Origin of the sequence: Bordetella hinzii LMG 13501, assembly GCF_001548475.1 — a bacterium.
Classification (GTDB): domain Bacteria; phylum Pseudomonadota; class Gammaproteobacteria; order Burkholderiales; family Burkholderiaceae_B; genus Bordetella; species Bordetella hinzii.
Window position 1 is genome coordinate 57,455 of sequence record NZ_LRUJ01000012.1, and the last position, 56,797, is coordinate 114,251.

The 56,797-nt window shown below is 66.2% G+C and carries 51 protein-coding genes (2 of these 51 cut by a window edge); 42 read left to right on the forward strand and 9 right to left on the reverse strand.

Going from position 1 to position 56,797, the window contains the following annotated elements; all coding sequences use genetic code 11:
• Together rho and trxA are read right to left on the reverse strand one after the other, a co-directional pair.
• A protein-coding gene (rho, locus tag AXA74_RS10400; RefSeq protein WP_029578874.1) for a transcription termination factor Rho crosses the window boundary here: on the reverse strand, nt 1–1,225 show its 5' portion. The gene continues 32 nt to the left of window position 1, outside the view; the window shows 1,225 of its 1,257 coding nt (coding positions 1–1,225); it begins with the start codon at nt 1,223–1,225; its stop codon lies beyond the left edge, outside the window.
• Between the two features lie 114 nt (nt 1,226–1,339).
• On the reverse strand, nt 1,340–1,666 hold the full coding sequence (trxA, locus tag AXA74_RS10405) for a thioredoxin TrxA (protein WP_029578873.1): 327 nt from the start codon (nt 1,664–1,666) through the stop codon (nt 1,340–1,342).
• Nucleotides 1,667–1,889: 223 nt separating this feature from the next.
• Between trxA and parE the strand changes: the two genes are divergently transcribed.
• From parE to AXA74_RS10425, 4 genes are read left to right on the forward strand one after another with little or no spacing between them, the layout of a single operon-like run.
• The gene (parE, locus tag AXA74_RS10410; RefSeq protein WP_048940262.1) at nt 1,890–3,902 is read left to right on the forward strand and encodes a DNA topoisomerase IV subunit B; all 2,013 of its coding nucleotides are present in this window, start codon (nt 1,890–1,892) and stop codon (nt 3,900–3,902) included.
• Entirely contained in the window at nt 3,902–4,489 is a 588-nt protein-coding gene (locus AXA74_RS10415; protein ID WP_032964089.1) for a YcxB family protein, read from the forward strand. Before parE ends, AXA74_RS10415 begins: the two co-directional genes overlap by 1 nt.
• A gap of 13 nt (nt 4,490–4,502) precedes the next feature.
• Nucleotides 4,503–6,818 carry a DNA topoisomerase IV subunit A gene (parC, locus tag AXA74_RS10420; RefSeq protein ID WP_032964087.1) on the forward strand — a complete coding sequence of 772 codons (2,316 nt, stop codon included), beginning with the start codon at nt 4,503–4,505 and terminating at the stop codon, nt 6,816–6,818.
• 43 nt (nt 6,819–6,861) lie between these two features.
• Nucleotides 6,862–8,031: a DUF418 domain-containing protein gene (locus tag AXA74_RS10425; protein ID WP_032955279.1), complete on the forward strand. Its 1,170-nt coding sequence runs from the start codon at nt 6,862–6,864 to the stop codon at nt 8,029–8,031.
• Here the strand turns inward: AXA74_RS10425 and AXA74_RS10430 are convergent.
• From AXA74_RS10430 to AXA74_RS10445, 4 genes are all read right to left on the reverse strand, one after another.
• Nucleotides 8,028–10,625, reverse strand: coding sequence for a TRAP transporter permease (locus AXA74_RS10430; RefSeq protein WP_029578868.1), 2,598 nt, complete (start codon nt 10,623–10,625; stop codon nt 8,028–8,030). The two genes, AXA74_RS10425 and AXA74_RS10430, sit on opposite strands and share 4 nt — an antisense overlap.
• A 69-nt stretch (nt 10,626–10,694) precedes the next feature.
• Complete coding sequence (locus tag AXA74_RS10435) at nt 10,695–11,681, reverse strand: TAXI family TRAP transporter solute-binding subunit (protein ID WP_029578867.1); 987 nt, start codon at nt 11,679–11,681, stop codon at nt 10,695–10,697.
• 98 nt (nt 11,682–11,779) lie between these two features.
• Entirely contained in the window at nt 11,780–13,114 is a 1,335-nt protein-coding gene (locus tag AXA74_RS10440) for an aspartate aminotransferase family protein (RefSeq protein WP_029578866.1), read from the reverse strand.
• A 30-nt stretch (nt 13,115–13,144) separates the two neighbouring features.
• Complete coding sequence (locus AXA74_RS10445) at nt 13,145–14,068, reverse strand: MurR/RpiR family transcriptional regulator (protein ID WP_223850547.1); 924 nt, start codon at nt 14,066–14,068, stop codon at nt 13,145–13,147.
• Nucleotides 14,069–14,324: 256 nt separating this feature from the next.
• Between AXA74_RS10445 and AXA74_RS10450 the strand changes: the two genes are divergently transcribed.
• The 6 genes from AXA74_RS10450 (at nt 14,325) to AXA74_RS10475 (ending at nt 19,393) form a co-directional block, all read left to right on the forward strand.
• Nucleotides 14,325–14,870, forward strand: coding sequence for a MarR family winged helix-turn-helix transcriptional regulator (locus tag AXA74_RS10450; protein WP_029578864.1), 546 nt, complete (start codon nt 14,325–14,327; stop codon nt 14,868–14,870).
• Entirely contained in the window at nt 14,867–15,439 is a 573-nt protein-coding gene (gene ectA, locus AXA74_RS10455) for a diaminobutyrate acetyltransferase (RefSeq protein ID WP_029578863.1), read from the forward strand. Before AXA74_RS10450 ends, ectA begins: the two co-directional genes overlap by 4 nt.
• Nucleotides 15,440–15,556: 117 nt before the next feature.
• Entirely contained in the window at nt 15,557–16,864 is a 1,308-nt protein-coding gene (gene ectB / locus AXA74_RS10460; RefSeq protein ID WP_029578862.1) for a diaminobutyrate--2-oxoglutarate transaminase, read from the forward strand.
• Nucleotides 16,861–17,259: an ectoine synthase gene (locus tag AXA74_RS10465; protein ID WP_029578861.1), complete on the forward strand. Its 399-nt coding sequence runs from the start codon at nt 16,861–16,863 to the stop codon at nt 17,257–17,259. The genes ectB and AXA74_RS10465 overlap by 4 nt, the downstream gene beginning before the upstream one ends.
• Before the next feature lie 16 nt (nt 17,260–17,275).
• A complete protein-coding gene (gene thpD, locus AXA74_RS10470) occupies nt 17,276–18,202 on the forward strand; it encodes an ectoine hydroxylase (RefSeq protein WP_029578860.1) in 927 nt (308 codons plus the stop codon).
• A 315-nt stretch (nt 18,203–18,517) separates the two neighbouring features.
• Nucleotides 18,518–19,393 carry an MOSC domain-containing protein gene (locus AXA74_RS10475; protein WP_029578859.1) on the forward strand — a complete coding sequence of 292 codons (876 nt, stop codon included), beginning with the start codon at nt 18,518–18,520 and terminating at the stop codon, nt 19,391–19,393.
• A gap of 4 nt (nt 19,394–19,397) precedes the next feature.
• Here the strand turns inward: AXA74_RS10475 and sugE are convergent, their stop codons facing one another.
• The gene (gene sugE, locus AXA74_RS10480; protein ID WP_029578858.1) at nt 19,398–19,715 is read right to left on the reverse strand and encodes a quaternary ammonium compound efflux SMR transporter SugE; all 318 of its coding nucleotides are present in this window, start codon (nt 19,713–19,715) and stop codon (nt 19,398–19,400) included.
• Between the two features lie 214 nt (nt 19,716–19,929).
• On the opposite strand from sugE, the gene panD reads away from it, so the two are divergent.
• The 14 genes from panD (at nt 19,930) to AXA74_RS10550 (ending at nt 35,371) form a co-directional block, all read left to right on the forward strand.
• On the forward strand, nt 19,930–20,298 hold the full coding sequence (panD, locus tag AXA74_RS10485; RefSeq protein ID WP_029578857.1) for an aspartate 1-decarboxylase: 369 nt from the start codon (nt 19,930–19,932) through the stop codon (nt 20,296–20,298).
• 54 nt (nt 20,299–20,352) lie between these two features.
• Nucleotides 20,353–21,402 (forward strand): CDP-6-deoxy-delta-3,4-glucoseen reductase, encoded by a 1,050-nt coding sequence (locus AXA74_RS10490; protein ID WP_029578856.1) that lies wholly within the window; start codon nt 20,353–20,355, stop codon nt 21,400–21,402.
• A gap of 189 nt (nt 21,403–21,591) precedes the next feature.
• Nucleotides 21,592–22,848, forward strand: a complete 1,257-nt coding sequence (locus AXA74_RS10495) for a D-amino acid dehydrogenase (protein ID WP_029578855.1) — start codon at nt 21,592–21,594, stop codon at nt 22,846–22,848.
• A gap of 4 nt (nt 22,849–22,852) precedes the next feature.
• Nucleotides 22,853–24,187: an extracellular solute-binding protein gene (locus AXA74_RS10500; RefSeq protein WP_032979722.1), complete on the forward strand. Its 1,335-nt coding sequence runs from the start codon at nt 22,853–22,855 to the stop codon at nt 24,185–24,187.
• Nucleotides 24,188–24,364: 177 nt separating this feature from the next.
• Nucleotides 24,365–25,066, forward strand: a complete 702-nt coding sequence (locus AXA74_RS10505; protein ID WP_230588863.1) for a TcpQ domain-containing protein — start codon at nt 24,365–24,367, stop codon at nt 25,064–25,066.
• Nucleotides 25,063–26,637: a hypothetical protein gene (locus tag AXA74_RS10510; RefSeq protein ID WP_029578852.1), complete on the forward strand. Its 1,575-nt coding sequence runs from the start codon at nt 25,063–25,065 to the stop codon at nt 26,635–26,637. The genes AXA74_RS10505 and AXA74_RS10510 overlap by 4 nt, the downstream gene beginning before the upstream one ends.
• Complete coding sequence (locus tag AXA74_RS10515) at nt 26,630–27,745, forward strand: type 4b pilus protein PilO2 (RefSeq protein ID WP_032979720.1); 1,116 nt, start codon at nt 26,630–26,632, stop codon at nt 27,743–27,745. The genes AXA74_RS10510 and AXA74_RS10515 overlap by 8 nt, the downstream gene beginning before the upstream one ends.
• Nucleotides 27,723–28,169 carry a hypothetical protein gene (locus AXA74_RS10520; RefSeq protein WP_029578850.1) on the forward strand — a complete coding sequence of 149 codons (447 nt, stop codon included), beginning with the start codon at nt 27,723–27,725 and terminating at the stop codon, nt 28,167–28,169. Before AXA74_RS10515 ends, AXA74_RS10520 begins: the two co-directional genes overlap by 23 nt.
• On the forward strand, nt 28,162–29,703 hold the full coding sequence (locus AXA74_RS10525; protein ID WP_032955357.1) for a GspE/PulE family protein: 1,542 nt from the start codon (nt 28,162–28,164) through the stop codon (nt 29,701–29,703). The genes AXA74_RS10520 and AXA74_RS10525 overlap by 8 nt, the downstream gene beginning before the upstream one ends.
• On the forward strand, nt 29,696–30,796 hold the full coding sequence (locus AXA74_RS10530) for a type II secretion system F family protein (RefSeq protein WP_029578848.1): 1,101 nt from the start codon (nt 29,696–29,698) through the stop codon (nt 30,794–30,796). Before AXA74_RS10525 ends, AXA74_RS10530 begins: the two co-directional genes overlap by 8 nt.
• A gap of 24 nt (nt 30,797–30,820) precedes the next feature.
• A complete protein-coding gene (locus tag AXA74_RS10535) occupies nt 30,821–31,405 on the forward strand; it encodes a type 4 pilus major pilin (RefSeq protein ID WP_029578847.1) in 585 nt (194 codons plus the stop codon).
• On the forward strand, nt 31,402–32,427 hold the full coding sequence (locus tag AXA74_RS10540; protein WP_032979718.1) for a type II secretion system protein: 1,026 nt from the start codon (nt 31,402–31,404) through the stop codon (nt 32,425–32,427). The genes AXA74_RS10535 and AXA74_RS10540 overlap by 4 nt, the downstream gene beginning before the upstream one ends.
• Before the next feature lie 84 nt (nt 32,428–32,511).
• Nucleotides 32,512–35,133 carry an alanine--tRNA ligase gene (alaS, locus tag AXA74_RS10545; protein WP_032979716.1) on the forward strand — a complete coding sequence of 874 codons (2,622 nt, stop codon included), beginning with the start codon at nt 32,512–32,514 and terminating at the stop codon, nt 35,131–35,133.
• Complete coding sequence (locus AXA74_RS10550) at nt 35,120–35,371, forward strand: sulfurtransferase TusA family protein (protein WP_029578844.1); 252 nt, start codon at nt 35,120–35,122, stop codon at nt 35,369–35,371. Before alaS ends, AXA74_RS10550 begins: the two co-directional genes overlap by 14 nt.
• A gap of 64 nt (nt 35,372–35,435) precedes the next feature.
• Here AXA74_RS10550 and AXA74_RS10555 read toward each other — a convergent pair whose 3' ends face one another.
• Nucleotides 35,436–36,044 carry a hypothetical protein gene (locus tag AXA74_RS10555; protein ID WP_029578843.1) on the reverse strand — a complete coding sequence of 203 codons (609 nt, stop codon included), beginning with the start codon at nt 36,042–36,044 and terminating at the stop codon, nt 35,436–35,438.
• A 305-nt stretch (nt 36,045–36,349) separates the two neighbouring features.
• Here AXA74_RS10555 and rpsP point away from each other — a divergent pair, with 305 nt between their 5' ends.
• The 3 genes from rpsP (at nt 36,350) to trmD (ending at nt 38,326) form a co-directional block, all read left to right on the forward strand.
• A complete protein-coding gene (gene rpsP, locus AXA74_RS10560) occupies nt 36,350–36,610 on the forward strand; it encodes a 30S ribosomal protein S16 (RefSeq protein ID WP_029578842.1) in 261 nt (86 codons plus the stop codon).
• A 310-nt stretch (nt 36,611–36,920) separates the two neighbouring features.
• Complete coding sequence (rimM, locus tag AXA74_RS10565) at nt 36,921–37,514, forward strand: ribosome maturation factor RimM (protein WP_029578841.1); 594 nt, start codon at nt 36,921–36,923, stop codon at nt 37,512–37,514.
• Nucleotides 37,514–38,326 (forward strand): tRNA (guanosine(37)-N1)-methyltransferase TrmD, encoded by an 813-nt coding sequence (gene trmD, locus AXA74_RS10570; protein WP_029578840.1) that lies wholly within the window; start codon nt 37,514–37,516, stop codon nt 38,324–38,326. The genes rimM and trmD overlap by 1 nt, the downstream gene beginning before the upstream one ends.
• 64 nt (nt 38,327–38,390) lie before the next feature.
• Here the strand turns inward: trmD and AXA74_RS10575 are convergent, their stop codons facing one another.
• Nucleotides 38,391–41,270, reverse strand: coding sequence for a valine--tRNA ligase (locus AXA74_RS10575; protein WP_032979709.1), 2,880 nt, complete (start codon nt 41,268–41,270; stop codon nt 38,391–38,393).
• 315 nt (nt 41,271–41,585) lie between these two features.
• Here AXA74_RS10575 and ndk point away from each other — a divergent pair, with 315 nt between their 5' ends.
• From ndk to AXA74_RS10650, 15 genes are all read left to right on the forward strand, one after another.
• A complete protein-coding gene (ndk, locus tag AXA74_RS10580) occupies nt 41,586–42,011 on the forward strand; it encodes a nucleoside-diphosphate kinase (protein WP_029578838.1) in 426 nt (141 codons plus the stop codon).
• Nucleotides 42,012–42,040: 29 nt separating this feature from the next.
• Nucleotides 42,041–43,189: a 23S rRNA (adenine(2503)-C(2))-methyltransferase RlmN gene (rlmN, locus tag AXA74_RS10585; RefSeq protein WP_032979708.1), complete on the forward strand. Its 1,149-nt coding sequence runs from the start codon at nt 42,041–42,043 to the stop codon at nt 43,187–43,189.
• Complete coding sequence (locus AXA74_RS10590; RefSeq protein ID WP_029578836.1) at nt 43,186–43,659, forward strand: helix-turn-helix domain-containing protein; 474 nt, start codon at nt 43,186–43,188, stop codon at nt 43,657–43,659. Before rlmN ends, AXA74_RS10590 begins: the two co-directional genes overlap by 4 nt.
• 20 nt (nt 43,660–43,679) lie before the next feature.
• Nucleotides 43,680–44,966 carry a flavodoxin-dependent (E)-4-hydroxy-3-methylbut-2-enyl-diphosphate synthase gene (gene ispG, locus AXA74_RS10595; RefSeq protein WP_029578835.1) on the forward strand — a complete coding sequence of 429 codons (1,287 nt, stop codon included), beginning with the start codon at nt 43,680–43,682 and terminating at the stop codon, nt 44,964–44,966.
• A gap of 41 nt (nt 44,967–45,007) precedes the next feature.
• Nucleotides 45,008–46,294 (forward strand): histidine--tRNA ligase, encoded by a 1,287-nt coding sequence (hisS, locus tag AXA74_RS10600; RefSeq protein ID WP_080700270.1) that lies wholly within the window; start codon nt 45,008–45,010, stop codon nt 46,292–46,294.
• Nucleotides 46,295–46,297: 3 nt separating this feature from the next.
• Nucleotides 46,298–46,936, forward strand: coding sequence for a YfgM family protein (locus AXA74_RS10605; protein ID WP_029578833.1), 639 nt, complete (start codon nt 46,298–46,300; stop codon nt 46,934–46,936).
• A 5-nt stretch (nt 46,937–46,941) separates the two neighbouring features.
• On the forward strand, nt 46,942–48,099 hold the full coding sequence (gene bamB / locus AXA74_RS10610; protein WP_029578832.1) for an outer membrane protein assembly factor BamB: 1,158 nt from the start codon (nt 46,942–46,944) through the stop codon (nt 48,097–48,099).
• Nucleotides 48,100–48,123: 24 nt separating this feature from the next.
• Nucleotides 48,124–49,479 (forward strand): ribosome biogenesis GTPase Der, encoded by a 1,356-nt coding sequence (der, locus tag AXA74_RS10615; protein ID WP_029578831.1) that lies wholly within the window; start codon nt 48,124–48,126, stop codon nt 49,477–49,479.
• Nucleotides 49,476–50,549: a histidinol-phosphate transaminase gene (gene hisC / locus AXA74_RS10620; protein WP_032955349.1), complete on the forward strand. Its 1,074-nt coding sequence runs from the start codon at nt 49,476–49,478 to the stop codon at nt 50,547–50,549. The genes der and hisC overlap by 4 nt, the downstream gene beginning before the upstream one ends.
• A gap of 183 nt (nt 50,550–50,732) precedes the next feature.
• The gene (gene hfq / locus AXA74_RS10625; protein ID WP_003810707.1) at nt 50,733–50,969 is read left to right on the forward strand and encodes an RNA chaperone Hfq; all 237 of its coding nucleotides are present in this window, start codon (nt 50,733–50,735) and stop codon (nt 50,967–50,969) included.
• Nucleotides 50,970–51,056: 87 nt separating this feature from the next.
• Nucleotides 51,057–52,163, forward strand: coding sequence for a GTPase HflX (gene hflX, locus AXA74_RS10630; RefSeq protein ID WP_029578829.1), 1,107 nt, complete (start codon nt 51,057–51,059; stop codon nt 52,161–52,163).
• Nucleotides 52,129–53,427: an FtsH protease activity modulator HflK gene (gene hflK / locus AXA74_RS10635; RefSeq protein WP_029578828.1), complete on the forward strand. Its 1,299-nt coding sequence runs from the start codon at nt 52,129–52,131 to the stop codon at nt 53,425–53,427. Before hflX ends, hflK begins: the two co-directional genes overlap by 35 nt.
• Before the next feature lie 17 nt (nt 53,428–53,444).
• Nucleotides 53,445–54,332, forward strand: coding sequence for a protease modulator HflC (hflC, locus tag AXA74_RS10640; RefSeq protein ID WP_029578827.1), 888 nt, complete (start codon nt 53,445–53,447; stop codon nt 54,330–54,332).
• A gap of 248 nt (nt 54,333–54,580) precedes the next feature.
• Nucleotides 54,581–55,738, forward strand: coding sequence for an ATP phosphoribosyltransferase regulatory subunit (locus AXA74_RS10645; protein ID WP_029578826.1), 1,158 nt, complete (start codon nt 54,581–54,583; stop codon nt 55,736–55,738).
• Nucleotides 55,739–55,814: 76 nt separating this feature from the next.
• On the forward strand, nt 55,815–56,797 hold the 5' portion of the coding sequence (locus AXA74_RS10650; protein ID WP_029578825.1) for an adenylosuccinate synthase. Its footprint extends 313 nt past the window's final position; the window shows 983 of its 1,296 coding nt (coding positions 1–983); its start codon is at nt 55,815–55,817; the stop codon falls past the right edge of the window.

The window sequence follows — 56,797 nt, forward strand, 5'->3', positions numbered from 1 at the left end:
TGGTCTTGGTGGCGCGCATCTTGTCCACGATGAATTCCATGGATTGGATTTCGTCCATGTCGTGGATGAACTTGCGCAGCACCCAGACCTTTTGCAGCAGCTCGGGCTTGATCAGCAGCTCTTCGCGGCGGGTGCCCGACTTGTTCAGGTTGATGGCCGGGTAGACGCGCTTCTCGGCCAGGCGGCGCTCCAGGTGCACTTCGGAGTTGCCGGTGCCCTTGAATTCTTCATAGATGACTTCATCCATGCGGCTGCCGGTTTCGATCAGCGCGGTGCCCAGGATGGTGAGCGAGCCGCCTTCCTCGAGATTGCGCGCCGCGCCGAAGAAGCGCTTGGGGCGTTGCAGGGCGTTGGCGTCCACGCCGCCGGTCAGCACCTTGCCCGAGGCGGGGACGACGGTGTTGTAGGCGCGGGCCAGGCGGGTGATCGAATCCAGCAGGATGACCACGTCCTTTTTCATCTCGACCAGGCGCTTGGCCTTCTCGATCACCATTTCGGCGACCTGCACGTGGCGCGTGGCCGGTTCGTCGAAGGTGGAGGCGACCACTTCGCCGCGCACGGTGCGCTGCATTTCGGTCACTTCTTCGGGGCGCTCATCGACCAGCAGGACGATCAGGACGGCATCCGGGTAGTTGGTGGTGATGGCATGCGCGATGTGCTGCATCATCACCGTCTTGCCGGACTTCGGCGGGGCGACGATCAGGCCGCGCTGGCCCTTGCCGATAGGGGCGAAGATATCCAGGATACGGCCGGTGAGGTTTTCTTCGCTCTTGATGTCACGTTCGAGGCGCATCACCTGGTTGGGGTGCAGCGGCGTCAAGTTCTCGAACATGATGCGGTGCTTGATGGTCTCGGGCGTGACGCCGTTGACCTTGTCGACCTTGACCAGGGCGAAGTAGCGTTCGCCGTCCTTGGGCGTGCGGACTTCGCCTTCGATGGAGTCGCCCGTATGCAGGTTGAAGCGGCGGATCTGGGACGGCGAGATATAGATGTCGTCGGTACTGGCCAGATACGAGGTCTCGGGCGAGCGCAGGAAACCGAAACCGTCGGGCAGGACTTCCAGGACGCCGTCGCCGAAGATCTGCTCGCCTTGCTTGGCGCGCCGCTTCATGATGGCGAACATCAACTCCTGCTTGCGCAGGCGGTTGGCGTTCTCGATTTCCAGGCCAGCGGCCATTTCCAGCAGCTGCGACACGTGCAGCGCCTTCAGTTCATTGAGGTGCATCGCGGTGAATGTGGGGGAGAGATATGAGATGGGATCTGGCGGCGAGCCTCGGACGGGCTCGCGCGGTACTCTTGGCGCGCCGCCGTGGGCGCCGCGCCGTCCGCTGCGCGTAGTTTACAACGCGCTGTCCAGAAATGCGGTGAGCTGGGACTTGGACAGGGCGCCGACCTTGGTCGCGGCGGCCTGGCCATCCTTAAAGAGCATGAGGGTCGGAATACCGCGGATACCGTACTTGGCGGCCGTGCCCTGGTTTTCGTCGACATTCAGCTTGGCCACGGTCAGGCGGCCAGCGTATTCGCTGGCGACTTCTTCCAGGATGGGGGCGATCATCTTGCAGGGACCGCACCAGGCCGCCCAGTAGTCGACCAGCACGGGTTGGCTGGACTTCAGCACATCGCCTTCAAAGCTGGCGTCGCTGACGTTCTTGATTTGCTCGCTCATGATGGGGATATCCGACGGAGGCCTTGGGCCAGAAACGGGGCCGGGGCCTTTGTTACTTGTTTGATGGAAGGATTAAAGCATACCACTGTCAATAACAACAGGGTTTGCCGGTTTTGTGTAGCATGATGCGGCGCGAGCGGCCCAGGCGGCTCGCTGTCTTGTTCATCCTACCGAATACCGGCCTGCTCAGGGCGTGCGCATCCTACCGAAAGCCGCGCCAAATATGGGCTTGTACGTAAAATGTAGGTTTTTTTCCACAGATGTTGGGGATAACTTGGCCACACCACGTTACACCGAAGCGTCGATCCGCGTTCTGAAGGGGCTGGAGCCTGTGCGCCAGCGCCCGGGCATGTACACCCGTACCGAAAACCCCCTGCATATCGTGCAGGAGGTCATCGACAACGCGGCCGACGAAGCACTGGCCGGCCACGGCAAGCAAATCCAGGTCACGCTGCACGCCGATGGCAGCATTTCCGTCGAGGACGACGGCCGGGGCATCCCGGTCGGCTTGCACCCCGAAGAAAATGCGCCCGTCGTGGAGCTGGTTTTCACGCGCCTGCACGCGGGCGGCAAGTTCGACAAGCAGGGCGGCGGCGCCTATGCCTTTTCCGGCGGCCTGCACGGCGTCGGCGTGTCGGTCACCAATGCGCTGGCCAAGCGCCTGGAAGTCGTCGTCTGGCGCGAAGGCGGGGTGCACCGCCTGGTGTTCTCCGGCGGCGAGGTCATCGAGGCCCTGGCGCCCTATCCCGAGGGCGGCCGCAAGAAGTCCGGCACCCGGGTGCGGGTATGGCCCGATCCCAAGTATTTCGACAGTCCCAATATCCCCATGGGAGAGCTCACCCACCTGCTGCGCAGCAAGGCGGTGCTCCTGTCGGGCGTGAAGGTGGTGCTCGTCAATGAAAAGACGGGCGACAGCAAGACCTGGCAATACCAGGAAGGATTGCGCGGCTACCTGTCCGAGGCCTTGGGCGGCGCCGAGCTCATGGTGCCCTTTTTCGAAGGGGAGCAATACGCGGGCGCGGACCACGAAAGTTTCGCCGAAGGCGAGGGCGCGCAATGGGTCGTGGCATGGACCGAAGACGGCAATGTCGTGCGTGAGTCCTATGTCAACCTGATCCCGACGCCGGCCGGCGGCACCCATGAGTCCGGACTGCGCGAAGGGCTGTTCGGGGCCGTCAAGAGCTTTGCCGAGCTGCACAGCCTGCTGCCCAAGGGTGTGAAGCTGCTGCCCGAGGATGTGTTCGCGCGCGCAAGCTTCGTGCTCTCGGCCAAGGTGCTGGACCCGCAATTCCAGGGCCAGATCAAGGAGCGCCTGAACAGCCGCGACGCGGTGCGCCTGGTGGGCGGCTTCGCCAAGAGCGCGCTGGATCTCTGGCTGCACAGCAACGTCGAATACGGCAAGAAGCTGGCCGAGCTGGCGATCCGCCAGGCCCAGGCGCGGGCGCGCTCGGCCCAGAAGGTCGAAAAGCGCAAGAGTTCGGGCGTGGCGGTGCTGCCCGGCAAGCTGACCGACTGCGAGGCCAGCGACGCCAGCCGCACCGAAGTCTTCCTGGTCGAGGGTGATTCGGCCGGCGGTTCGGCCAAAATGGGGCGCGACAAGGAGTTCCAGGCCATCCTGCCGCTGCGCGGCAAGGTGCTCAATTCCTGGGAGGTCGACCGCGACCGCCTGTTCGCCAACAACGAAATCCACGATATTTCGGTGGCGATCGGCGTGGATCCGCACGGGCCCAATGACACCCCGGATCTCTCCGGCCTGCGCTACGGCCGCATCTGCATCCTCTCGGACGCCGACGTGGACGGCTCGCATATCCAGGTCTTGCTGCTGACGCTGTTCTTCAGGCACTTCCCGCGCCTGGTCGAGGCCGGCCATGTTTATGTCGCCCGCCCGCCGCTGTATCGCCTGGACGTGCCGGCGCAGGGCAAGCGGCCGGCGCGCAAGATCTATTGCCTGGACGACGGCGAACTGGAGGCCGCCCAGGACAAATTGCGCAAGGAAGGCGTGCGCGAGGGCGCCTGGAGCGTCAGCCGCTTCAAGGGCCTGGGCGAAATGAACCCCGAGCAGCTCTGGGAAACCACCATGAATCCCGACACCCGGCGCCTGCTGCCAGTGGGCTATGGCGATCTGTCGCCGTCCGACACCACCCGCATGTTCGACATGCTGATGGGCAAGGGCGAGTCGGCCCAGCGGCGCGCCTGGATCGAAGAGAAGGGCAACCTGGCGGAGCTGGATATCTGATGAGCGAGGTCAAGACGGCCAGCCTCACCCTGGACCTGACGGTCCGGGATTACGAGGCTTTCATCACCCATGCGCATACGCGGCGCGAACTGAAGCGGCGGCGCCTGCGCAGCCATCTGCGTTTCGCGGGCATCATGATCGTCGGCCTGTTGCTGCTGATCGTGTCCCGCACGCGCGATGCGCAGGGCCAGATGGATTGGGGGGCGGCCATGCCGACCTTTTTCCAGGCGGCCGTGGTGGCGGCCGTCGTGCTGGCGCTGCTGAGCCTGGGCTTTGAGCGCCTGATCCCGGCCATGGCGCGCGCCAATGTGCGCCGCGCGCTCAAGCGCGACCCCGAAAATCCCTTCCTGGGCGAGCATCGCCTGGACTTCGGTCCGGAGGGCGTGGCCGACGCCGGCGAGCGCGCCAGCGGCAGCCTGCCCTGGGATCTGGTGCGCGACGCCGAGGAAACCGCCGACTATCTCTTTCTTTTCATTGCTCCCACGCAGGGCGTCATCATTCCCAAGCGCGGCCAGCGCGAGGAAGACCTGCAGGCCGTGCGCGCCGAGCTGCGCGCCCATGTGCCGCGCGCCCTGTTGAGCCATTGATAGAACACACACCATGACTGACAGCAATCAAGCGGGGCTGTTCGATCCCCCGTCCGGCGGCGATGACGCCGCCATCACGCTGGGCCTGTACGCCGAGCAGGCCTATCTCGACTACGCCGTTTCGGTGGTGCGCGGCCGCGCGCTGCCCGATGTGGGCGATGGCCAGAAGCCCGTGCAGCGCCGGATTCTCTACGCCATGCAGGCCATGGGCCTGAACAGCGGCGCCAAACCCGTGAAGTCGGCCCGCGTGGTCGGCGACGTGCTGGGCAAATACCATCCGCACGGCGACCAGGCGGCCTATGACGCCATGGTGCGCATGGCGCAGGACTTCTCCCTGCGCTATCCCCTGATCGACGGCCACGGCAACTTCGGCTCGCGCGACGGCGACAATGCCGCGGCCATGCGTTATACCGAAGCCCGCCTGACGCCCATCGCCCGCCTGCTGCTCGACGAGCTGGACGAGGGCACGGTCGATTTCGTGCCCAACTACGACGGTTCGCAGCAAGAGCCGCAAATGCTGCCGGCGCGCCTGCCGGTCATGCTGCTCAACGGCGCTTCGGGCATTGCCGTGGGCATGGCCACCGAGATTCCCTCGCACAATCTGCGCGAAGTGGCCCAGGCCTGCGTGGCCCTGATCCGCAATCCCAAGCTGGCCGACGAAGAGATCCTGCAGCTCATTCCAGGCCCCGATTTCGCCGGCGGCGGGCAGATCATCACTCCGGCGGCCGACATCGCCCAGATCTATGCCACGGGGCGCGGTTCGCTCAAGGCGCGGGCGCGCTGGCAATTCGAGGAAATGGCGCGCGGCCAATGGCAGCTGGTGGTCAATGAACTGCCGCCGGGCACTTCGTGCCAGAAGGTGCTCGAAGAAATCGAAGAGCTCACCAATCCCAAGGTCAAGGCCGGCAAGAAATCGCTCACACCCGAGCAGCAGCAAAGCAAGGCCATGATGCTCGCGCTGCTGGACGCGGTGCGCGACGAGTCCGGCAAGGATGCGGCCGTGCGGCTGGTCTTCGAGCCCAAGACCTCGCGGGTGGACCGCGATGAGTTCGTCAACACCCTGCTGGCCCAGACCAGCATGGAAAGCAATGTGCCGATCAACCTGGTGTGCATCGGCACCGACAGCCGGCCGCGTCAGAAAGGCCTGCGCGACATCCTGGAAGAGTGGGTGGCCTTCCGCACCGAGACGGTGCTGCGCCGCACGCGCTTCCGCCTGGACAAGGTGCTGGACCGCATTCATGTGCTCGAAGGCCGCATGGTGGTCTACCTCAATGTCGACGAGGTGATCCAGACCATCCGCGAATCCGATGAGCCCAGGCAGGCGCTGATGACGCGCTTCAACCTGACGGAGCGCCAGGCCGAAGACATCCTGGAAATGCGCCTGCGCCAACTGGCTCGACTGGAAGGCTTCAAGATCGAGCAGGAGCTTGCCGACAAGCGCGAGGAGCAGCTGCGCCTGCAGGATCTGCTGGACAATCCCAGTTCGCTCAAGCGCACGCTCATCAAGGAAATCGAGGGCGATGCCAAGCAGTATGGCGATGAGCGCCGCACCCTCATCGAAAGCGCCGAGCGCGCCGTGCTGGAAACCAAGGTGCTCGATGAGCCGGTCACCGTCATCGTCTCGCGTAACGGCTGGCTGCGCGCGCGCCAGGGCCATGGCCACGACGCCAGCCAGTTCAGCTTCAAGCAGGGCGACGATCTGTACGGCGCCTTCGAGTGCCGCACCACCGATACGCTGATCGCCTTGGGCGATAACGGACGTGTATATTCGGTGGCGGTGGCCGGCCTGCCCTCGGCGCGTGGCGATGGCCAGCCCGTGACCACCATGATCGACCTGGAGGCGGGCACGCGCATCGTGCATACCGTTGCCGCCGCGCCCGACAGCCGCTGGCTGTTGGCCACGCAGAGCGGCTATGGCTTCGCCACCCGCTTGTCGGATATGAGCAGCCGCCAGCGCGCGGGCAAGCAGTTCGTCACGCTGGAAAAGGGCGATGCCCTGCTGCGTCCGGTGCCGCTGTTCGAGGGCGCCAACCAGCTGGCCTTGCTGTCTTCCAAGGGCAAGCTGCTGGTCTTCGGCCTGGACGAGCTCAAGAGCCTGTCGGGCGGCGGGCGCGGCACCATTCTCATGGGCCTGGATGCCAATGACCGTCTGGACCAAGCCGTGCCCATCGGCGCCGGCGGTCTGCGCGCCGCGGGTATTTATCGCAACAAGCCCACCGAGGACATCCTGGTCGGCGCCACGCTCGCGCCCTATGCCGGCAAGCGCGCCCGCAAGGGACGCGCGCTGGATGTGCGTCCCAAGCAGCCCTTGCTTTCGCCTGTGCTGTAGACCCGCGGGGGCCCCGGGGCCCCCGCGTTTTGCCGGCCATCGCATGACGCCTTCCCGCCTGCCGCAACTGGATGCTCTGCGCGGACTCGCGCTGCTGGGCATTGTCGTGGTCAATTACCAGGTCTTCGCCCTGCCGTATCTCGGCTCGGGCCTGGCCGATCCCCACTTTGACCGGCCTGTCGACCGGGCGGTGCAAATGCTGATCGCCCTGTTGTTCGAGACCAAGTTCTATCTGCTGTTCTCCTTTCTGTTCGGCTACAGCTTCACGCTGCAGCTCGATGCGGCGCATCGGGCGGGCGCCGAACCGGGGGCGCGCCTGCGCCGCCGTCTCATGGGCTTGATGCTGCTGGGCCTGGCGCATGCGCTGCTGCTCTACCAAGGCGATATTCTGCTGGCCTATGGCCTGATCGGCCTGCTGTTGCTGCGCTGGCGGCATTGGGCGCCCAGGCGCGCGCTGTTCACGGCGCTGGGGCTTATCGCGGCGGGGGCGGGTTTCTGGCTGGCGGTCGGCTTGCTGACCGTCGACGAGCCCTGGTCCGCAGAGGCGCTGCTGACGCAGCAGGCCGAGATCGTGGCCGCGGTGGCGGCCTATCGGGGCAGCGTCGCCCAGGTGATCGCCCAGCACTGGGACGACTTGACCAGTGAAGTCTGGATCATGGTGTTCGGTGTGCAGGGCCCCCATGTGTTGGCCATGTTCCTGGCCGGCATGGCCCTGGGCAAGCGCCAGGCCCTGGCCGCGGCGCCCTCGGCCGTGTTGCGCGGCCTGGCCTGGCTGGCCTTGCCTGTCGGGCTGGCCGGGTCGGCGCTCTATGCCTTGAGCACCGAGCCGCCCTGGTCGCCGGCCTGGAGCCTGGCCGGGCTTGGCCTGGGCCTGTTCACCGCGCCCCTGCAGACGCTCGGCTATGGCGCGCTGTTTCTGCTGGCCTGCCGGCGTTGGCCGGCCGTGCAGGCGTGCTTCGCCCCGGCGGGCCGCATGGCGCTGTCCAATTATCTGCTGCAGTCACTGGCTGGCGCCTGGCTGTTCACCGCCTGGGGCCTGGGCGGGATGGGCGAGGTGTCGCCGGCCGCGACGCTGGGCCTGGCCGCGGCGGTCTTCGCCATCCAACTGCCTTTGTCGGCCTGGTGGCTGCGCGGCCATGCCTATGGCCCGGTGGAATGGGGCCTACGCGCATTGACCTTGTGGCGCAGGCCCCCCTGGCGGGCGGCGGCCTAGGCCATCCGCGCGGCAGGCGAGCGGCGGCCCTGGCGCCACCAGATGGCCGCCAGGATGAGCAGTGCCGGCAGATAGAACCAGAACTCCGACCAGCGGGCCGGATTGGGTGTCTTGATTTCCACGAGGTCCCAGCCCTGTTCCCAGCCGGAGCGCCGCGCGGCGCTGCCGAAGCGCACGTTGGAGACCTGGACCTGCTCGCCCAGGGCCATGAAGCTCAGGCCGGCATCGGCCAACCGCTTGCGCCCGGCGGCCTCGCCGGTGAGTGCCTCGGTCGGCGGCAGGGCGGGCAGGGCCACCGCCACTGTCTTGGTCAGTTCGTCGCCTTCGATATTCACGCCGCGCACCGTGGCGATCAGGCGCGCGCCGTCCGGCAGCTCCGCCGCCGTCCTGAGCAGCGCCTGCGGGCCCTGGCTCTGGTGTGGCTCGGCAAGATGATCCATGAACCAGTCGGGCCGGAACAGCATGAAAGTCGCCAACAGCAGGGCCATGACTTCCAGTGCCGTGCAGCGTTCGCGGAACCAGGCCATGGTGGCGGCCGCGAAGGTCAATGACGCCAGCGTGGCGCCGGCGACCACCATGGCCAGTTCCCAGCCGTAGTTGACGTCGATCAGCAGCAGGGCCGGATTGAAGACAAACATGAAGGGCAGCACGGCGGTGCGCATGGCATAGGTCACGCCCTGGATGCCGGTCTTGATCGGGTCCGCGCCGGAGATGGCCGCGGCCGCGAAGGTGGCCAGGCCGACCGGCGGCGTGATGTCGGCCATGATGCCGTAGTAGAAGACGAACATGTGCACGGCGATCAGGGGGATGACCAGGCCGTTCTGCGCGCCGAGCTCGACCACGACTGGCGCCATCAGCGTGGCCATGAGGATGTAGTTCGCCGTCGTGGGCATGCCCAGGCCCAGGATCAGGCAGACGATGGCCGTGAAGATCAGCATGAGCAGGACATTGCCCATGGAAACCAGCTCGACGAAGGCCGTCATGCGCAGGCCCAGCCCGGTGAGCGTGATCGCGCCCACGATCAGGCCGGCCGTGCCGCAGGCAATGGCGATGCCTATCATGTTGCGCGCGCCGTCCTGCAGACCGGTCAGGGCGTCATGCCATCCCTGGCGCCAGCCCGGACCGGCGGCCTGGCCGCGGAACCAGGCGATGATGGGGCGCTGAGTGACCATCTGCGCCAGCATGGCCATGGCTGCCCAGAAGGCCGACAAGCCGGCCGAAAGCTCCTCCACGCTGAGGCACCACACGAGGATGCCGATGGGAATGAGGAAATGCAGGCCGGCTCTTACCGTGGGCCAGGGCTGGGGCCGCACGGGATGTTCAATATCGATATCCTGCGGCAGGTCGGGGTGGCGGGCGGCCACGCGCAGCAGCCCCACATAGAGCAGGGCCAGCAGGGCAAGCAGTATCCAGATGGCGGCCGCCCCGGCCAGCGCCTGCACCCCGGTGCCTATCCAATAGACCGCGCCCATGACGACCAGCGTGCCGCTGATGCCCATGCCCCAGCCGGCCAGCTTCTGCAGCGGCGTGCGGGCCTGGCCGGCCGACATCATGGGCTGTATGCCCAGCTTGAGCGCCTCCAGGTGGACGATGTAGAACAGCGCGATATACGAGATCGAGGCCGGCAGGATGGCGTGGCGGATGATGTCCGTGTAGGGGATGCCGACGTATTCGATCATCAGGAAGGCCGCTGCGCCCATGACCGGCGGCATGATCTGCCCATTGACCGAGGATGCGGTTTCGATGGCTCCGGCGCGCACCGCGCCGTAGCCGGCCTTGCGCATCAGCGGGATGGTGAAGATGCCGCCAGTGACCACGTTGGCCACCGATGAGGCCGACACCAGGCCGTTGACCGCGGACGACACCACGGCCACCTTGGCCGGGCCGCCGCGCAGATGCCCAAGCAGTGCGAAGGACACCTGCATCATGTAGTTGCCGGCGCCGCACTTGTCCAGCAAGGAGCCCAGCAGCACGAAGATGAAGATATAGGAGACCGAGACGCCCAGCGCCACCCCGAAGACGCCTTCGGTGGTCAGCCACATATGCGACATCAGGCGCTCGATCGACGCGCCCCGGTGCGCCAGCACATCGGGCATCCAGGGGCCGAGCAGGACATAGGCCACGAACACCGCGCCCAGCACCGTCATCGGCAGGCCCAGGGCGCGCCGGGTGACTTCCAGCAGCAGAAGCAGGCCGGCTACCGCCGAGGCCACGTCCAGCGGCGTAGGCTGCCCGGGGCGGTCGGCCAGCTCCTTATAGAAGAGATAGAGGTAGGCGCCGCAAAAACCGGCCACGATGGCCAGCAGCCAGTCGTACCAGGGCATATGGTCGCGCGCGGCGCGCTTGCTGGCCGGATAGGCCAGGTAGCCCAGGAACATCGCGATGCCCAGGTGCAGGGCCCGTGCCTCGGTATCGTTGAAAATGCCCCAGTTCAAGGCGAACGGCAGCGGCGAGGCATACCAGAGCTGGAACAGCGACCAGAGCAGCGCGCCGGCGGCCAGCACCGCGCCGGCCAGGCCGCCCGCGTGGCGGCCGCCCCTGTCGGCCTCGGCCACCATCTGTTCGAGATCGGCCGTGGTGGAGTGTTGATTCATGGACTTCCCCTACTTGTCTTGGCGCGCCGGGCGCGCTGATCGCGCCCGTGGCCGGGCGCGGGCGCTGCATCAGAGCAGGCCTTTTTCCTTGAAGTATTTTTCCGCGCCCGGATGCAAGGGGGCGGACAGGCCGTTCTTGACCATGTCTTCTTTCTTCAGGTTGGCGAAGGCCGGGTGCAGTTTCTTGAAGTCTTCGAAGTTGTCGAACACCGCCTTGACCACGAGATAGACCGTTTCCTGCGGCACGTCGGCCGAGGTCACGAAAGTGGCCGTCACGCCATAGGTCTTGGTTTCCTGGGGGTTGTTGGGATAGAGCCCCGCGGGAATCGTGGCATGCGCGTAATAGGGATACTTGGCCACCAGTTGATCGACTGCCGGACCGGTCAGGGAAACCAGCTTGGCGCCGCAGCTGGTGGTGGGATCCTGGATATTGGCCGAAGGATGGCCCACGCCGTAGAAGAACCCGTCTATCTTGCCGTCGCACAGCGCCGAACCATGCTCATCGGGACGCAGCTCCGAGGCCAGCGAGAAATCCTTCAGGGTCCAGCCCATGGCGGCCAACAGCTCCTCCATCGAGGCGCGCGTGCCCGAACCGGGATTGCCGACGTTGAAGCGCTTGCCCTTGAAGTCCTCGAATTTGCCGATGTTGGCTTCTTTGCGGGCCACGACGGTGAACGGCTCGGGATGGATGGAGAACACCGAGCGCAGCTTGGGAAAGGCGCCTGCTTGCTTGAACTGGCCTTCGCCGTGATAGGCGTTATAGCCGACGTCGGATTGCACCACGCCCAGATCCAGCTCGCCGGCCTTGATGGTGTTGGCGTTGAAGACCGAGCCGCCCGTGGACTCCACCGAGCAGCGGATGCCGTGCGAGGAGCGGTCCTTATTGACCAGGCGGCAGATGGCGCCGCCCGCGGCATAGTAGACGCCGGTGACGCCGCCCGTGCCGATACTGACGAACTTCTGTTGCGCCGCGGCGGGCGCGCTCATGGCAAGGGCGGTGGCCAGGCCTGCGGCCGCCAGCGTCCAGCGATTGCCCAAGGTGTGTTTGGCTTTCATGCAAACTCCTTTTGGGGGTATTTCCCCGTGATAGGCCGGTCTGCGCCGGCGGGTGGCGTATTGCCGCGAGCAATACGCCTTTGGTGAAAGCGTTGTGGCTATTCGCGCGCGGTGGCGGCGTCGATGGCGCCGCGCAAGCGGTCGGTCAGCTGATCGAGTTCGTCGTCGGTAATGATGAAGGGCGGGGCGATCAGGACGTGGTCGCCCTGGCGGCCGTCTATGGTGCCGCCCATCGGGTAGACCATGAGCCCGCGGGCCATGGCCTCGCGCTTGACGCGCGCGTGCACGGCCCGCTGCGGATCGAAGACCGCCTTGCTGGCGCGCTCGGCCACCAGTTCCACGCCCAGGAACAGGCCGCGTCCGCGGATATCGCCGACGTGGGGATGTTCGCCCAGCGCCGTGCGCAGGCGTTGCATCAATCCTTCGCCTTGCTGGCGCACGCGGGCCAGCAATTGGTCGCGCTGGATGACCTCCTGTACGGCCAGGGAGGCGGCGCAGGCCACGGCGTGGCCCAGGTAAGTATGGCCGTGCTGGAAGAAGCCGCTGCCGGCGCGCATGGCCTGGACAATGTGGCCCTGGGCCATGACGGCGCCGATGGGTTGATAGCCCCCGCCCAGACCCTTGGCGATGGTGATGAGATCGGGCGTGACACCCTCCTGTTCGACCGCGTACAGCGTGCCCGTGCGCCCCATCCCGCACATGACCTCGTCGGCGATGAAGAGCACGCCGTGGCGGTCGCACACGGCGCGGATCTTGCGGAAATAACCCGGCACGGCGGTGAGCGCGCCGGCGGTGGCACCCACGACGGGCTCGGCCACGAAAGCCATGACCGTCGCCGGACCCAGGGCCTGGAAGGTCGCCTCCAGCTCGGCGGCCAGCCGGTCCGTGTACTGCTCGTCGCTTTCGCCCGGCAACTGGTCGCGGTAGGCATAGCAGGGTGAGACATGGCTGACGTCGATCAACAGCGGCGCGAATTGCGCGCGGCGCCAGGCATTGCCGCCCACGGCCAGCGCGCCCAGGGTATTGCCGTGATAGCTCTGGCGGCGCGCCACGATATGGCGGCGCTCGGGCTGGCCGATCTCCACGAAATATTGGCGCGCCATTTTCAAGGCCGCTTCGACCGCCTCCGAGCCGCCGGACACGAAGTAGGCATGGCTGGTGCCGGCCGGCGCGCCGGCGACCAGGCAGTCGGCCAGGCGTTCGGCGACCTCGGTGGTGAAAAAGCCGGTGTGGGCATAGGAGATGGCGTCGATCTGGGCGTGCATGGCGGCCTGCACGTCGGGGTGGTTGTGCCCCAGGCAGGAAACGGCCGCGCCGCCCGAGCCGTCGATATACGAGCGGCCTTCGCTGTCATAGACCCAGACGCCCGAGCCGCGGGTCGCCACCGGCGGCGTCTGGCGCAAGGAACGATGCATGACATGGGTGTGGCTCATGGTGGTGTATCCAGGATGTCGAAACAGGGTTCAGGCCGAGGGCGCGCGCCGCGGGGCGGTCCAATAGACCTCGTCCTCGCTCAAGCGCGCCTCGACTTCGGCCAGGCGGCTGAGCACGGCCTGCCCGCCCAAGGCGGCCAGGCGCGCGATCAGGTGTTCGGCCAGGCCCAGCAGGCCGGCGGTGGTATGGAAGAAAGAGCCCGGCCCCTGGTGAGAGGCCGCGATCTCGGCGCGATCCGCCGGGCTGAAGCACAGGGCATGGCGCGCGCCCACGGCCAGGGGCGAAAGCGGATCGTCGGTCAAGGCGACCAGCGCCACGCCGCGCGCGGCGGCCTGGCGGGCCAGGCGGACCGAGGCCGCCGGGTAGGGAGCCTGGGAAATGACCACCAGGGCATCGCCTTCCTGCAGCGTGTCGGCATCCTCGGCCGCGGTGCCGCCCAGGCCGTCGATCAGCACGCTGTTGCGCCGCACGAGCTGGAAGGCATAGCGCATCTGGTAGGCGATGCCGAAGGCCGAGCGCGTACCCAGAAAGCCCACCTGGCGGGCGTCCAGCAATGTGCGGGCCGTGGCATCGAAGCTGTCCGTCGGATTGAGGGTGCAGACCGACTGCATGGCGGCGGTCTGGTACTGGGTCAGCACGGCATGGCCGTCCTGGGATGCGGCCGCCTGCAGGGCCGCCGCGCGATCATGGAAATCTCCGCGCGCGCGGCCGGCCAGCGCCTGCTGAAAGGGCTTGCGGAAGGCCTCATAGCTGTCGTAGCCGGCCGCCCGCGCCAGGCGCAGCATCGTGGCCGGCGCCACGCCCAGGTTCTGGGCTTGGCGCCGCATGGACCACAGGCCCACCTCGGCCGGATGGGCAGCCACCCAGCGCGCGGCGCGCTGCAGTTCCGGCGGCAGGTGTTCGATGCGTGCCTGCAAGGCCTGGATCAGATCGCTGGGCAGGGTAGGGATCAAGAAATACGCTCCAAAAAAACAGATGGTATATGTGGAGACAAAGAAAAAACATATGTTTTATCCATCCTGGGGAAATCGCTAATAAATGCGTCCCCAATTTTATTGAGGATGCCGCCAAATCCCTGAGAAAACGGCATTTTTTGTCATCTTCAGGAAATCAGTATTCATTTAATTACATCGTGCACGGAATTTTGGTTTGACTTGAATAGCATCGGTCCATATCATTCGTATAGAAATCAATTTTCGAAACCTAGACATGAACAGCGTCAACACGACGGAACCCTCACAGCAGTACGACCTGCGCATCCTGCGCGCCCTGCGCCGCATCACGCGCTCGATCGCCCTGCATTCGCGTCAGCTTGCCGCGGTCAGCCACATCACCGCGCCGCAGCTCATGTGCCTGCGCACGGTGATCGCCAACGGCCCCATGACGGCCACCGCGATCAGCCGCGAAATCCATGTCAGCCCGAGCACGGTGGTCGGCATCCTCGACCGCCTGGAAGACAAGGGCCTGATCCGCCGCGAGCGTGGCCGCGAGGACCGTCGCATCGTGTTCGTCACCGCCACCGACGCCGGCCGAGCGCTGGCGTCCCAGGCGCCTTCGCCCTTGCAGAAGCATCTGGCGGACGCGCTCAATGCGCTGCCCGAACTGGAGCAGGCCACCATCACGCTCTCGCTCGAGCGCATCGTGGCCCTGATGGAAGAGGAGGGACATGTGGCTGACGCCCATGGTGATCCTGCCTCGCCCATTCTGGAGGTTCCGACGGGCGGCGCGCCGCCTGAATCGGGGTTGGTTGTATGAGAAATATCGAAACACAGACACTCGCCACGTTTTCCCCTCATACGGCCGCGTCCGCCGCGGCCCCTCAAGCACAGAGCCATCAGATGCGGGCCCCGCGCCTGGCCGATGGCCCTGCCATCCATCGGCTGGTCGCCGACTGCCCGCCGCTGGATCTCAACTCGCTCTACGCCTATCTGCTCCTGTGCGAGCATCACAGCGCCACCTGCGTGGTGGCCGAGAGCGCCGGCGGGCGCATCGATGGGTTTATCTCCGCATATCAGCCGCCCACCCGGCCCGACGTGTTGTTCGTCTGGCAGGTCGCGGTCCATGAAAGCGCGCGCGGCCAGAAACTGGCCCGCGGCATGCTGAAAGCGTTGCTCCAACGTGACGCGCTCAGCCAGGTTCGCCATCTCGAAACCACAGTGGGGCCTGACAACCAGGCTTCGCGCCGCACCTTCGCCGGCCTGGCCGCCGAATTGGGCGCCCACATCTCCGAACAGCCGTATTTCGACCGGCAAGTGTTCGGCGGTGCGGACCATGATGACGAGATGTTGTTGAAGATAGGGCCGTTTGCGCCGGTGTCCCACTAGCCATTAGCGGGACAGGGGCCGCACGGTCCTGCAACACCTCTGGATGCTTGTCCAGCCGGTCCCGAAAGGGGGCGGCCCGGGACTTGTCGTCCCTCAACGATAGATAGGGAGGATCACATGGATTTGAAGATTTTTGACCGGATGGAGTCCGAAGTGCGCGGCTACATCCGGTCCTTTCCGGTGATATTCAGCCAGGCCCGCGGGTCTTTGCTGATAGATGAAGAAGGCCGCGAGTACATCGACTTCTTCAGTGGCGCGGGCACGCTCAACTACGGCCACAACAATCCCGTCTTCAAGGAAAAGTTGCTGGAGTACCTGGCCGCCGACGGCGTGGTGCACGGCCTGGACATGGCCACCAGCGCCAAAAAGCGCTTTCTCGAGACTTTCGAGCGCGTGCTGCTCAAGCCGCGCAACTGGAAGTACACCTTGCAGTTCACCGGCCCCACCGGCACCAACGCGGTGGAAGCGGCGCTGAAGATCGCGCGCCAGGTCAAAGGCCGCCCGAACATCATTTCCTTCACCCACGGTTTTCACGGCGTGAGCGGCGGCTCGCTGTCGGCCACCGCCAACGTGAAATTCCGCGACGCCGCCGGCTATGCCCTGGCCAATACCACCTTCATGCCGTATGACGGGTATTTCGGGCCCGACGTCGACACCATCGCTTACCTGGAACGCATGCTGGAAGACCCCAGCAGCGGCCTGGACAAACCCGCCGGCGTGATTGTCGAGACGGTGCAGGGCGAGGGTGGTGTCAATGTCGCCACGCTGCGCTGGCTCAAGGAGCTGGAAAAACTCTGCCGCCGGCATGACATGCTGCTCATCGTCGATGACATCCAGGTGGGCTGCGGCCGCACCGGCAGCTTCTTCAGCTTTGAGTCGGCCGGTATCCGTCCTGACATCATCACCTTGTCCAAGTCGCTCTCCGGCTTCGGCCTGCCCATGTCGCTGGTGCTGATGAAGCCCGAGCTGGACATCTGGAAGCCGGGCGCGCATAGCGGCACCTTCCGCGGCAACAATCTCGCTTTCGTGACGGCCGCCCAGGCGCTGGACAGCTATTGGGCCAGCGATGCCTTCTCCAATGAGGTGCAGCGCAAGGAGCGCGTCGTGCGCGACTGGCTGGAAAACCTGGCCCACAGCTATCCCAACGCCGGCCTGGCCGTGCGCGGCCGCGGCCTGATCCAGGGGCTGGTGGCCACCACCACGCCGGAGCTGGCCAACGAGATCGCCCGCAAGGCCTTCGAGCGTGGCGTGGTGATCGAGACCTCGGGCGCGCATGACGAAGTGCTCAAGCTGCTGCCTGCCCTGACCATCGAGGACGAGCTCCTCGCCCGCGGCCTGGATGTGATCGAGGCCAGCGTCGCCGAAGCCCTTGGCCAGAAACAGCCGTCGGCCCGTGTTCTCAAATTTGGAGGAAAACGCCAATGATCGTCCGCAACGTCAAAGATGTGATCGGAACCCCCGACGAAGTGCGCACCGATACCTGGATGAGCCGCCGCGTGCTGCTCAAGAAGGACAACATGGGTTTCTCGTTTCATGAGACCACCATTTTTCCGGGCACCCGCACCCATATCCACTACAAGAACCACCTGGAAGCGGTGTGGTGCATCGAGGGCGATGGCTCGATCGAGACGATCGCCGACGGCAAGCGCTATGAACTGGGCCCGGGCGTGGTCTACGCCCTGAACGAACACGACGAGCATTGGCTGTGCGGCGGCAAGGAGCCGCTGCGCGTGATCTGCGTGTTCAACCCGCCGCTGACCGGCCAGGAAGTGCATGACGCCGACGGCGTCTACGCCCTGCCCGAGGCCGAGGCGGCCTGAATATAGGAGGCTGACGATGATTTCCACTGCGCAGGACCCGTATGCGTCGCGGACAGACCGCGCCGCAGCCATCATTGCGCGCCAGGACCCGGTGGTCTATGGAGAGGGCAACTATGCCGACGCGCTGACATCCGAGCAATTGCAGTCATACGAGAACGACGGCTTTCTCCTGCTGGAGAACCTCTTTTCCGCCGAAGAAGTGGCCGTGCTGCTGGCCGAGGTCGAACGCATGACGCGCGATCCCGCCATCGTGCGGCGCGAAGAGGCCATCACCGAGCCGGGCAGCAATGCCGTGCGCTCCATCTTCATGGTGCATGTCCTCAGCCCCATCCTGGCCCGCCTGTCGCGTGACCCGCGGGTGGCCAACGTGGCGCGGCAGATCCTGGGCTCCGAGGTCTATATCCATCAGTCGCGCGCCAATATGAAGCCGGGCTTCAAGGGCAAGGAGTTCTATTGGCACTCCGACTTCGAGACCTGGCACGTCGAGGACGGCATGCCGGCCATGCGTGCGTTGAGCTGCTCGGTGCTGCTGTCGGACAACAATGAAACCAATGGCCCCTTGATGCTGGTGCCCGGTTCGCACCGCCAGTTCATTTCCTGCGTGGGAGAGACCCCGCGCGAGCACTACAAGCACTCGCTCAAAAAGCAGGAATATGGCGTGCCCGATCCGGTGAGCCTGCAGCTGCTGGCCGAGCAGGGCGGCATACGCACCATGATGGCGCCCGCCGGGTCGGTGGTGTTCTTCGACTGCAACACCATGCATGGCTCGAACAGCAATATCTCTCCCTGGCCGCGGTCCAATGTCTTCATGGTCTACAACAGCATGGAGAACACGCTCAATCCGCCCAAGTACGGGCTGGATCCCCGGCCCGAGCATATCGCCACGCGCAAGGCCTTCAAGGCCATCACGCCGCTGGATACGCTCAAACTGGTCGAGCGATGAGCTAGGCGCCGTGGGTGTGAGGGCCCGCGGTGACATTGCCCCGGTGCGCACGCGCCGGGGTTTTTTTTGTCCTGTGACGCGCGCACCGCGTGGGGGCGCCCCCTCGGGGGGCAGCAAGCGCGCGACGCGCGCGCAGCGTGGGGGTTCACCCCCCACCGCCGGGCCGCCCCAAGGTGGGGGCGCCCCCTCGGGGGGCAGCAAGCGCGCGACGCGCGCGCAGCGTGGGGGTTCACCTTTGGCACCATGGATTAGGCCGTTCTGGCTCCATGACCCTCTGCTATGCTTGCGCGGTCAATTCGCCGTCTGTCAGCCATCATGTCGCTTACTGTTCGCAGCTTGCATATTTATCCGATCAAGTCATGCCACGGCATCGATCTTGCCCAGAGCCGGGTGGATCGCGCGGGCCTGGCCCATGACCGCCGCTGGATGATCGTGACTTCGGCGGGTCAGTTCATGACGCAACGCCAATGGCCGCGCATGGCGCTCATTCATACGGCGCTGACCGAGTCCGCCCTGCATCTGAGCGCGCCCGATATGGACGATATCGAAGTTCCGCTGGATGGCAGCCAATTGGCCGAAACGGTGGAAACCGTGGAAGTCTGGCGCGACAGGGTGCCGGCGCGGGCCGAGAGCGCGGCGCTCGCTGATTGGCTGAGCCGCTTTTTGGGTGAGCCCTGCCGGCTCATGAAGGTGGACCGCGGGGCCAGGCGTCCGGCCCGTGAAGAGTGGGTGGAGCGCTGGCGCGAGCGTCATCCCGACGCAGCGGGTGTTTTCGATGGCGACCATTTCTTCGGCTTTGCCGACGGTTTCCCGCTATTGGTGGCCAACCAGGCGTCGCTGGACGACTTGAACCAGCGCCTGGCCGCCAAGGGCGTGGAGCCCGTGCCCATGGACCGTTTTCGCCCGAACATCGTGCTTGAGGGCGAGGATTGGGCCGCCTTCGAAGAAGACGTGACCGTCACCGTGGATTTCGGCCATATGCGCGTGGCCCTGGTCAAGCCCTGCACCCGTTGCAGCATCCCGGACGTCGACCAGATGACCGCCGTGCCCCGGCAGGAGCCGGGCCTGACGCTGGCCGCTTACCGCAAGTTGGAGATCGGCGTCGTGTTTGGGCAGAACGGCATCGTGGATGTGCGGGACGCGACGACGCTGCGCGTGGGCGACAGCGCCGAGGTCGAGCTGGATTTCTGAGCGTCTAGCCGCTGGCCAGTTTCAGGCCGATGAGGCCCGCGACGATGAGCAGCACGCTCACCACGCGCAGGCCGCTCACGGCTTCGCCGAACAGCACGATGCCGGCCACGAAGGCGCCGATGGTGCCGATGCCGACCCAGACTGCGTAGGCCGTGCCCAGCGGCAGGCTTTTCATGGCGGTGGCCAGCAGCCAGAAGCTCACGATCATGCCGGCCACCGTGACGACGGAAGGCCATAGGCGCGTGAAACCGTGGGTGTATTTGAGGCCGACCGCCCAGACGACTTCAAAAAGGCCGGCGAGAACGAGGATGATCCAGGTCATTGAGGGTGCTCCCTGTTGCTTGGCTGGCAGGCAAGGCGGCCAGGCCAGGGGGCCGTCCCCGGATGTAGCGTTGGACCCCGGGTCGTCCCAGGGCCCAAAAATTATAAAATAGCAGCCGGCCAGGAGCCAAGCCGGAATTTCCCTGGCCGCAGCCGTCCCTCCGGGCGGCATGGCAACATCCGCGGTCCGGCCCGCATACCCAGGAATCTTTTTTATGCAACGCATTATGCTGCGTGCAAAGCTGCACCGCGTCACGGTCACCGAAGCCGACCTTCACTACGAAGGCTCCTGCGGCATCGACGAAGACCTGCTGGACGCAGCCGGCATGCGCGAGTTCGAGCGCATCGAGCTCTACAACGTCACCAATGGCGAGCGCTTCGACACTTACATCATCAAGGCGGCCCGCGGCAGCGGCGCGATTTCGCTCAACGGGGCCGCGGCGCGCCGCGCCCAGGTGGGCGACCTGATGATCATCTGCACCTACGGTCCGATGTCCGAGGAAGACGCGGCCCGGCACAAGCCCAAGGTGGTCCTGGTCGACGAGGCCAACCGCGTCAAGGAAATCCGCAAGTTTCCCGATTGATATCGTGGGCGCTGGGGCGGCGCCCGTTTCACCCACACTCGATTTGCATCCCCTATGAGCTTTCAGGTCACCATCCAACCCAGCCAGCATCAATTCCAGGTGGAACCCGGCCAGACGGTGCTCGATGCGGCACTGGCCGCCGGCATCGTGCTGCCCTATAGCTGCCGTACCGGCGCATGTTCGACCTGCAAGGGCAAGGTGGTGGCCGGCGAGGTCGACGCGGGCAATACGCCCGCGCAAATCCTGTCGCCCGAGCAATTGGCCGAAGGCTACACGCTGTTCTGCCAGGCACGGCCGCAAAGCGATCTGGTGATCGAGTCCACCGAGGTGCGCCTGGCCAGCGACATCCAGATCCGCAAGATGCCCTCGCGCGTGCAGACGCTCGCGTTGCTGGCGCCGGACGTGATGGAAATCAAGCTGCAGTTGCCGGCCTCGGAGCAGTTCCGCTACTACGCGGGCCAATACATCGAGCTCATCCTGAAGGATGGCAAGCGGCGCAGCTATTCGATGGCGGGCGCGCCCCACAAGGGCAGCCCGCTGGAACTGCACATCCGCCACATGCCTGGCGGCGTGTTTACGGATCATGTTTTCGGCGCCGGCGACACGCAGATGAAAGAGCGCGAGATTCTTCGCCTGGAGGGACCGTTCGGTTCCTTCTTCCTGCGCGAGGACTCCGACAAGCCGATTATCCTGCTTGCCAGCGGCACCGGTTTCGCGCCGGTCAAGGCCATCGTCGAGCACATGGCGCACAACGAAATACAGCGCCCGGTGTCTCTTTATTGGGGGGGGCGCCGGCCGCGCGACCTCTATATGAGCGAGCTGGCGCAGTCGTGGGCCGACACCCTGCCTGACTTCCGTTTCATCCCGGTGATTTCCAATGCCCTGGAAGAAGACGGCTGGACGGGCCGCACGGGTTTTGTCCACGAGGCCGTGATGCAGGACCTGCCCGATATGTCCGGCTACCAGGTCTATGCCTGTGGCGCGCCACCCATGGTCGATGCCGCGCGGCGCGAGTTCAGCCAGCAGTGCGGCCTGCCGGCCGAAGAGTTCTACGCCGACGCCTTCACCTCGGAGGCCGACCTCGCCAGGGCTGCGCAAGCCTGAGCGTTAATATAGAGAGCAGGAAAAGGGGAGCCTCCCGCGCCGATACCGGCCGGGATGCCGCCCCTTTTTTTTGAAAAATAGGCGGGCAGGGCCGGCAAGAGTAAACTGCCCGACCAGTATTTCAGCTGGATCCTATCCGGAAGAATCCCATGTCGACGTCCGGCCGGGACGCACAGGAGTGATTTGCGCATGAAAGTAGCGGTATTGGGCAGCGGCATCATCGGAATCTCAAGCGCCTGGTGGCTCAGGCAGGCTGGCCATGACGTCGTGGTCATAGACCGCTCCACCGGGCCGGCCCAGGAAACCAGCCTGGCCAATGGTTCGCAGATCTCGGTCTCCTATGCCGAGCCGTGGGCCAATCCCCAGGCGCCGCTCAAGCTGCTGAAGTGGATGTTCCAAGACGATGCGCCGCTGCTGTTCCGCCCGCAACTGGACTGGCGGCAGTGGATGTGGGGCCTGGCCTTTCTGCGCGAATGCCTGCCTTCGCGCCTGGCTCCCAATATCCGGGCCATGGTCCGCATGGCCGAGTACAGCCGGTCCACCTTGCGGAGCATGCGCGCCGACCTGGGCATCCAGTATGACCACCTCGAGCGCGGCATCCTCAACTTCTACCGTGACCCGCAGGAGTTCGAGAATTCCCAGCGCGCCGCCGGCCTCATGCGCGACTTCGGAGTCGAGCGCCGCGTGGTCAATGCCGACGAAGTCATCGCCATCGAGCCGGCCCTGGCGCCGCAGCGCGCCAACATCGTCGGCGGCGACTACACGCCCGAGGACGAAAGCGGGGATGTGCATTTGTTCACGGTGGCGCTGGCGCAGCGCTGCGAAGCCGCCGGTGTCGAATTCCGCTTCAGCACCAGCGTGACACGCCTGTTGAGCGAAGGCGGGCAGGTGCTCGGCGTTGAAATCATCCAGCCCGATGGCCGTTATGGCCGCGTGAACGCCGACGCCTATGTGGTGGCCATGGGCAGCTACAGCCCGCAACTGGTGCGCCCGCTGGGCGTTCCTTGCAATGTGTATCCCGCAAAGGGATATTCCGCGACTTACCCTATACTCAAACCCGAGGCGGCTCCCTCGGTCAGTCTGACCGATAGCAGCCACAAGGTGGTGTTCTCGCGCCTGGGCAACCGCCTGCGCATGGCCGGCACGGCGGAGCTCTCGGGCTATTCCCGCGAGCTCAATACCGGCCGCTGCGCGGCGCTGACCTCCCTGGCGCGCGAGTTGTTTCCTGATGCGCTCGATTTCGAGGGCGTCAGTTATTGGTCCGGGCTGCGTCCCTCGACCCCTTCGAATGTGCCGCTCATCGGCCGTACCCGCATTGCCAACTTGTATCTGAATACCGGGCATGGCACTTTGGGATGGACGATGGGGGTGGGGTCGGGCCGAGCCCTGGCGGATCTATTGAGTGGACGCCGGCCGGAGCCGGAATTTCCTTTTCTTGGTCTATGAACCTATGAAGAAACAGCAATTGACGGGTATCACCCGTGCCATGGCCGCCAGCCGGCGCGCCTGGGTGTTTGGCTTGGCCATGGCGGCCGTGGGCGTGGCGCATGCCGACACTGTCCAGATCCAGGTGTGGCACACGCTCTCGGGCCCTAACAAGGCCGAATTCGAGAAGCTGGCCAAGCAATACAACAAAGAACAGGACGCCGTCGAAGTCAAACTGCGTGACTTCCCCACGCAAGCCGCCCTGCAGCAGGAAGCCACCGCCGCGGTCAAGGCCAAGAAAGCGCCCAATCTGATCCAGCTGGCCGACAACCATTCGCCCGAGGTCGTGGCCGAACACAAGGCCATCCTGCCGATGTACCAGTTGCTGGCCAAATACCCCATCAAGGACCTGAACTGGTTCCTGCCGGACACCGCCAGCTTCACGCGCGATGGCAAGGGCCGCCTGCTGGCCTTCCCTTGGATGGCCGAAGTGCCGGTGATGTTCTATAACACCACCCTCTACAAGAAAGCGGGCCTGAATCCCAACCAGCCGGCGCGCACCTGGACGGCCTTGCAGGCCGAGCTGCTCAAGCTGCGCGACGTGGCCGACATCGATTGCCCCTACGCCTCCAGCAACCAGGTGTCGGTGCACCTGGAAAATCTCGCGCCGGTGAACAACCAGCTCTATGCCAGCAATAGCAACGGCCTGGCCGCGTCCAAGCAGGCGCCGACCATGCAGTTCGACACGCTTTACATGCGCCATGTTTCGCTCATGGTCAGCTGGAAGCGTTCCCTGCTGTTTACCGCCTACTCGAACGACAATAAATCGGATGCGCTCTTTGCCAAGGGCGAGTGCGGCGTGCTGACGGCGGGATCTTCGGCCTTCGGCACCTTCAACAACACCCGCGGCCTGTCCTTCGGCGTGGCGCCGCTGCCTTATTACGACCAGGTCACCCAGACTCCCGGCCGCCCGTTTGTGAGCGGTTCGGCGCTGTGGGCCCTGGAAGGCAATCCGGCTGCCCAGGAGAAGGCCACGGCGCAGTTCCTGGCATGGCTGTCCAAGCCGGTGGTGGCTGCCGAATGGCATCAACGCACGGGCTATCTGCCGCTGACCGAAGCTGCCTTCCGTGCCTCGGACGTGTCGTTCTATGACAAGATCCCGGGCGCGCAGCAGCTCGTGGCCTCGCTGCGCACGCAGCAAGTGCCGGCCAATGCGCGCGGTTTCCGCATCGCCAACTACGATCGCATCGAAAATGTGCTCAATGCCCAGCTGACCGATGCCTTCGACGGCAAGACGCCGCCCGTCGCCGCCCTGAACAACGCCATCGGCCAGGCCCGCAATCTCGCCGCGCAGCGCTGACCGCAGCCCTCCGGCAGACCAGGCCGCCCTTCGGGGCGGCCTTTTTCTTGCCTGGCCGGGCGGCGCCTGTCGCGCTACGGTCCCAGCGTATATGCCGGTCTACCGCTGCGGACTTCCCTTGGCCATCATGGCCCTGTCTTGCCAAACAGGGCCCACAGGATGCGAAGTGTTTTCTCCATGTTCGTCGCGCTGCTGCTCAGCGGCTGCCAGGCGGCATCGTCCGCGCATTGGCGTGTCGCGCCGGATCATTTTGATTTCAACTGGCAACTGAGCGGCGATCCCGAAGTCGCTCCGCTGCAAGTCTTTGCCGGTGGCCAGGAGATCTGGCTGCAGTTCGCGCCCGGACAGGAGCTTCCCGCCATTTTTGGCCAGGCACCGGCGGGTGAACAGCCCTTGGCCTATCAGCGCCGCGATCCCTATGTCGTACTGCCTGGCCAGTGGCGGGCCCTGGTGCTGCGCGGCGGCCGCCAGGTGGCTTACGCGCGCCGGGCCGGCGAGCCCGCACCCCTGGCGCCGGAGCCCGAGGTCTTGCGCCTGCCGCCGCCGGATCCGCCCGCCGCCGTGACGCCAGCGCCGCCGTCCGCGGCAGCCCCGGCATTTTTCGCCGGGCCGCCCGACACCACCTTGCGCGCGGTGCTTGCACGATGGGCCGCGCAGGCCGGGTGGACGTTCTCGGCCGAGCACTGGGCGCTCAACGCCGACATCCCGTTGCAAGGCCAGGCCCGCTTCGAGGGGGAGTTCAAGGCGGCCGTGCGTGAGCTGCTGCGCGCCACCGAACTGGCTGACCGCCCGCTGCAGCCCTGCTTTTATGCCAACCAGGTATTGCGCGTCGTCCCCTTGGCGCAGAGCTGCGACCGCAGCCGCGGAGCCGCCGCATGAGGCGGATATGGCTGCCCTTCCTGTGCCTGGCCCTGGGCGGATGCGCGCTGCAGACGCAATGGCAAAGCCTGCGCGATGCGCTTGGCCTGTCGCGCGACAAAGTCCAGGCCCTGCACGCTGAACAGGCCCGGGCGCTTGACGCCGAGGCGGCACGCAGCGCCCGCGAGGCCGCGCAAGAGGTCGCCAAACCCTGGCTGGCCGGGCCTGCCCAGGCCCTGGCGCGCGAAGTCGCCTTGCCCGCGCCGCTGCGCGCCCGGGTCGATACCACCCTTATCTTCGCCGGCCGCGCCGGGCTGCCTCTGATCGCCGAACGCCTGCACCGCGCCACCGGCATCGCCGTGCGCGTCCTGCCCGAAGCCCTGCTGCCCGCCGAGCTTTTCCTGCCCCGCCTGGCCGGCAGCGCCGCGCTGGCCGTGCCGGCCCAGCCGCGGGTGGAGCTGCAGGAGGGCCCCCGGCCCTTGGCGGACATCCTTGATGCCCTGGCGGCGCGTCTGTTGGTGTGGTGGCGCTATCACGACGGCGCCATCGAGTTCTATCGCAGCCAGACGCGGGTTTTTGACCTGCGCCTGCTGCCCCTGGCGATCACATCGCAGGCCCGGCTCGGGCGCCATGCGGCCGGCTCCGAGGGGTTCGACCACGCCATACAGGCCAGCATGGCCATGGATCTGCCTTCCCCCTCGCAGATGCTGCGCACGCAGATCGAGCCATTTCTGTCCCGTTCCGGCGTGGCCGCGCTGGCCGACGAGGGCGCCACGCTGGTCGTGACCGATACGCCTGCCGCGCTCTCCCGCATCGAGGCCTTCATCACGCAGGAAAACGCCCGGGCGGGGCGGCGAGTGCGACTGCTCTTCGAAGAAATCACCCTGGTCATGCACAACAGCGCCGAGGGCGAGATCGATTGGCGGGTCCTGCATGCCAGCGCGCGCGCCGCCGTCGAAGGCATGTTGCCAGCGGCCTTGCGGGCGGTTTCGCCCGGCCTGAGCGCCAGCCTGCCGCAAGGCCCCTGGAGTGGCTCCAAGGCCATCCTGAGCGCGCTGGCACGGTTCGGCGCGGTTCGGCACCATCGCTCCATCCCGCTGCTGACGCTCAATCGCCGGCCGGTGACTTACGCCGTCCACAGCACGTTCTCCTATGTCGACCAGATCCAGGGGCTGCAGGCGCGCCAGGGGACCAGCGACCTGCCCAGTGTTTCCGTCAACCAGAAGCGCGTCACGGTGGGCACCTTTCTGACCCTGCTGCCGGACGCACAGGACGACGGCAGTATCTTGTTGTCCATCGGTTATGACAACACGGTCGCTCAACCGCTCAAGGCGCTGGCCTTCGGTGACGATGACAGGCCGCTTCAAGTGCAGCAGCTCAATCTGGATGGCAATGGCAGTGTCCAGCAGGTGCGCGTGCGTCCCGGGCATCCGGTGGTGCTGTCCGGCTTTGACCGCAGCACGGACAGCTATGACCGCCAGCGGCTGACGCCGGACGCGCCCCTGCTGGCCGGCGGGCGCGACCAGGCCCGGCAGGAGCGGCTGCTGACGGTCATCGTGCTCAGCGCCCAACTGGAGGAAGCCGATGGCTGACCTCTGGCTGCGTCCGGCGGATCCCCATGGGCAATGGGTGCATGGCATGTCCTGGTCCGCCGTGGTCGGCAGCCATGCGGGGTCGGTGGCCCGTCTGCGCGCCAGGCAGATGCGGGCCAGCCACTACCTGCTCGGCGGCGAGCGAGCGATGGCTGCCGGCTGCGCCCGGATCCCCGGCCGAGGGCGGTGCTATTCCGCCGCCCAGCAGGTCGCCGCGCATTGCGCGCCCGACGCCTTTGCCGCCGTCGTGGCCCTGGACGGCCGCTATTGGCTGGTCGCCGTGCAGGATGGCGCCGTGCTGGCCGGAGGCGACCAGGTATTTGCCCAGGAGGATCAGGCGCAGGCCGCTCTGCGGCGCCTGGGCATCGAGCCATCGGGGCGGCCGGACAAGGTCTGCCAGGCGCTGGGCGCCGCGCCGCTGCCGGCCGCGCGTTTGCGCTCCCTGCCTCCCCGGCCAGCCCTCTTGCTGGCCATGCTGCTCCTGCCGCTGGCTTGTGTGGCCATGTGGGCTGGATGGGAGCCTGCGGTTCCGGGCGGCGAGCAGGCCGTTTCCGCCCCGGCGCCCGCGCCTGCACTATGCCTGGGCCAAGTGCTGGACAGCGTGCATCAGTTGCCCATGCATCTTGCCGGGTGGCGCCTGGCCGGCGCGCAATGCCTTCCCCAGCAGGACGCTTGGCAGTGCCAGGCGCGCTACCACCCCGAGTCCTTGCAGGCCTTGAGCGCGGATTTCCAACGCCAGCTCGCTTCTCGTTGGGAGGTCGAGCTGCCGGGGCTGGACGAGGCCGTGTTGCGATGGCGGGCTGCCGGCCCCTGCCAGGCCGATCCACGGCCGGCGGATACGCGCTGGATGCGCGCCCTGCAACCCTGGCGCGCGGCATTCGCGGAAGTCTGGTTGGGGCCGTGGTCGGCCACGCCGGACGGCCGCGTCCGGCAATTGCGGCTCAGCGGTCCTTTGCGTTCTTACTCGCTGCCTGCCTGGGAAATCCTGCCCGCGCGGTGGCGCCATCTGCGATTACAGATCGATCCGGCCCAGGGTTCCGGCGCCAGGCGCAGCCCCCTCACACTTCTTCTCGAAGGAGGCATTCATGCCGATACTCCCGGTCCATGAACACGTGGTCCGCCAGCGTTGGCGGCGGGCATCTTGCGCGGCGCTGGGTTTGTTGTTCCCGCCGCTGGCGCACAGCGCGGACGGCGACGCGCTTGGACAGAGCGTGCGCCAATGGCTGCAAGAGGAGATCGCCACAGAGTCCACGGCCAAGCCAGGCCTGGCCGCGGCGGTCCCGGCCGCGCCTGCAGTCTCCCCGCCCCTCGAGTTGCGCGCCATCTACGGCGTGGGTCCGCGGCTTACCGCCGAGTTCCTGTCGGCCGGCGTGGCTTTGCGCGCCCGGTCCGGCCTGCAGCGGCTGCGCGGCACGGCTCCCGATACCGCGTTGGCCTTGCTCGAGATCCAGGCGCCTTGCGCGCGGTTGCGGCACGCCGGCGGCGCTTTGGCCGAAGTCTGCATCCTGCCCATGGACGAGCCCCATGAATGACGCAGTGGTGCCGCTGCGCGCGCTGGACGATCTCCAGCCGGCCTTGTCGCGGGTCTTGCATGATGAATTCGAGCTTGGCGGGCTGACGGGACACATCTGTCCCGTCTTGCTGGACGGCGGCCAGGCCGCCGTGCTGGCCCAGCCCCGTTATGCCCGCGGCGCGTGGGTGGCCGAGCTCCTGCGGCAGCTCCATGAAAAAGGCTATCCGATTGCCCAGCCCGCCTGCTACCAGGTGGATGCGGCCTTGCTGCTCAGCCTGCTGCGCGAAGCCCGGGGCGGCGGCGGCCCGCCGGCACCTGGGCGCGCCGCGGCAGGGCAGGGCGGCCGGCCGACACTGGCGCTGCTGTTCGAGGATATCGTGCGCGCGGGCCTGAGGGCCGGGGCCAGCGACATCCACCTCAACGTGCATGGTCCTGATCGGGCCGAAGTGCGCTACAGCATAGACGGGCGCTACGTGCAGCTGCCCGATGTCCGTTCGCTGGCCCGCGCCACCATGATCGACATGCTGGCCGTGGTCTGGATGGACGTCGTCGGCGGCAATGGCGCCGTGTTCGACCCGCTGGCCGAGCAGCAGGGCCGCATCCTCTGCCGCATCGACGAGCGGGAGTGGATCTTGCGCTGGGCGTCCCTGGCGACTGACAACGGTCCGTCGGTATGCCTGCGCATCCTGCGCCGCGACAGCGTCGCGGGCAACCATTTGCGCGACCTGGGCTTTGACGCCTCGCAGGCCCGCCTGCTGCGCCAGGCCTGCTCGCGCGAAGGCGGCGCCATCGTCGTGGCCGGCCGAGTGGGCTCCGGCAAGTCCACCACGCTGGCCACCTTGCTGCGCGGCCTGTCCGCCACGCGCAAGATCATCACGCTGGAGGACCCGGTCGAGCTGCGCATCGGCGAGGCGCTGCAGAACACCGTGGGCCGCGGCCTGGACGCCGACCACGACGGCGTCTTTGACGCCAAGCTCAAGACCATCAAGCGCAGCGCCATGAACGACGTCTATCTGGGCGAGGTGCGCGACCGGGAAACCGGGCGTGCCTTCATGGACCTGGCGGGCTCGGGCGTGAGCGTCTACACCACCGTGCATGCGGGGTCCGCGCAAGGCATTGCCGCTCGCCTGGCTTCGGACTTCATCGGCGTGCCGGCGGATTTTCTTCGCATGCAAGGCGTTCTCAAGCTGCGGGTCTACCAAGAGCTCCTGCCGCGTCCTTGCCCGCATTGCGCGCGCGGCCCTGAGGGCTTGTTGCGCGGCCCGCGGGCCGGTACCTGGGCACGGGTGCTGGGGGCCTTGCCGACAGGGCGGCTACGTGTGCGCCGGGCGGCCGGCTGTGCGCAGTGCTCCGGCGGGCCCAGGCTGTTGCGGGGATATCTGGGCCGCAGTGTGGCCGCCGAGGTCCTGCAAGGACTGGAGGGCTCCCCTACGCCCTGGCATGAGGTGCTCAAGGGCAAGGTGCTGCGCGGCGAACTCGATCCCCGCCACTGGGCGATGCATGCAGGCGGCGTGCAGGCCTTGGCTCATCTGCTGGACACCGGGCATGCGTGAGTCCTGGTGGCTGTTGCGTCTTGATGCCTGGCGGTTTCAGCGCGCGCGCGCCGATTACTACGCCTATCTGGGCGCCTTGCTGCGCGCCAGCGACGGCCGTCTTGCCCTGCGCGAGGTTTTCGCCCTTGATGCCGCTCGCTATGGAGCGGCGCATTGGCGCGGCAGGCTGGCTGCGCGCTGGGCTAGGGCCAGCGGCACTTATGGCGGCGATCTCGCCGCGCTATGGGCTGGGGTCGCGCCCGCCCAGGATTGCCTGATGCTGGCCACGGCGCAGGCAGCCGGCAGCGCAGCCCTGGCGCAGGGGCTGCACGACCTGGCCCAGGCTTGCCGCCTGGCCGATGCCGCCAGGCGGCAGCTTGGCGCCAGCCTGCGCGCCGCGGCTGTGGCGCTGGCTGTCCTGGTTTGCACGCTGTGGGCCGTGCCCCTGTTCACGGTGCCGCGCCTGACGCAGGTATTCGCTTCCCTGCCCATCGACTATCACGGTCCACAAACGCGCGCGTTGTTCGCCTTTGCCGCGCATGTGGTTTGGGCGGGGCCCTTGTCGGCCCTGGCGGTGGCCTGCGGCCTGTGCTCGTGGGTCTGGTCCCTGGGACATTGGCATGGTCCGTGGCGCCGGTACTGCGATGGCATCGGCCCCTGGCGCCTCTACCGTGACGCGCAAGCCATACGTTTCCTGAGCTTGCTCGAAGTCCTCATCCGTGACGGCGGCAGCATCGACGTCCGCCTGCGCATGGCCTTGAGGGCCTTGCGGCATTACGCCATGCCGTGGCTGGCCGCGCATATCGCGCAGATGCTGGCGCGCATCGATCGCGGCGAGGTCGGGGCCTCCACTTTCGATACGGGCCTTCTGGATCGGGAACTCTGGTGGTTCATGAGCGACATGATGGCCGCCCACGGGATAGAGGCCGGGCTGTCGCGCGCGCGTGAGCGCGTCGAACAGGCATGGTTGCCGCGTCTGGCCGCCCAGGCCCTGTTCTGGCGCTGGGTGCTGTTGTTGTCCACGGTGGCGGCCATGTTGGCGCTGGTGTTCTGGCATTACGCCGTCATCGACGAGCTCAGGCGTGGCCTGACGCATTTTTATTCCGCGCATTGACGCATTTTTTTGGGAGGTTGGTTCATGCGCCATGTCTTGCGGCCCAGGGGGTCGCGTGAACAAGGTTTTTCGCTGATAGAAATCTCGGTGGTGGCGGCCATTCTGCTTATCGTGGCGGTGATCGGCGTGCCAGCCATCGAGGCTTATGTGGTCGAAAGCCGGGTGCCCAAGCTGGCCGAAGCGCTGCAGCGCTTCGTGGTGCGGGCGCGTATTGCCGGCATGGGCGGCTCCGCCCCCTATGCGGGCATGGATACTGCTTTTCTTGCCGAGGCCATGCGCGAGTCGGGCGTGCTCTCCGTGTCCGGGCAAGGGGCGGCCGCGACGGTGCGTCATGGCCTGGGCGAGGGCGGCATCACCATGGCCAGCGGCTCGCGGCCGGGTGAGGCGGCAGGCTCGGCCTTCACCCTGACGCTGGATCGTGTGCACGCCGCCGCCTGCCCTGGCCTGGCCGCGGCCATGCAAGGCCTGGCTTCGCGCGTCAGCGTGCAGGGCAAGGGGGAGGCGGTGCTGGTCAAGAACGCCGAAGCCAGCCCCGTGCTGGCCTACGACGGCTCGCGCGCCTCGGCGCAATGCGCCGCGCGCAATACGTTTGTCTTCACCTTCCCATGATGCGCCGGCAACGTGGCTTCGCCCTGCTCGAATTGGTCGTGGCGATAAGCATCGGCCTGTTGCTGGCGGTGCTGGCGGCAGGTCAATGGGCGCGCCAGGCGGAGGATACGGCCGCGCGCGCCAGCGGGCAATGGATGGAACAGATCCGGCTGGCATTGGAGCAAGCCCTGGCCCGCGACCTGGGCGGTTGGGCCTCGGGCACGGCGCAGGCCGGTGCGTTTGCCGACCCGTCCGCGCCCACGCTGGCCGAACTGGTGCGGCAGGGGTTGTTGCCGGGGGGCTTTCCGGCGCGTGCGCCCCTGGGCTTCGGCGTGCGCCTGGCCGTGCTGCCCGATAGCGCCTGCCCGGGCGCGCAATGCCGCGTGGATGCCCTGGTCATGGCCGACCAGGCCCTGAGCACGCGCGGCGGGCAGGCGGATCTGCTGCGGCTGGCGCCGCTGTTGCAGCCCATGGGCGCGGCCGGCGGCTACGCCAGGCCGCTGCTGCAGGGCGCGCAGTTCCGCTATCCCAATCCTCCCCGTGCCGGGATGACGGCACTGCCCTTGGGCACACCCGTCGGGTGGGCGGGGACGCAAGGCGGGCTGGATCCCCGCTATGTGAGGGTGGGAGACGACCGGGATCCCCGGCTGCAGGCGGGCCTGACCGTGGCAGGCTCCATCCAGGCGGGCCAGCGCCTGAGCGCGGGCGAATATCTGCGCGCGGGCGCCCGGCGGGTGCTGGGTCTTGCCTGCGCGGCGGAAGAGGCCGGCGCCCTGGCACAGGGCGAGCAGGGCGAGCTCCTGCAATGCCACCGCGGCCGTTGGCGGCCCGCGGAAGGCAGTTTCGGGGGCGCCTATGGCTACAACAGCCGCACGGGCTGCGTGCTGCACACGGGCCAGTCCATGGCCAACCCGCTGTCCGGCGGCTGCGCCTGCCCGTCAGGCTTCAGGGCGGTCGCGGTGTCTTATGGCGGCAAATGGACCAGCATCGAGGGCTGGACCACGGGCTTTGTCTGCGTCCGCCCGTCGGATGGCGGGCCTTGAGCCCGCCCCCAAGGAGGGCTTTCCTGGCAAGGCGTCGCCTACCCTCTATAATCAAAGATTCGCCAAAATCCCGATTCATCCACGATGAAATCCTCCGAGATTCGCCAGAAGTTCCTGCAATTCTTCCAGTCCAAGGGACACACCATTGTGCCGTCCTCTTCGCTGGTGCCGGGTAACGACCCCACGCTGCTCTTCACCAACTCCGGGATGGTGCAGTTCAAGGACGTCTTCACCGGCAAGGAAAAGCGCCCCTATTCCCGCGCCACCTCGTCGCAGCGCAGCGTGCGCGCCGGGGGCAAGCATAACGATCTGGAAAATGTCGGCTACACCGCCCGGCATCACACCTTCTTCGAGATGCTGGGCAATTTCAGCTTCGGCGATTATTTCAAGCAGGACGCCATCCGCTACGCCTGGGAGCTGCTCACCACGGTCTACAAACTGCCGGTCGAAAAGCTCTGGGTGACGGTCTACCAGGAGGATGACGAGGCCTACGACATCTGGGCCAAGGAAGTCGGCGTGCCGACCGAGCGCATCATCCGCATCGGCGACAACAAGGGCGCCCGCTATGCCTCGGACAATTTCTGGCAGATGGGGGACACCGGCCCGTGCGGCCCGTGTACGGAGATCTTCTACGACCACGGTCCGGAGATCTGGGGCGGTCCCCCGGGGTCGCCCGAAGAGGACGGCGACCGCTATATCGAGATCTGGAACCTCGTGTTCATGCAGTTCGAGCGTGATGCGGCCGGCAACATGACGCGCCTGCCCAAGCCCTGCGTGGACACCGGCATGGGCCTGGAGCGCATTGCCGCCGTGCTGCAGGGCGTGCACTCCAACTATGAAATCGACCTGTTCCAGAAGCTGATCGCCGCGGCCGCCCGCGAAACCGGCACCCAGGATCTCGAAGACAACTCGCTGAAGGTCATCGCCGACCATATTCGTGCCTGCGCCTTCCTGATCGTCGACGGCGTCATCCCCAGCAACGAAGGCCGCGGCTATGTGCTGCGCCGCATCGTGCGCCGCGCATTGCGGCATGGCTACAAGCTGGGCCAGACCAAGCCCTTCTTCCACCGCCTGGTTCCCGATCTGGTGGCCGAGATGGGCGAGGCCTATCCCGAGCTCGCCAAGACCGCCGAGCGCGTGGCCCAGGTCCTCAGGCAGGAAGAAGAACGCTTCGGCGAAACGCTCGAGCATGGCATGAAGATCCTGGATGTCGCGCTGGCCCAGGTGCCCAAGGGCGGCCAGCTCGATGGCAACACGCTTTTCACGCTGTATGACACCTATGGCTTTCCGGTCGACCTGACGGCGGACATCTGCCGCGAGCGCGGAGTCGAGATCGACATGCCGGGCTTTGAATCCGCCATGGAGCGCCAACGCGACCAGGCGCGCGCGGCCGGCAAGTTCAAGATGGCCGAAGGCCTGAGCTACGAGGGGGCGCAAACCCGCTTCGAAGGCTATGAGCAGCTTGAACTGAGCGACGTCAAGGTGACCGCCCTCTACGTGGACGGCACCCAGGTCGACGCCGTCAAGGCCGGCCAGCAGGCCGTCGTGGTGCTTGACGCCACGCCTTTCTATGCCGAGTCCGGCGGACAGGTGGGCGACACCGGTCTGCTGCAGGCCGATGGCCTGCGCTTCGCCGTGGCCGACACGCAGAAGATCCAGGCCGGGGTTTTCGGCCACCACGGCGTGCTGGAAGAGGGCACGCTGAAGGTGGGCGACACCTTGCTCGCCCGCGTGGATGCGGTGCGCCGCGCGCGCACGGTGCGCAATCACTCGGCCACGCACTTGATGCACAAGGCCCTGCGCGATGTGCTGGGTTCGCATGTGCAGCAGCGCGGCTCCTTGGTTGATCCCGACAAGACCCGCTTCGATTTTGCCCACGATGCGCCCATGACGGCCGAGCAGATCGCCCGCGTGGAAGCCATCGTCAACGCCGAAATCCTGGCCAACCAGCCGGCGCAGGCGCGCGTCATGGCTTACGACGACGCGGTCAAGGGCGGTGCCATGGCCTTGTTCGGCGAGAAGTACGGAGATACCGTGCGCGTGCTGGACATCGGTTTCTCGCGCGAGTTGTGCGGCGGCACCCACGTCGGCCGCACGGGCGACATCGGCTTGTTCAAGATCGTTTCCGAAAGCGGGGTGGCCGCCGGGGTGCGCCGTGTCGAGGCCATCACGGGCGATAACGCGCTGGTCTGGGTCCAGGACCAGAGCGCGCTGCTGCAGCGTGCCGCCGGCGTGCTGCGCGCTCCCGCCGCCGAACTCCCCGATCGCATTGCCCAGGTCCAGGAGCAGGTCAAGGCGCTCGAAAAAGAACTGGAGCAGGCCCGCTCCAAGCTGGCCGCCAGCGCCGGCAATGATCTGGCGGACAAGGGCACGGTCGAGATCAAGGGTGTCAAGGTGCTGGCCGCGACCATCGCCGGCGTCGATCCCAAAGCCCTGCGCGGCATGGTCGACAACCTGAAGGACAAGCTCAAGTCGGCCATCGTGCTGCTGGCGGCCAGCGCCGACGGCAAGATCAGCCTGGTGGGCGGCGTGACTGCCGATCTGACCGGCAAGGTCAAGGCGGGGGATCTGGTGGGTTTTGTTGCCGGCCAGGTCGGCGGCAAGGGGGGCGGTCGGCCCGACATGGCCATGGGCGGCGGCACCGATGCCTCGGCCCTGCCAGCGGCCATCGCCAGCGTCCAGGGTTGGGTCAATGAGCGGCTCTGATACGGGCCTGCCGGCCTTCGAACTGGAAGTCGATGCCAGCGGGCTGAGCTGCCCGCTGCCCATCCTGCGCGCAAAGAAAGCCCTGGCGCAGCTGGCAAGCGGGCAGGTCTTGCGGGTCATCACCACCGACCCCAAGGCCGAGCGCGATTTCCAGGCCTTCTGCCAGCAAAGCGGCAACGCCCTGTTGGCGCAAGTGCCCCAGGCCGATCGCATCGAGCACTATCTGCGGCGGCGCTGAGCCAGCCGCGCCCGACAAAAAAGGCAGCCCGGCAGGGCTGCCTTTTTTGTTGCGCCGCCGCCCCTCAGGGCTTCTTGGCCGGCGCGATCACCGCGCCCGCCACGGCCCGGGTGAAGGTGAAGTCCACCAGGTCGCCTTCCTTCAGCGTGGCGAGCTTCTTGATGGCTTGCGGGTCACGCACCACCACCGTCTGGCGGCCGCCGCTGGGTCCTTGCAGGATGACGGTATTGCTATTGCGGCTGATATGCCAGATCTCGGCGGTGATCGTGGTCTGCACGCCGGCGCCGCCCTGCGGCATCTGGCCGCGCTGGGCGCGGGTCTGCGCGGTTTCGGTGCGGACCTCGGGCACGCCGGACCCCTTGGGCCGGGTGGCGATGTCGAGCGACTCGTAATAGCTGATCCGCACCATGTCGCCGACCTTGATGCGATCGAAGTTGCGGACTTGCGGACCGGCTTGCAGGGGGACGGATTCGCCGCTGGGGCCGACGACGGTCAGTGTGCGGTTGGAGGGATCCACCGCCGTGACTTTGCCCGTGGCCGTGACCAGGGCGGCGTCGACCACGCGCGCTTGCGCGGCAGGCGCAAGAAAAGGCGTGGAGATGGCCAGCGCAGCGGCCAGTACGGCGGCCGCGCGTGCGTGGGGTGTCAGGGCAAGCAACTTGCGGACTTTCATGACCAGGATCTCCTTGCGGGATGCGGTAGAGGGCCAAGAGGGTGTATGCTTCGCCTTGCCGAGCACGGGCGCCATGCGCCGGCTCGTCGCACAACTGGCCAGGGTCTTGCAGGCCGGTACAGGATGCATCCGCTCTCCGACCCCGATTGATTGTGCCGCTCCAGCATACGCTGGGCCGGCCCATTCGGCAGCTTGTCGTGTCACCCAGACACGGTGTGTCGGTAAAAAACGGCAGGCTATTTGCCAGGGGCGCTGGTTGGATGCTAGAATTTCCCGTTTTTCACATCTAATTCAAGGGATTACCTATGGTGGTGATTCGTCTGGCCCGTGGCGGCTCGAAGAAGCGTCCGTTTTACAATCTGGTGGCTACCGACTCGCGCAATCGCCGCGACGGCCGTTTCGTTGAGCGCGTGGGTTTCTACAACCCCGTCGGCGGTGATGGTTCGGAAAACCTGCGCATCGCGCTGGACCGCATCAAGTACTGGACTGACAACGGCGCCCAACTGTCGCCCGCTGTCGAGCGTCTGGTCAAGGAATACTCGGCCAAGGTTTCGGCGGCTGCCTAAGCTTGGGCTTGGCTTGTCCGGCCTGCGGGCTTGGGCAAACCATGAGCCGGGCAGGGCGGGTGCGCCTGCCGACCCGGTGACGCTGTAGGGCGCTGGCCGCTGCGCGGGTATCGTTCGAGGGCTTGGCCCTTCGGTATCCGCTGTCATCGCGAGGGCATGGTTCCCATGTGGGCTGATGTCGTTTCCAGTGCTGTAGACTCGGCCACGCCTTGTGCGTGGCTTTGTCTTCTTTGCCGTTTGCAAAAACACGCCGCGCCTTGCCATCGGGCAGGGCGCCCGGGCGTGGAACACTGATTTCTGGGATCTGCTCATGTCCAAACATGCGGACTCGCTGCCTGACGACCTGGTGGAGCTGGGCCGCGTGGCGTCGGCTTACGGGGTCAAGGGGTGGATCAAGGTCCAGCCGCACTCGGCCCAGGCCGACGTGTTGCGCGCGGCGCCGCGGTGGTGGCTGGCGGCGCCCGTGCCTGCCGGCCGCGCGAGCCCGGCTCCGCGTGCCTATGCCGTGCAGCAATGCCGCGTGCATGGCGCCAGCGCGGTCGCCCAGCTTGAGGGAATCGCGGACCGCGACCAGGCCGAGGCGCTCAAGGGCGCCTCGGTATGGGTGTCGCGCGCGGCCTTTCCTCAGGCGGCCGAAGACGAGTACTACTGGGTCGATCTGATCGGGTGCGCCTTCCATAGTCATGCCGAGGGCGCGGACCGCCGCCTGGGCGTGGTCGAAGAGGTGTTCGAAAACGCCGCCCATGCCATTTTGCGCGTTGTCCGTCAGGATGAGGATGGTCGGCCTCTGCTGGACGCCAAGGGGCGCCCGCGGGAGGTGCTGGTGCCCTTTGTGCGCGCGCACATCCATGCCGTGGATCTGGCGGCGCGCCGCATCGACAGCGATTGGCCGCTGGAAGATTGATGCGTATCGACGTCATCACCCTGTTTCCCGAAATGTTCGGGGTGGTGCGCGATCTCGGCGTGACGGGCCGCGCCCATGCGCAAGGGCTGTGGTCGCTCCAGGCCTGGAACCCCCGGGATTTCACCACTGACGTGCATCGCACCGTGGACGACCGCCCCTATGGCGGCGGGCCGGGGATGGTGATGATGGCCGCCCCGCTGGAGGCGGCAGTCAATGCCGCGCAGGCGCAGCGGCAAGCGCAAGGGCTGGCGCCGGCGCCGGTGGTGTTGCTCTCGCCGGTGGGCCGGCGCTACGACCAGGCAGCGGCCCAGGAAATCGCCGGCGGCACGGGCATGATACTGGTCTGCGGCCGTTACGAGGGCCTGGACCAGCGTTTCATAGACCGTTGCGTCACGCACGAAATCTCTCTCGGCGACTTCGTGCTTTCGGGGGGGGAGATTGCCGCGCTGGCGGTGATCGACGCGGCCGTGCGCCTATTGCCCGGCGCCCTGGGCGATGTCGATTCCGCTTTGCAGGATTCCTTCAACGACACCTTGTCGGGTCTGCTGGACAGTCCGCATTACACGCGGCCGGAAGTCTATGAAGGGCAGGCTGTCCCGGCCGAACTCATGAGCGGCCACCACGCCCGCATCGCGCGCTGGCGGCGCGACCAGTCCTTGCGCCTGACGCTGGCGCGGCGGCCTGAGCTGATCGAGCGCGCCAGGCAGCAGGGTTGGCTGGATCATGCCGACGAATGCCGGCTGGCCGAGCTGCAGGGCTTGGAGCCGCCGCCCGACCCGCGCAAGCGCCGCCGCCGCAAACCGGCGGTCTGAGCCTCATGCGCCAGGCGAAAAAAATCCCCCGCGACGATGACGCGGGGGATTTTTTTGGGGCGGCTTAATTGCCCAGCTTGCCGCGCTGGTCGCGCACCTTGGCCAGGGTTTCATTGAACTGGGCCACACGGCCTTTTTCCTGCTCGACCACGGCCGCCGGGGCGCGCTCGACGAAGCTGGGGTTGCCCAGCTTGCCGTTGGCCTTGGCGATCTCGCCTTCGAGCCGCGCGATCTCCTTGTCCAGGCGGGCGCGCTCGGCCACGACATCGACCTCCACATGCAGCATCAGGCGGGAGTCGCCCACGACCTGCACCGGGGCGCCGGCATCAGGCAGGGTGTCGACCACGTCGACCTGGCTGAGCTTTGCCAGTGCGGCCAGGTAGGGCGCATTGCGGCGCAGCAGGCTTGCATCGCCCTGGGCGACCAAGGGCACGCGCTGGGCCGGCGACAGGCCCATTTCGCCGCGCAGGGCGCGCACGGCCTCGATCTGGGCCTTGAGTTCGGCGACTTCGGCCTCGGCCTCGGTGTCCACGGCGTCGGGGTTGGCGCGCGGATAGGGTTGCACGCTGACGCTGTCGGCCTTGCCGGCCTGGCGCTTGCCCGCCACCACCGAGACCTTCTGCCACAGTTCTTCCGTGATGAAGGGGATGATGGGATGGGCCAGGCGCAGGACGGCTTCAAGCACGCGGATCAGGGTGCGGCGCGTGCCGAGCTGCTGGGCCGGGCTGCCGGCCTGGATCTGCACCTTGGCCAGTTCGACATACCAATCGCAGTATTCGTCCCAGACGTAGCGGTACAGGGCGTTGGCGATATTGTCGAAACGGTAGTCGGCGAAGCCGCGGGCGATCTCGCCCTCCAGGGCCTGCAGCTGGCTGACGATCCAACGGTCGGCGAAGGACAGCTCGCCCGGCTCCGCGCCATGCAGCGCGTGGCCTTCCGTATTCATCAGTACAAAGCGCGTGGCGTTCCAGAGCTTGTTGCAGAAGTTGCGGTAGCCCTCGCAGCGCTTGAGGTCGAAGTTGATGTTGCGGCCCAGCGTGGCGTAGGCAGCCATGGTGAAGCGCAGCGCATCCGTGCCGAAGGCCGGGATGCCGTCCGGGAACTGCCGGCGCGTGGCTTTCTCGATGGCGCCGGCTTGCTTGGGATTCATCAGGCCGTAGGTGCGCTTGGCGACCAGCTGCTCGAGGCCGATGCCGTCGATCAGGTCCACCGGGTCCAGGGTGTTGCCCTTGGACTTGCTCATCTTCTGGCCGTCGGCATCGCGGATCAGGCCGTGGACGTAGACATGCTTGAAGGGGATGCTGCCGGTCATGTGCATGGTGAGCATGACCATGCGTGCGACCCAGAAGAAAATGATGTCAAACCCGGTCACCAGCACGCTGGACGGCAGGTAGCGGGCCAGGTCGGCGGTCTTCTCGGGCCAGCCCAGGGTGGTGAAGGGCACCAGGGCCGACGAGAACCAGGTGTCCAGGACGTCCGGATCGCGGGTCAGCGGGCCTGTGACGCCGGCTGCTCGGGCCTGCTCCAGCGCCTCTTCCTCGGAGTGGGCGACGAAGCAGCGGCCGTCCTCGGCATACCAGGCCGGGATCTGGTGGCCCCACCACAGCTGGCGGGAGATACACCAGTCCTGGATGTTGTTGAGCCACTGGTTGTAGACCGTTGTCCAGTTTTCAGGATAGAACTGGATGCGGCCGTCGGCCACGGCCTGCAGCGCCACCTCGGTGATGCTCTTGCCGGGGTTGATAGTGCCCTCCGGGGCGGGCTGGCTCATGGCCACGAACCACTGGTCGGTCAGCATGGGTTCGAGCACCACGCCGGTGCGGTCGCCCTTGGGTTGCATCATCTTGTGCGGCTCGACCTTGACCAGATAGCCTTTTTCTTCGAGCTCGGCCACCACGGCCTTGCGGGCTTCGTAGCGCTCCAGGCCCTGGAACTGCTTGGGGCCGTTTTCGTTGATGTGCGCATCGAGCGTGAAGATGACGATCAGCGGCAGCTTGTGGCGCAGCGCGCAGGCGTAGTCATTGAAATCGTGCGCGCCGGTGATCTTGACGCAGCCCGTGCCGAACTCCGGATCGACGAAGTCATCGGCGATGATGGGGATGTTGCGGTCGCACAGGGGCAGCTCGACTTCCTTGCCGACCAGGTGCTTGTAGCGCGGATCATCCGGGTGCACGCACAGCGCGCCGTCGGCCAGCATGGTTTCCGGGCGCGTGGTGGCGATGGTCATGCCGCGCAGCGTGACCGTGTTGCCTTCCTTGTCGATGATGGTCTGCGGGCCATCCACGAAGGGATAGAGGATGTGCCACATGAAGCCGTCGGTTTCCTCGGACTGCACTTCGAGGTCGGAGACGGCGGTCAGCAGCTTGGGATCCCAATTGACCAGGCGCTTGCCACGGTAGATCAGGCCCTGGCGGAACAGCTGCACAAAGGTCTGGACGACGCCGCGCGACATGCGATCGTCCATGGTGAAGTATTCGCGCGGCCAATCGGCCGAGGCGCCCAGGCGGCGCACCTGGCTGGTGATGGTGTTGCCCGATTGTTCTTTCCACTCCCAGACCTTTTCGACGAAGCGCTCGCGGCCGAGGTCGTGGCGCGAGAGTTTCTGGGCGTCGAGCTGGCGCTCGACCACGATCTGCGTGGCGATGCCGGCGTGGTCGGTCCCGGGGATGAAGACGGTATCGTCGCCCGACATGCGGTGGTAGCGGATCAGGCCATCCATGATGGTCTGGTTGAACGCATGGCCCATGTGCAGCGTGCCCGTCACGTTGGGCGGCGGGAACTGGATGCAATAGGGTGCGGGGTCGGTCCCTGTTTCTACGTGGCGGCCGGCCTGGAAATAGCCCCGCCGGTTCCATTCGTCGTACCAGCGGGATTCGATGTCGGCGGGCTCGAAGCTCTTGGAGAGCTCCGGAGTATCGTTCTTGGGGTCGGCAGCTTGGGTCATTACGGGGTTCCGGCAGACAGGGGGCCAGCAAAAGCGGGCCAGCAAACCCCTGATTTTAAGATGTAATAGGTTCTTGGCGCCGTGCTAGAATGCTGGGTTACTGTAAACCTTTTAGAAGTCCCTGTTTTTATTGGAGAAATCTGACTGGTTGGCAGTGCCGAATCCGGGTTTTGACGAGTTCGGGCGCGTGATCGCGTCCTAGTCTGTGCAAAACAGCCAGGCGCAAGACGCCGCGAAGCCATTCGCGGAACGCTTTGTCCGGACTCGCGTCAAATCCCTCAGCACAAAACTGTCTCAGCAGACTTTGGAGTTTCCATGTCGATTCAACGCACCCTCTCGATCATCAAGCCCGATGCCGTCGCCAAGAACGTCATCGGCCAGATCGTCGCCCGTTTCGAGCAGGCCGGCCTGAAGGTCATCGCCGCCCGCATGCAACAACTGTCGCGCACCGACGCCGAGCGTTTCTACGCCGTGCACAAAGAGCGCCCCTTCTTCAAGGACCTGGTGGACTTCATGGTCTCCGGCCCGGTGTTCGTGCAAGTCCTGGAAGGCGAGAACGCTATCCAGACCAACCGCGACCTGATGGGCGCCACCGACCCCAAGAAGGCTGCCCCGGGCACCATCCGCGCCGACTTCGCCGACAGCATCGACGCCAACGCCGTGCACGGTTCGGACGCTCCCGAGACCGCCGCCGTCGAAGTGGCTTTCTTCTTCCCCGAAATCAACATCCACAGCCGTTGATTTTCGATAGCGGCTTTACCCGGTAAGTCATGGATACCGTCGAATCGATCAATCTGCTGGGCATGGATGCCAAGGCATTGGCCGACCTGGTCGGCCAATGGGGAGGCAAGCCGTTCCGCGCCCGCCAGCTGCAGCGCTGGATACACCAGCGCGGCGTGGACAGTTTCGACGCCATGACGGACCTTGCGCGCGACTTCCGGGCGCAGCTCGCCCAGCGCTGCGTCATCGAGGCGCTGCGGGTCAACATCGAGCAGCGCTCCACGGACGGCACGCGCAAGTGGCTGTTCGATGTCGGGCAGGGCAATGCCATCGAAACCGTTTTCATCCCCGAGGATGACCGCGGCACGCTGTGCGTTTCCAGCCAGGCGGGCTGCGTGGTCAATTGCCGCTTCTGTTCGACCGGCCACCAGGGATTCAACCGTAATCTGCAGACCAGCGAGATCATCGGCCAGCTCTGGTGGGCCAAGCGCGTGCTCGAGGCCGATGCCGGCAGCGCGCGCCTGGCCCAGGCCAGCGGCGAAGACACCCGCGTCATCAGCAACGTCGTCATGATGGGCATGGGCGAACCCTTGCTCAACTACGACCAGGTGCTGCCGGCGCTGCGGCTGATGCTGGACGACAACGGCTATGGCCTGTCGCGCCGCCGCGTGACGGTTTCCACCTCGGGCGTCGTGCCCATGATGGACCGTCTCTCGCAGGATTGCCCCGTGGCCCTGGCCGTGTCGCTGCACGCGCCCAACGACGCCTTGCGCGACGAACTGGTGCCGCTGAACAAGAAGTACCCCCTGAAAGAGCTGCTGGCCGCCTGCGAGCGCTATCTCGCCCACGCGCCGCGCGATTTCATCACTTTCGAATACTGCATGCTGGACGGCATCAACGATACCGACCAGCACGCCAAGGAGTTGATCCAGCTTGCCCGCCAGGTGCGCTGCAAGCTGAATCTCATCCCTTTCAATCCTTTCCCCGCCTCCGGCCTGAAGCGCTCGCCGGCGCCGAGGGTCAAGGTGTTCGCCCAGCGCCTGATGGACGCGGGCATCATCACCACCGTGCGCAAGACGCGGGGCGACGATATCGACGCCGCCTGTGGCCAGTTGGCCGGCGAGGTCAAGGATCGCACCCGCATCACCGAACGCAACGCCGCCGCCCGCTCCATTCCCATCAGACAGGTGCACGCATGACGCAGGATCTCGCTTCGGCCGTTCAACCCGCTCCGGCAGCGCCCGCGCAAGGCGGCAGCGTGGGGGCGGCCCTGCGAGGTCTGCGGCAAGCCAAGGGCTGGTCGCTCGAAGAGGTCTCCAGCCGCATCAAGTTCTCCACGCGCCAGATCGAGGCCCTGGAGGCCGAGCGCTGGGATGAGCTGCCTGCCGGCGTGTCGCTGCGCGGGCTGATCCGCAACTACGCGCGCCTGCTCGGGGCCGACGGCGCGGCCATCGTGGCCTCGCTGGACGGCCAGGCGCACGCCCCGGCGCCCGCCAACCTCGGAGCCAGCCGCTCGCTGCATGGCGCCGGCCTGGCGGTCGACGAAGAGCGTTCGGCCAGCTCCTGGGGCTGGATCGTGGTCATCGTGGCCTTGCTGGCGGTGGGCGTGGCCTACGCCTTCTGGCAGGGATGGCTGCCGCGGCAGTGGCTGCCTTCCCAATGGTTTTGAGCCAGTCATCCCGGACCGATATGCAAGATTTGTCCAAACCCTGCGAGGAGACGCCCCCCCCGGCGGCGGCCTCCCTGCCGCGCCGTCCGACGCGCGCGGTCCAAGTCAAATGGGGTGAGCGGGTCGTCACCGTGGGTGGCGGCAACCCGGTCGTGGTGCAATCCATGACCAACACCGACACCGCCGATCCCATCGCCACGGCCATCCAGGTCAAGGAACTGGTGCAAGCCGGTTCCGAAATCGTGCGCATCACGGTCAATACCCCGGAGGCCGCGCGCGAAGTCATCGCCATCCGCGAGCAGCTCGACCGCATGAACGTGTCGGTGCCGCTGGTGGGCGATTTCCATTACAACGGCCACAAGCTGCTGACGCAGTTCCCGGATTGCGCCCAGGCGTTGTCCAAGTACCGCATCAATCCGGGCAATATGGGCGGGGGCAAGCGCCGCGACGACAACTTCGCCCAGATGATCGAAGTGGCCTGCCGCCATGACAAGCCGGTGCGCATCGGCGTGAACTGGGGCAGCCTCGACCACGAGCTCATGGCGCGCAAGATGGACGAGAACAGCCGCCGCGCCCAGCCCTGGGAGGCCCAGGCCGTGATGCGCGACGCGCTTGTGGTGTCGGCCATCAGCAATGCGCGCCGCGCCGAAGAGCTCGGCTTGCGCGGCGACGCCATCATCCTGTCCTGCAAGGTCAGCCATGTGCAGGATCTCATCGCCGTTTATCGCGACCTGTCGGCGCGCTGCGATTATCCGCTGCACCTGGGCCTGACCGAAGCCGGCATGGGCAGCAAGGGCATCGTGGCGTCGACCGCCGCGCTGGCCGTATTGCTCCAGGAGGGCATCGGCGACACTATCCGTATTTCGCTCACGCCCGAGCCGGGCGGCGACCGGGGCCGCGAAGCCATCGTGGCCCAGGAAATCCTGCAGACCATGGGGTTGCGCGCCTTCACGCCCATGGTCGTGGCCTGCCCCGGCTGTGGCCGCACCAGCAGCACGTTCTTCCAGGAGCTGGCCGACAGCATCCAGACCTATCTGCGCCGCCAGATGCCGGTCTGGCGCAGCCGCTATCCCGGCGTGGAAAGCATGAACGTCGCCGTCATGGGCTGTGTGGTCAATGGGCCCGGGGAGAGCCGGCATGCCGATATCGGCATCAGCCTGCCCGGTACTGGTGAAGTGCCCGCGGCGCCCGTCTTCATCGACGGCGAGCGCACGGTCACGCTCAAGGGCGACCGCATCGCCGAAGAGTTCCAGGCCATCGTCGAAGACTACGTCGCGCGCCGCTACGGCGCCGCTGTTTCCCATTAAGCAGAAGGACAGGCAGGCGGTTCGCCGCCGGCATGACATAAATGACGCAAGCTTTTCAGAAAGTCTCCGCCATTCGCGGGATGAATGATGTGTTGCCCGACACAAGCGCCCAATGGGAGCGCTTCGAGGAGATCGTGCGCGGGTGGCTGCACAGCTATGGCTACCGCAACCTGCGTACGCCCATCCTCGAGCAGACACGGCTGTTCACGCGCGGCATCGGCGAAGTGACCGACATCGTCGAGAAAGAGATGTATACCTTCACCGACGCGCTCAATGGCGAGTCGCTGACCATGCGCCCGGAGATGACGGCCGGCGTCGTGCGCGCCGCCATCGAGCACAACATGCTCTATGACCGTCCGCATCGCGTCTATTCCATCGGCCCGGTGTTTCGCCACGAGCGTCCCCAGCGCGGGCGCTATCGCCAGTTTCACCAGATCGACGTCGAGGCGCTGGGCTTTGCCGGCCCCGATATCGACGCCGAACTCATCGTCATGCTGGCCCGTCTCTGGAAGACGCTGGGGCTGAGCGACATCCGGCTGGAACTCAATTCGCTGGGCCAGCCGGCCGAGCGCGCCGCGCACCGCGCCGCGCTGATCGAATATCTCGAAAAGCACGCCGACATCCTGGACGAGGATGGCAAGCGCCGCCTCTATACCAATCCCCTGCGTGTGCTGGACACCAAGAATCCCGGGCTCCAGGACATGGCCAACGGCGCGCCGCGGCTGTTCGATTTCCTGGGCGAGGCGTCGCGCGCTCACTTCGACGGCGTGTGCCGGCGCCTGGAAGAAGCGGGCATCGAATACCGCCTGAACCCGCGCCTGGTGCGTGGCCTGGATTACTACAACCTCACCGTCTTCGAGTGGGTGACAGACCGCCTGGGGGCGCAAGGCACGGTATGCGGCGGGGGCCGCTATGACGGGCTGATCGAACTGCTGGGCGGCAAGCCCGCGCCGGCGGTCGGCTTTGCCATCGGCATGGAACGCCTGCTGGACCTGTGGGAGCAGAGCGCCGGCCAGCAGGCGCGGCCCGAATGCGAGGTCTATATCGTGCACCAGGGCGACGAGGCGCAGCGCCTGGCGGCCCGGGTGGGCGAGGACTTGCGCGACGCGGGCCTGTCGGTCATCGTGCATGCCGGCGCGGCCAGTTTCAAATCCCAGTTCAAGCGCGCCGACGCCAGCGGCGCCCGTGTTGCGGTTATTCTTGGCGGCGACGAAGTGGCCAGCCAGACCGCAAGCGTCAAATATCTGCGCGCGGATGCCGGTGGCGAGGGCGCACAAGAAACTGTCGCGCTGGCAACGCTGGCCAGCGTGTTGAAATCCAAGGGTTAAGGCATGGCATACGATCTCGAAGAACAGGAAAAGCTGGACGCAATCAAGGCCTGGTGGGCGCGCTACGGCACGTTGCTGCTGTCGGCGGCGACCGCGGTCGTCGTGGCATGGGGCGGCTGGAGCGGCTGGAAGGCCTACCAGACGTACCGCGCCAACCAGGCCATGGGCTACTTCGAGGCGCTTGAAGACGCGGCCCGTCTGGGGGGAGCGGATTCCGCGGCCCGGATCAAGGCCGCCGTCAATACCCTGCGCGAAGATTATCCCCATACGGGCTATGCCGGCCGCGGCGCGCTGATCGCCGCCAACGCCCTGGTCGAACAGAAGGATGTCGACGGCGCGCGCCAGCAGCTCGAATGGCTGGCATCGCAGGACAAGCAGCCCGCGCTGCAGCCGGTCGCCCGCCTGCGCCTGGCCGGGCTGCTGCTGGACCAGAAGCAATACGATGCCGCGCTGGCGCAGCTGAATAATCCGCCGGCCGCCTTTGCCGCATTGTTCGCCGACCGCCGGGGCGATATCCTGGCCGCGCAAGGCAAGCGCGATGAGGCGCGCGCGGCCTGGCAGCAGGCGATTGACGGCCTGGGCACCAATAATCCGCTGACCCAGGTGGTGCAACTGAAACTCGACGCTTTGACCGGAGCTTGAACGCGATGCGCATTTCCCTTTCCGGCCGCGCCTGGCGCGGTGCCGTGGCGGTCTGCGGGCTGCTGGCCCTTACCGGGTGCTCACTGTTTTCCAGTTCGGATACCCGCTATGACCCGGCTCCCCTGACGGAGTACGCGCCCGGCATGTCGGTGCGTACGGTGTGGACGCAATCGGTGGGCAGCGGCTCGGGTCTGGGTTTCGCTCCCACGGTGCTGGGCGAGGCCGCCTATGCCGCCGCGCCGGACGGCTCGGTGGCCAAGGTGGACCTGGCCAGCGGCCGGTTGCTCTGGAAGGCTTCGGCCGAGACCAAGCTGTCCGCGGGCGTCGGCAGCGACGGCACCACCACCGCCGTGGCCTCGCCGGGCGGCACGGTCATTGCCTTCGACGATGCCGGCAAGATCAAATGGCGCGCCCAGGCCACCAGCGACGTCGCCGTCCCGCCCGTGGTGGGTTATGGCGTGGTCGTCGTGCGCAGCGGCGACTACCGCATCCAGGCCTTCGACGCCAACAGCGGCGAGCGTCTGTGGAGCCTGCAGCGTCCCGGTCCCGCGCTGGCCTTGCGCAGCGTCTCCCAGATGATCATGGCCGAGGGCATGGTCATCACCGGCCTGCCTGGCGGCAAGCTGCTGGCGATCAATGCGGCCTCGGGCAATGTCCAATGGGAAGGCACGGTCGCCACGCCCAAGGGGGCCAGCGACCTGGAGCGCCTCACCGACGTGGTCGGCCAGCCGCGCATCGCCGGCCCGCTGCTGTGCGCAGTGGCTTATCAGGGGCGCATCGTCTGCTTTGATGTGACCCAGGGCGGCCGCCCTGTCTGGGCCAAGGATTTCTCCAGCTCCACCGGCATGAGCATCGACCAGCGTTTCGCCTTTGCTTCCGATCAGTACAGCGTGGTTCATGCTTTCGACCTGGGCAACGGCGCCAATGCCTGGAAGCAATCCGCCCTGAAGAACCGCGGGCTGACCGCGCCGGCTTTCCTGGGGCCGGCCATGGCCGTGGGCGACATGGAAGGCTATGTGCACTTCCTGTCGCGCAGCGACGGCCACCTGCTCGCCCGCCTGTCCGTGGGCGGCGGGGCTGTCGTATCGCCGCCGCAAACCACACCCCAGGGTGTCCTGGTCCAGACCGGCAACGGCAACCTGGTCCTTATCGGCACCAACTGAACCTCTTAGAACAAGCCTTACACCGTGTCCTTCAAGCCTGTTGTTGCCCTGGTGGGCCGACCCAATGTGGGCAAGTCCACCCTCTTCAATCGCCTGACGCGCTCCCGCGCCGCGCTGGTGGCCGACTATTCCGGCCTGACCCGCGATCGGCACTACGGCGAGGGCAGGGTGGGCGACATCCCTTTCATCGTGATCGACACGGGCGGCTTCGAGCCGGTCGCCAAGGACGGCATCCTGGCCGAGATGGCGCGCCAGACCCGCCAGGCCATTGCCGAAGCCGATGTGGTGGTCTTCCTGGTCGACGCGCGGGCGGGGATCAACGCGCATGACCACGAGATCGCCCGCCTGCTGCGCAAGTCCGGCCAGCAGCGTGTCCTGCTGGCGGTCAACAAGGCCGAAGGCATGAACGAGGGCAAGGCCACCTCGGATTTCTACGAGCTGGGCCTGGGCGAGCCCCACCCGATTTCGGCCGCGCATGGCGATGGCATCGTCGACCTGATTGAAACCGCGCTGGGCGGCTTGGCCGCGCCCGAAGACGAAGCCGCCGAGGCCGAGCAGGAGGGCGTGGAACATCGCATCAAGCTGGCCATTGTCGGCCGCCCCAATGTCGGCAAGTCCACGCTCATCAATACCTTGATGGGCGAGGAGCGCGTGATCGCCTTCGACATGCCAGGCACCACGCGCGACGCCATCGAGATCGATTTCGAGCGCGACGGCCGCAAGTACACGCTGATCGACACGGCCGGCCTGCGCAAGCGCGGCAAGGTCTTCGAGGCGGTCGAGAAGTTTTCCGTCATCAAGACCCTGCAGGCCATCGAGGCCAGCAATGTCGTGCTGCTGATGCTGGACGCCCAAGCCGAGATTTCCGAGCAGGATGCGCACATCGCCGGTTTCGTGCTCGAAACCGGCCGCGCCGTGGTCGTGGCCATCAATAAATGGGACGGTCTGGACGAAGAGCAGCGCGAGCGCATCGAACGCGAATTCCAGCGCAAGCTGCGCTTCCTGTCCTTTGCCCGCATGCACACCATTTCGGCGCTCAAGGGACAAGGCATCCGCCCCTTGCTCAAATCCATCAATGCCGCGCATGCCGCGGCCTTTGCCAAGCTGTCCACGCCCAAGCTCACGCGCGAGCTGCAGGCTGCGGTCGAGCAGCAGCAGCCGCCGCGCAAGGGGATTTTCCGTCCCAAGATGCGCTATGCGCACCAAGGGGGGCAGAACCCGCCGCTCATCGTCGTCCACGGCAGCGCGCTGGACGCCATCCCCGATTCGTACCGCCGCTATCTCGAAACCCGTTTCCGCAACGCCTTCGATCTGGCGGGCACCCCCTTGCGCATCGAGTTCAAGGCATCGCGCAATCCCTACGCGCAGGACAAGGAATGAGCCAGTATTGGAGTCCCGTCGTTGCCACGCTGAGCCCCTACGTGCCCGGCGAGCAGCCCAAGTTGCAGAACCTGGTCAAGCTCAACACCAACGAGAACCCCTATCCGCCGTCGCCCAAGGTGCTGCAAGCCATCCGCTTTGCCGCCAGCGATACGCTCCGGCTCTATCCGGATCCGTCCTCCGAGGGCCTGTGCCAGGCGGTGGCGCGCGCGCTGAGCGTGCAGCCTGAGCAGGTGTTCGTAGGGAATGGATCCGACGAGGTGCTGGCCCATGCTTTCCAGGCCTTCTTCAAGCATGAAGGCCGTCCGCTGCTGTTTCCCGACATCAGCTACAGCTTCTATCCGGTCTATTGCGGGCTCTACCAGATCGAGCATGCGACGGTCGCGCTGGACGAGACATTTGGCGTGGTGGTCGAGGATTATCTGCCGCGCGAAGGCCGCCAGGCCGGCGGCGTCATCCTGCCCAATCCCAATGCGCCCACCGGGCGGGCCCTGCCGCTGGCCGACATCGAAAGGCTGGCCGCCGGCAATCCCCAGTGTGTCGTGCTGATCGACGAGGCCTATGTCGATTTCGGCGCCGAGTCCGCGGTCGCGCTGGTGGATCGCCACCCCAATCTGCTGGTGGTGCAGACGCTGTCGAAGTCGCGTTCGCTGGCTGGGCTGCGGGTGGGTTACGCCATCGGCCATCCGGCGCTCATCGAAGGTCTGAACCGGGTCAAGGACAGTTTCAACTCCTACCCCATCGACCGCCTGGCCGCGGCGGGAGCCATCGCGGCCATGGAAGACAGGGCCTACTTCGAACGTACCCGCCAGGCCGTGATCGCCAGCCGGGAACGTTTGGTGGCGGGACTGGTCGAACTGGGGTTCGAGGTATTGCCTTCGGCCGCCAATTTCGTGTTTGCCCGTCATCCGGCGCACGATGGCGCGAAGTTGGCCGCGCAATTGCGCGAACGCAGTATCATCGTCCGGCACTTCAAGCGTCCCCGCATTGACCAGTTCCTGCGCATCACGGTCGGCACGGACGCCGAGTGCACAAGCCTGACAACGGCGTTAAAGACCTTGTTGAACTGACGATTTTCCGGCATGGCGCCCGGGTGGCGGGCCCCGTTTTTGCGGGGATTTCCACCGGTTCGGGGAACTGAAATCTCTCGTGGCAATTCCGTCCTGGGCCAAGTGGCACGGCCCGGGAAAACCCTGTAGAGTACAGATCTCGGCGTTTGCCACCACTCAAAACAAACAAATGGAGCCTGGCCAATGAGCAATAAAGGGCAAACTTTGCAAGATCCGTTTCTGAACACGCTGCGCAAGGAACACGTGCCGGTGTCGATCTATCTGGTAAACGGCATCAAGCTTCAGGGGCAGATCGAATCTTTTGATCAGTATGTTGTGCTCTTGCGCAACACCGTTACCCAGATGGTCTACAAGCACGCCATCTCCACCGTCGTTCCGGCCCGCGCAGTCAACTTTCAGGTGGAAGTTCCCGCTGAATAATCGTCTCGCTCCAGCATTACCTCTTGCTGCCCGCCGCACGCTTCGTGTCGGCGGGCATTTTCGCTGTAGCTCCAGAATGGTGCATGAATGCGCGCATTGATCATCAGTGTTGACCTCGGCAATCCGGACCACCAGGCGCACGCCGACGAGTTCGTGATGCTGGCCGAAGGGGCCGGCGCCGAGATCGTCGGTACGCTGACCGCGCGCCGCGACCGGCCGGATGCCAAGTACTTCATCGGCTCGGGCAAGGTGGAGGAGGGCGTGGCCATGGCGGGCGCCGCCCTGGCCGATATCGTGCTGTTCGACCAGCCCTTGTCACCCGCGCAGCAGCGCAATCTGGAGCGTGAGTTCAATCTGCGCGTGGTCGACCGCGTGGCCCTCATCCTGGACATCTTCGCGCTGCGCGCCAAGAGCCACGAGGGCAAGCTGCAGGTCGAGCTGGCGCAGCTGCAGCACTTGGCGACCCGGCTCACCCGCCTGTGGACCCACCTTGAGCGCCAGCGCGGCGGCATCGGCATGCGCGGCCCGGGCGAGTCGCAGCTCGAAATGGACCGCCGCATGATCGGCGCCAAGGTCAAGATGCTGCGCGAGCGCCTGGACCGCGTCGAGCGCCAGCGCGTCACGCAGCGCCGCGCCCGCGCGCGCGGCGGTGCGTTGTCCGTGTCCCTGGTCGGTTATACCAATGCGGGCAAGTCCACGCTGTTCAATGCGCTGACGCGAGCCGGCGCCTACGCCGCCGACCAGCTCTTTGCCACGCTGGACACCACCACGCGGCGCATCTGGATCGAGGGCGCGGGATCCGTCGTTCTCTCTGACACGGTGGGCTTCATCCGCGATCTGCCGCCCAACCTGATCGCGGCCTTCCGGGCCACCCTTGAAGAGACCGTGCACGCCGACCTGCTGCTGCATGTCGTCGATGCCGCCAGCCCGCAGCGCGAGGAGCAGATCTTCGAGGTCAACAAGGTGCTGGCCGAGATCGGTGCCGCCGGGATTCCCACAATTCTGGTATATAACAAGATCGATCGCGCTGGACTGGAACCTCGGGTGGAGCGGGATGCCCATGGTACGATTGCGCGAGTATTTGTAAGCGCTACCGAGCGCGCCGGTCTGGATGCGTTGCGCGGGGCAATTGCAGAGATCGGTCAGATTGCGGGAAACAATGCCTCGAATCACCAAACTCTTCAATCTGAATGACCCCGGCTGGGGTCGTGGGAACAACAATGGCTCCGAGCCGCCCAAGCGGCCGCAGGGCAATGGGGACGGTCCGCCGGACTTGGACGAGGTCTGGCGCGATTTCAATAATCGCCTGAGTTCCTTGTTCGGGCGCAAGGGTGGAGGCGGCAACCGCCCCAATCCTCCGCGCGGCGGCGGTTTCACGCCGCCGTCTCCCAAGGGCGCGCGCATCGGGCTGGGGGTCATCGCCCTGGTGCTGGTTGCCCTCTGGCTGGCCAGCGGCTTCTTCATCGTCCAGGAAGGCCAGGTCGCCGTCGTCACCCAGTTCGGCAAATACAAGAACACCGCGCCGGCCGGTTTCCAGTGGCGGCTGCCGTATCCCATCCAGAGCCATGAGCTCGTCAATATCTCCCAGCTGCGCACCTTCGAGGTGGGCTTCCGGGGCGGCTCTCGCAACAAGGTGCTGCCCGAGGCGCTGATGCTCACCACGGACGAGAATATCGTCGACATGCAGTTCGTGGTCCAGTATCGCCTGCGTGCCGACGGCGCGCCGGATTATCTCTTCAAGATGCGCGACCCTGACGAGGCCGTGCGCCAGGCGGCAGAGACCGCCATGCGCGAAATCGTCGGCAAGAAGCCCATGGACTTCGTGCTCTACGAGGGCCGTACCGAGGTCGCCAGCGAAGTGCAGGCCCTGATGCAGCAGATCCTGGACCGCTACAGCGCGGGCATCCAGATCAGCACCGTGGCCATCCAGAACGTGCAGCCGCCCGAGCAGGTCCAGGCGGCGTTCGACGATGCCGTGAAGGCGGGCCAGGATCGCGAGCGCCAGATCAACGAAGGCCAGGCCTATGCCAACCAGGTCGTGCCGCTGGCCAGCGGCCAGGCTTCGCGCATGCTGGAGCAGGCCGAAGGCTACAAGGCCAAGGTAGTGGGCGACGCCCAGGGCAATACCGCCCGTTTCACCGCGATCCTGGGCGAGTACCAGAAGGCCCCGCAGCTCATGCGCGAGCGCCTCTATCTCGAAACGATGCAGGAGATCTTCTCCCGGGCCAGCAAGGTCATGGTCGATGCGGGCAAGTCCAACAATATGTTGTATCTGCCGCTGGACAAGATCATGCAGCAGGCCGCGCAGGATGCCGGCCGCCCGGGCAATACGCTCAGCGTGCCGGGGGCCGCGCAGCCGTCGGTGCCGCCGGCGCCGGCGCGCACCAGCGCGCCCTCGACCCCATCCGGCAGCAGCGGAAATACCAATACGCTGCCCCGCGACCGCCTGTCGCGCTAACCGGAGGAGTCCAGATCATGCAACGTCTCATGCCTTACCTGGTCGGCCTTCTCATCATCCTGGCCGTCCTGTCATCCTGCATTTTCGTCGTGCGCGAGCGCGACTACGCCTTGCAATTCACCCTGGGTGAAGTCCGCAAGGTCATCAGCGAACCGGGCCTGTATTTCAAGGCGCCGCCGCCCTTCCAGAACGTGGTCACGCTGGACAAGCGCATCCTGACGATCGAGTCGACCGATGCCGAGCGCATCCAGACTTCCGAAAAGAAGAACCTGCTGATCGATTCCTACGTCAAGTGGCGCATTGCCGATCCGCGCCTGTTCTACGTGACCTTCGGCGGCAACGAGCGCGCCGCCCAGGAGCGCCTGCAAGCCCAGATCCGCGATGCGCTCAATGCTTCGGTGAACGTGCGTACGGTCAGGGACGTGGTCTCGACCGAACGCGACAAGATCATGTCCGAGATCCTGGCCAATGTGGCCAAGCGCGCCGAACCGCTGGGCGTGCAGATCGTGGACGTGCGCCTGCGCCGCATCGAGTTCGCCCCGGAGATTTCCGAGTCGGTCTACCGGCGCATGGAAGCCGAACGCACGCGGGTGGCCAATGAGCTGCGCTCCATCGGCGCGGCCGAAAGCGAACGCATCCGCGCCGAAGCGGATCGCCAGCGCGAGGTCATCGTGGCCGAGGCCTATGCCAAGGCGCAGGGCGTGATGGGCCAGGGTGATGCCCAGGCCAGCGCGATCTACAGCGAGGCCTACGGCAAAAACCCCGAGTTCTATCAGTACTACAAGAGCCTGGAGGGCTATCGCTCGGCCTTCTCCAAGCCCAGCGACGTGCTGCTGGTCGATCCCTCCTCGGAATTCTTCCAGTTCCTCAAGCATCCCCAAGGCCAGGCGGCCCCGGCCAAGTAAGCCGCGATCGCGACATCGGCACCCCCCGGGGTGCCGATGTTGTTTTCCGGCCCAGAAAATCGGGGTTGGATGGCTTGCCGCGCCTGCGGCGGCTTTGGCGGGCGGCTAGGCCATGCCGGCCGATCCATGTACAATACCGCGTAAGCTAGAAAACTTTCCGCAAGGCTGAGCGGGCTTACGCCCCCTCAGCCTTTTTTCGTTTGGGCGACGCCTTCGCAGGGTCGAGGCGTTATTCAGAGTGCATATTCATGGGTAACTGGTTGCTGCCCGAAGGCTTGGCCGACGTTCTACCGGCCGAGGCCCGGCGCATCGAGGAGTTGCGTCGTGAGCTGCTCGATCTGTACCGTACTTACGGATTCGAGCTGGTCGCGCCGCCTTTGGTTGAGTACATCGATTCATTGCTGTCCGGCATGGGCAGCGACCTGAATCTGTACACCTGCAAACTGATCGATCAGCTTTCTGGCCGCACCCTGGGCGTGCGCGCGGACATGACGACACAGGTCAGCCGTATCGATGCCCACCTGCTCAACCGGGCCAGTGTTACCCGGCTGTGCTATTGCGGCACGGTGCTGCATGCGCGTCCGGCGGACCTGCTGTCCAGCCGCGAGCTGCTGCAGATCGGCGCGGAAATCTACGGGCATGCGGGTTTCGAGGCGGATCTCGAAATCCTGCAGCTGGTGCTTGAAACCGTTGCCATCGCCGGCGTGTCGCGTCCGCGCCTGGACCTGAGCCATCCCGGCGTGGTCAAGGCCCTGTTTGATGCGGACCCCGCGGCGGCGGGCAAGGCGGATCGCATCATCACGCTGCTGCGTGAGAAAGACGTGGCCGGCCTGGCCGAACTCGAGCAGGCCGAGCCCGCGCTGCAGCCGGCGACGCTGCGTGCGCTGTCCCTGCTGCCGCGCCTGTACGGCCAGATCGACGTGATCGCCCGCGCGCGCCAGGAACTGCCGGCGTTGCCGGCGCTGGCCGCCGCGCTGGATGAGCTGGAACGCCTGGCCCAGGCCGTGCCGAATGTGGCGCTGGGACTGGACCTGGCCGATGTGGGCGGTTATGGCTATCACTCGGGCGTGACCTTCGCGCTCTACGCCGAGGGATGGCACGATGCATTGGTGCGGGGCGGCCGTTATGACGACGTCAGCCGCGCATTCGGCCGGGCTCGCCCGGCCACGGGCTTCAGCCTGGACCTGCGCAAGCTGGCCGCCGGGCTGGCTCCGGCGGAACCCGGGCGCGCCATCCGCGCACCCTGGGGGCAGGACCCCGCCCTGGCTGGCGCGGTGCGAACGCTGCGCCAGTCGGGCGAAATCGTCGTCCAGGTATTGCCCGGCCACGAGCATGACCAGGACGAATTCGTTTGTGACCGCGAGCTCGTGCTGCACGATGGCGCCTGGACGGTCAAGACGTTGTGACTAACTCCCTCCCTATCGGGGGAGGGCCGCGGGGAGATTTCCGGATTTCCCGAGAAACTCGATATTGATTCATGACATGAGCAAGAACGTAGTGGTGATCGGCACCCAATGGGGTGACGAGGGCAAAGGTAAGATCGTCGATTGGCTGGCCGAGTCCGTCCAGGGCGTGGTGCGCTTTCAGGGCGGCCACAATGCGGGCCATACGCTGTGGATCAACGGCAAGAAGACGATTCTGCGTTTGATTCCGTCGGGCATCATGCATCCCGGCGTGACCTGCTATATCGGCAATGGCGTCGTGCTTTCGCCCGAGGCGCTGCTCAAGGAAATCGAAGAGCTCGAAGCCGCCGGCCTGGACGTGCGTTCGCGCCTGCAAATCTCCGAAATCTGCCCGCTGATCCTGCCGTACCACGTGGCCATCGACAAGGCCCGTGAAGCGCGCAAGGGCGATGGCAAGATCGGCACCACCGGCCGCGGCATCGGCCCGGCCTACGAAGACAAGGTCGCCCGCCGCGCCCTGCGTGTGCAGGACCTGTTCACGCCGGATATCTTCGATGCCAAGCTGGCCGAAGTGCTGGATTATCACAACTTCGTGCTCACCAAGTATCTGGGCGCCGAGCCGGTGTCGGCCAACGAAGTCCGTGACCAGGCCATGGCGCTCGCCCCGGCGATCCAGCCCATGGTGCGCGACGTCTCCAGCAACCTCTACCTGGCCCAGCAGCAAGGCGCGAGCTTCCTGTTCGAAGGGGCGCAGGGTGCCTTGCTGGACGTGGATCATGGCACCTATCCCTACGTCACCAGCAGCAACTGCCTGGCCGGCGCCGCTTCGGCCGGCGCGGGCGTGGGTCCGCAGTCGCTGGACTATGTGCTGGGCATCACCAAGGCCTATACCACCCGCGTCGGCTCCGGCCCTTTCCCGACCGAGCTGCTCGACGAAGTCGGCACCCGCCTGGCCACCATCGGCAAGGAGTTCGGGTCGGTCACTGGCCGTCCGCGCCGCTGCGGCTGGTTCGACGGCGCCGCGCTCAAGCGTTCGGTGCGCCTGAACGGTATTTCCGGCCT

Bases quoted from the DNA above. Each gene is read 5' to 3' on its own strand.
- trxA (WP_029578873.1), bottom strand. From the start codon at position 1,666: ATGAGCGAGCAAATCAAGAACGTCAGCGACGCCAGCTTTGAAGGCGAT.
- parE (WP_048940262.1), top strand. From the start codon at position 1,890: ATGGGCTTGTACGTAAAATGTAGGTTTTTTTCCACAGATGTTGGGGAT.
- AXA74_RS10415 (WP_032964089.1), top strand. From the start codon at position 3,902: ATGAGCGAGGTCAAGACGGCCAGCCTCACCCTGGACCTGACGGTCCGG.
- parC (WP_032964087.1), top strand. From the start codon at position 4,503: ATGACTGACAGCAATCAAGCGGGGCTGTTCGATCCCCCGTCCGGCGGC.
- AXA74_RS10425 (WP_032955279.1), top strand. From the start codon at position 6,862: ATGACGCCTTCCCGCCTGCCGCAACTGGATGCTCTGCGCGGACTCGCG.
- AXA74_RS10430 (WP_029578868.1), bottom strand. From the start codon at position 10,625: ATGAATCAACACTCCACCACGGCCGATCTCGAACAGATGGTGGCCGAG.
- AXA74_RS10435 (WP_029578867.1), bottom strand. From the start codon at position 11,681: ATGAAAGCCAAACACACCTTGGGCAATCGCTGGACGCTGGCGGCCGCA.
- AXA74_RS10440 (WP_029578866.1), bottom strand. From the start codon at position 13,114: ATGAGCCACACCCATGTCATGCATCGTTCCTTGCGCCAGACGCCGCCG.
- AXA74_RS10450 (WP_029578864.1), top strand. From the start codon at position 14,325: ATGAACAGCGTCAACACGACGGAACCCTCACAGCAGTACGACCTGCGC.
- ectA (WP_029578863.1), top strand. From the start codon at position 14,867: ATGAGAAATATCGAAACACAGACACTCGCCACGTTTTCCCCTCATACG.
- ectB (WP_029578862.1), top strand. From the start codon at position 15,557: ATGGATTTGAAGATTTTTGACCGGATGGAGTCCGAAGTGCGCGGCTAC.
- AXA74_RS10465 (WP_029578861.1), top strand. From the start codon at position 16,861: ATGATCGTCCGCAACGTCAAAGATGTGATCGGAACCCCCGACGAAGTG.
- thpD (WP_029578860.1), top strand. From the start codon at position 17,276: ATGATTTCCACTGCGCAGGACCCGTATGCGTCGCGGACAGACCGCGCC.
- AXA74_RS10475 (WP_029578859.1), top strand. From the start codon at position 18,518: ATGTCGCTTACTGTTCGCAGCTTGCATATTTATCCGATCAAGTCATGC.
- sugE (WP_029578858.1), bottom strand. From the start codon at position 19,715: ATGACCTGGATCATCCTCGTTCTCGCCGGCCTTTTTGAAGTCGTCTGG.
- panD (WP_029578857.1), top strand. From the start codon at position 19,930: ATGCAACGCATTATGCTGCGTGCAAAGCTGCACCGCGTCACGGTCACC.
- AXA74_RS10490 (WP_029578856.1), top strand. From the start codon at position 20,353: ATGAGCTTTCAGGTCACCATCCAACCCAGCCAGCATCAATTCCAGGTG.
- AXA74_RS10495 (WP_029578855.1), top strand. From the start codon at position 21,592: ATGAAAGTAGCGGTATTGGGCAGCGGCATCATCGGAATCTCAAGCGCC.
- AXA74_RS10500 (WP_032979722.1), top strand. From the start codon at position 22,853: ATGAAGAAACAGCAATTGACGGGTATCACCCGTGCCATGGCCGCCAGC.
- AXA74_RS10505 (WP_230588863.1), top strand. From the start codon at position 24,365: ATGTTCGTCGCGCTGCTGCTCAGCGGCTGCCAGGCGGCATCGTCCGCG.
- AXA74_RS10510 (WP_029578852.1), top strand. From the start codon at position 25,063: ATGAGGCGGATATGGCTGCCCTTCCTGTGCCTGGCCCTGGGCGGATGC.
- AXA74_RS10515 (WP_032979720.1), top strand. From the start codon at position 26,630: ATGGCTGACCTCTGGCTGCGTCCGGCGGATCCCCATGGGCAATGGGTG.
- AXA74_RS10520 (WP_029578850.1), top strand. From the start codon at position 27,723: ATGCCGATACTCCCGGTCCATGAACACGTGGTCCGCCAGCGTTGGCGG.
- AXA74_RS10525 (WP_032955357.1), top strand. From the start codon at position 28,162: ATGAATGACGCAGTGGTGCCGCTGCGCGCGCTGGACGATCTCCAGCCG.
- AXA74_RS10530 (WP_029578848.1), top strand. From the start codon at position 29,696: ATGCGTGAGTCCTGGTGGCTGTTGCGTCTTGATGCCTGGCGGTTTCAG.
- AXA74_RS10535 (WP_029578847.1), top strand. From the start codon at position 30,821: ATGCGCCATGTCTTGCGGCCCAGGGGGTCGCGTGAACAAGGTTTTTCG.
- AXA74_RS10540 (WP_032979718.1), top strand. From the start codon at position 31,402: ATGATGCGCCGGCAACGTGGCTTCGCCCTGCTCGAATTGGTCGTGGCG.
- alaS (WP_032979716.1), top strand. From the start codon at position 32,512: ATGAAATCCTCCGAGATTCGCCAGAAGTTCCTGCAATTCTTCCAGTCC.
- AXA74_RS10550 (WP_029578844.1), top strand. From the start codon at position 35,120: ATGAGCGGCTCTGATACGGGCCTGCCGGCCTTCGAACTGGAAGTCGAT.
- AXA74_RS10555 (WP_029578843.1), bottom strand. From the start codon at position 36,044: ATGAAAGTCCGCAAGTTGCTTGCCCTGACACCCCACGCACGCGCGGCC.
- rpsP (WP_029578842.1), top strand. From the start codon at position 36,350: ATGGTGGTGATTCGTCTGGCCCGTGGCGGCTCGAAGAAGCGTCCGTTT.
- rimM (WP_029578841.1), top strand. From the start codon at position 36,921: ATGTCCAAACATGCGGACTCGCTGCCTGACGACCTGGTGGAGCTGGGC.
- trmD (WP_029578840.1), top strand. From the start codon at position 37,514: ATGCGTATCGACGTCATCACCCTGTTTCCCGAAATGTTCGGGGTGGTG.
- AXA74_RS10575 (WP_032979709.1), bottom strand. From the start codon at position 41,270: ATGACCCAAGCTGCCGACCCCAAGAACGATACTCCGGAGCTCTCCAAG.
- ndk (WP_029578838.1), top strand. From the start codon at position 41,586: ATGTCGATTCAACGCACCCTCTCGATCATCAAGCCCGATGCCGTCGCC.
- rlmN (WP_032979708.1), top strand. From the start codon at position 42,041: ATGGATACCGTCGAATCGATCAATCTGCTGGGCATGGATGCCAAGGCA.
- AXA74_RS10590 (WP_029578836.1), top strand. From the start codon at position 43,186: ATGACGCAGGATCTCGCTTCGGCCGTTCAACCCGCTCCGGCAGCGCCC.
- ispG (WP_029578835.1), top strand. From the start codon at position 43,680: ATGCAAGATTTGTCCAAACCCTGCGAGGAGACGCCCCCCCCGGCGGCG.
- hisS (WP_080700270.1), top strand. From the start codon at position 45,008: ATGACGCAAGCTTTTCAGAAAGTCTCCGCCATTCGCGGGATGAATGAT.
- AXA74_RS10605 (WP_029578833.1), top strand. From the start codon at position 46,298: ATGGCATACGATCTCGAAGAACAGGAAAAGCTGGACGCAATCAAGGCC.
- bamB (WP_029578832.1), top strand. From the start codon at position 46,942: ATGCGCATTTCCCTTTCCGGCCGCGCCTGGCGCGGTGCCGTGGCGGTC.
- hisC (WP_032955349.1), top strand. From the start codon at position 49,476: ATGAGCCAGTATTGGAGTCCCGTCGTTGCCACGCTGAGCCCCTACGTG.
- hfq (WP_003810707.1), top strand. From the start codon at position 50,733: ATGAGCAATAAAGGGCAAACTTTGCAAGATCCGTTTCTGAACACGCTG.
- hflX (WP_029578829.1), top strand. From the start codon at position 51,057: ATGCGCGCATTGATCATCAGTGTTGACCTCGGCAATCCGGACCACCAG.
- hflK (WP_029578828.1), top strand. From the start codon at position 52,129: ATGCCTCGAATCACCAAACTCTTCAATCTGAATGACCCCGGCTGGGGT.
- hflC (WP_029578827.1), top strand. From the start codon at position 53,445: ATGCAACGTCTCATGCCTTACCTGGTCGGCCTTCTCATCATCCTGGCC.
- AXA74_RS10645 (WP_029578826.1), top strand. From the start codon at position 54,581: ATGGGTAACTGGTTGCTGCCCGAAGGCTTGGCCGACGTTCTACCGGCC.